We start from the raw sequence: 57,671 nt of genomic DNA, 5'->3' as shown, positions 1-57,671 counted from the left end.
TACGGTGTCCCGCGGCCCGGCGCCCGTCCGCCGTCCCCGCCGCCGTATCCGTCCCGCAGAAGTCTGGAGTCCGTGCCGTGCGTATCGACCTGCACACCCACTCCACGGCTTCCGACGGTACGGACACCCCCGCCGAGCTGGTGCGCAATGCCGCACGCGCCGGTCTGGACGTCGTCGCGCTGACCGACCACGACACCGTCGGCGGCCACGCCGAGGCGCGGGCCGCGCTGCCCGAGGGGCTGACGCTGGTCACCGGCGCCGAGCTCTCCTGCCGGCTCGACGGCGTCAGCCTGCACCTGCTCGCCTACCTCTTCGACCCCGAAGAGCCGGAGCTCGCCCGCGAGCGGGAGCTCGTCCGGGACGACCGGGTGCCGCGCGCCCGCGCCATGGTCGGCAAGCTGCGCGACCTCGGGGTGCCGGTCACCTGGGAGCACGTGGCGCGGATCGCCGGCGACGGCGCCGTGGGGCGCCCGCACATCGCCACCGCCCTCGTCGAGCTGGGCGTCGTCGGCTCGGTGTCCGACGCCTTCACCTCGCAGTGGCTGGCGAACGACGGCCGGGCGTACGTGGAGAAGCACGAACTCGACCCGTTCGACGCCATCCGGCTCGTCAGGGCCGCGGGCGGGGTCACCGTCTTCGCGCACCCGCTGGCCGTCAAGCGCGGCAGCTGCGTCCCGGAGAGCGCGATAGCCGACCTGGCCGCGGCCGGTCTCGACGGCATCGAGGTCGACCACATGGACCACGACGCCCCGACCCGCGCCCGGCTGCGCGGTCTGGCCGCCGAACTCGGGCTGCTGACCACCGGCTCCAGCGACTACCACGGCAGCCGCAAGACCTGTCGCCTCGGCGACTGCACCACCGATCCCGAGATCTACGGCGAGATCGTGCGCCGGGCCACCGGCGCGTTCCCCGTTCCCGGCACCGGCGGCTGAGCCGACGGGCGCCGGCCGGATCGGCCCGCCGCCGTACGGCGACCCGTGCCTCCCGGCCGGGCGCCGCTGCCGAGCATCCTCAACTCCCCGCGGGTGGCGAGCTGTTGCCGTCCGCCACGCGGTGTCCCGATCATCCTGTTCATCCGGTACGTCCCGTACCACTCCCGCAAGGCCAGCACCGTGTTCGACGTCGCCGTCTTCAGTACCCTCTTTGTCACGCTGTTCGTGATCATGGACCCGCCGGGTATCACCCCCATCTTCCTCGCCCTGACCTCCGGCCGCCCGGCCAAGGTGCAGCGCCGGATGGCCTGGCAGGCCGCCGCCGTCGCCTTCGGCGTCATCGCCGTCTTCGGCCTCTTCGGCCAGCAGATCCTCGGGCGGCTGCACATCTCCACGCCCGCGCTGATGATCGCCGGCGGGCTGCTGCTCCTGCTGGTGGCGCTCGACCTGCTGACCGGCAAGTCGGAGGAGCCCACCCAGACCAAGGACGTCAACGTGGCGCTGGTGCCGCTCGGCATGCCGCTGCTGGCCGGGCCGGGCGCGATCGTGTCGGTGATCCTCGCGGTGCAGCACGCGCACGGCGTCGCCGCGCAGATCTCGGTCTGGGCGGCGATCGCGGCGATCCACGTGGTGCTGTACCTGGTGATGCGGTTCTCGCTGGTGATCATCCGCGTGATCAAGGACGGCGGGGTGGTGCTGGTGACGCGGCTCGCCGGCATGATGCTCTCCGCCCTCGCGGTGCAGCAGATCATCAACGGCGTGACCCAGGTGATCCAGGGCACCTGAGGGCCCCTGGACACGGCGGCGCCCCCGTACGGCCAGTGCGTACGGGGGCGCTCGTGCGTCTTTCGGCGGGGCGCGCCGTCAGGGGTTAACGGGTGGCGGCGTTGTCGGCCGGGCGGATGTAGATGCGCTGGCCTATGGCGGCGGCCTGCTGCACGATCCGGTTGACGGAGGCGGCGTCCACGACGGTGCTGTCCACGGCGGTGCCGTCCGCATCGTCCAGGCGCATGATCTCGAAGCGCATGCGGCTTCTCCCTTCGTCTGATCCTCCTGCGGAGAACTGATTGACAGGACTTGCCCGCCTTCGTTGCCGGGCGTTCCGTATGGGTACAACGAGGCTACAGCTGAAATGATTCCCTACGCTAAGGAAATTTTTTCATCGTCTAAGGATTGGTGGTGCGGACCGCTTCGGGCAGCGCGCTTGTGCCCGCCGAGCGCGCGCCGGGACAATGGGTCGCGGTATGAACGACGTCCCGCCCACGGGCAGTACTGACCGCACCGCACTCGACGCCCTCGCCGCCGGAGTCGAGCGCACCAACGAGCTGCTCACCCGGGTCCTCGCCGAGGTCGCCACCACCCCGTCGACCCATGCCGTCTTCGTCGACGCGGGCTATGTCTACGCCGCGACCGGGCGGCTGGTCGCCGGCACGGAGGACCGCAAGGCGTTCGAGCTGGACGCGGAGGGGCTGATCGAGGCGTTCATCGACAAGGCGCGGACGATCTTCCCGGACAGCCGGCTGCTGCGCGTGTACTGGTACGACGGCGCCCGCCGCCGGATCCACACCCAGGAGCAGCAGCGGATCGCCGAGCTGCCCGACGTCAAGGTCCGGCTCGGCAACCTCAACGCCAACAACCAGCAGAAGGGCGTCGACTCCCTGATCCGCACCGACCTGGAGTCACTGGCCCGGCACCGCGCGATCAGCGACGCGGTGCTCATCGGGGGCGACGAGGACCTGGTCTCCGCGGTCGAGGCGGCGCAGGGCTACGGCGCGCGGGTGCACCTGTGGGGCATCGAGGCCCCCGGCGGGCGGAACCAGGCCGAGCCGCTGATGTGGGAGGTCGACAGCGCGCGCATCTTCGACCTGGACTTCTGCAAGCCGTACGTCACCCGGCGGACGGCCGGCGAATGCCCCGAGGCGGGGGCGGGCGAGGGGCCGGTGCCGTCCCGCGAGGAGGTCCGCTTCGTGGGCGCGCGGGTCGCCGCCCAGTGGCTGGCGGAACGCGGCCGGGCCTGGGTCGCCGAGCTGCTGCCCGGCCACCCGTATCTGCCCGGCACCGTCGACCAGGAGCTGCTCACCGCCGCCGAGGCGATACTCCGGCACTCGCTGCGCGGCCACGCCGACCTGCGGCGGGTGCTGCGCGACGGGTTCTGGGACCACGTGCAGGGGCAGTACTAGGGCCTGTCCGCCGGGTCATGGCCGGGCGAGGAGTTCGGCGAGCCGGTCGAAGAAGCCCGACCAGCCCGCCTCCGCCTGCTGGTACTGCTCGGCGGTGAGGTTGCCGCCGTCCTGGCGGAACGCCATCTCCGTACGGCCCCCGCGGGCGGCGAGGGCGACCCGTACGGTCTCGCCCGCGGCGTCCTCCGGCGCGAAGGCGTCCTTGAGGGTGAACACCAGCCGCTCCGGGGCGGCGACCTCCTGGTAGACCCCCGAGAACGGCAGCTCACCGCCGTCCGGTGTGTGCATCACCAGACTCCACACGCCGCCCGGCCGGACATCCATCGTCATCCGCTCGACCGGCACCGCCAGCTCCCCGCCGAACCAGTGCGCGAAGTGCTCCGGCGTCGTCCAGGCCGCGAACACCCGCTCCAAAGGCGCCTCGAAGGTGCGGCTGAGGGCGAAGCCCTGGGATGGCTGCTGGGTCATGCGGTGTCCTGCCCTTCGTACGAAGCCGGCGGTCGGCGGTCGGCGGCCTGCGGCCGGCAGCGGTGGCGGGACCCCGGGAGCCGGTGGCGCCGGGGATTCCCGCTCGTGCCGGGCGGCGCCGGTGGCGCCCCCTTCGATGCTGGCCGAGCCGTTCGGCGCTGTCCTGCCGGACACCGGCCGGGCGGCGGTACGGCCGGACCGCCCGGCCCCGGCTAGCCCACCTCGCTCCAGAAACCCGCCAGCGCCTCGGCGGTCTTCGCGGGGCGTTCGGCGTTGGGGGAGTGCTCGGCGCCCTCGATGACCGTGCGCCGGGCGGCCAGCCGCCGGGCCATCTCGTCCATCAGTCCTACCGGCCAGGCGTAGTCGACGGCCCCGGACACGACATGGGTGGGCAGCCCGGTGCGGGCCAGCTCGGCGACCCGGTCGGGCTCCGCCAGCATCTGCCGGCCGGTCGCGATCAGTTGCTCGGGGACGGTGTTCAGCCAGCGCTGCCGCAGGAACGCGCCGATCTCCGTCGGCGTCGCCTCGTCCGCCGCCGGGACGGGAGTCCCGTCAGCGTCGGCCGGGGGAGCATCCAGCGCGCGCATCGCCTCCCAGACCCGCTCCATGTCTATCGTGCCGAGCGCCTCGATCAGCATCCGCACCCGGGTCTGCTGGTTCGCGTCGATGGCGGCGGGCCCGGAGCTGAGCACGGTCAGCGAACGGAACGGCGCCGGGTCGCGCAGCACCGCGGCCCGGGTGATCAGCCCGCCGAGCGAGTGCCCCAGCAGATGCAGCGGACCGCCGCCGGGGTTCCGTACGGCAGCCGCCTGCGCGAGGACGTCGAGGGCCAACTCCTCTTGTGCGTAGGCCGGTTCATCGCGGGGGCCGGGGGATTCGTGCTGCCCCCGGCCGTCCACCGCGACCGCCCGGAAACCGGATGCGGCCAGCGGGGCCAACAGGGCGATGAAGTCCTCCTTGCTGCCGGTGAATCCGGGCACCAGGAGGGCGGTGCCGATCGGTGCGCCGTCGGGGCGGGCGTCGTGCACGGCGAACGCACCGCGCGCGGTGTCGAGCCGGTACGCGCGGGCGCATGCGGGGAGGGCGAGGGTGGGCGGCCTGCTCATGAGGTCGAGGCTATCGGGGCGGGCGGGCGCATTCCGCCCAGGACGCCGACGACCCGGCGCCCGCGGGGTGCGGGGCCGGGTCGTGCGTCGTCGAACCGTGCCGGGTCAGCTCGCGGAAGCGGTCTCCGCGGCCTCGGCGGGCTTGGCCGCGGCGCGCTTCCGGGTCCGCTTCGGCTTGGCCTCCGCGGCGTCCGGGACGTCGGCCGCCGGGGCGGCTTCGGCCTTGGCGGCGGCGGTCTTCCGGGTGCGGGTCCGCTTGGGCTTCGCCGGGGCCTCCTCGGCGGTGCCGGCCTCGGCAGCCTTGGCGGCGGCGGTCTTCCGCGTCCGCTTCGGCTTGGCCGGGGCCTCCGCCTCGACGGCGGTGCCCTCCGCGGTGTCCACGGCGGCCTCGGCCTTGGCGGCGGCCGTCTTCCGCGTACGGGTCCGCTTCGGCTTCGCCTCCACGGCGTCCGCGGCGTCGGCCGCCGGGGCGGTCTCGGCCTTGGCGGCGGCGGTCTTGCGGGTGCGGGTCCGCTTCGGCTTGGCCTCCACGGCGTCCGCGGCCGCCTCCTGGACTGTCTCCACCGGCGCGGTCGCCGCCTCGCTCACCGCGTCCACGGCGGCCTTGGCGGCGCTGCGGGTACGGCGCCGGCGCGGTGCGGCGGCCGGGGTCTCCTCGGCGGCCGGTGCGGCGGGCTCCACGACGGCCGTGACCGCCGGGGCCTCCGCGACCGTGGCGGCGGCCGTCTCGCGGGCCTCGGCAGCGGCGCTTGCGGCCACCGACCCGCGGGTCCGGCGCCGGCGCCGGGGCGTCCGCGGCCCGGCGGCAGCGGCCTCCGCGCCCTCGGCGGCGTCGACCGCCTCGCTCGCCTGCGCCTCCGGAGCGGCCGTGTCGTCCACCAGGGAGCCGCCCCGGGTACGGCGCCGCTGCCGCGGCGTACGCGTCCGGCGGGGACGCTCCTCCTCGGCGGCCGGCGCCCCGCCCCTGCGGCCCCGTCCGCGGCCACCGGTCTCGCCGAGGTCCTCGACCTCTTCGGCGGCCAGCCCGGCGCGGGTGCGCTCGGCGCGCGGCAGGATGCCCTTGGTGCCCTCGGGGATGCCGAGCTGCTCGTAGAGGTGCGGCGAGGTGGAGTAGGTCTCCTCCGGCTCGTCGAAGGGCAGGTCCAGCGCCTTGTTGATCAGCTTCCAGCGCGGGATGTCGTCCCAGTCGACGAGGGTGATCGCGGTGCCCTTGGCGCCCGCGCGGCCGGTCCGGCCGATGCGGTGCAGGTAGGTCTTCTCGTCTTCGGGGGACTGGTAGTTGACGACGTGCGTCACGCCCTCGACGTCGATACCGCGGGCCGCGACGTCGGTGCAGACCAGGACGTCGACCTTGCCGTTGCGGAAGGCGCGCAGCGCCTGCTCGCGGGCGCCCTGGCCGAGGTCGCCGTGGACCGCGCCGGACGCGAAGCCGCGCCGGGCTAGCTGGTCGGCGATGTCGGCGGCGGTCCGCTTCGTACGGCAGAACAGCATCGCCAGGCCGCGGCCGTCCGCCTGGAGGATGCGCGCGACCATCTCCGGCTTGTCCATGGAGTGGGCGCGGTAGACGTGCTGGGTGATGTTGGCGACCGTCGCGCCCTCGTCGTCCGGCGCGGTGGCGCGGATGTGCGTGGGCTGCGACATGTAGCGGCGGGCCAGGGAGATGACCTGGCCGGGCATGGTCGCCGAGAACAGCATCGTCTGGCGCTTGGCCGGCAGCAGCTGGATGATCTTCTCGACGTCGGGCAGGAAGCCCAGGTCGAGCATCTCGTCGGCCTCGTCCAGGACGAGCGTGCGCACCTGCGACAGGCTGAGCTTCTTCTGGCCCGCCAGGTCGAGCAGCCGGCCGGGCGTGCCGACGACCACGTCGACGCCCTTCTTCAGCGCCTCGACCTGCGGCTCGTACGCCCGGCCGCCGTAGATCGCGAGCACCCGGACGTTGCGCACCTTGCCGGCGGTCAGCAGATCGTTGGTGACCTGCTGGCACAGCTCACGGGTCGGTACGACCACGAGGGCCTGCGGCGCCTCGGTCAGCTGCTCGGGCTTCGCGCGCCCGGCCTCGACGTCGGCGGGGACGGTGACCCGCTCCAGCAGCGGCAGGCCGAAGCCCAGCGTCTTGCCGGTGCCGGTCTTGGCCTGGCCGATGACGTCGTTACCGGAAAGGGCGACGGGGAGCGTCAGCTCCTGGATGGGAAAGGGGGAAACGATGCCGACGGCTTCCAGGGCCTCGGCGGTCTCGGGGAAAATCCCGAGTTCTCGGAACGTAGACAGAATCTTGCCTCTTCTGTGAGACGCGGTGGGAGGCGGCGAAGGGGGTCGTACCGCGCCTTCGTACGGGTTCGTACGGTGCCGGCCTGACGGGCCGGACGGGCGCGGGACCACTGCCATCGCTCAGGCACTCCCGCCGCGAGCGGTGTCCCTCCTGCTGTGCGTATGTCTCGTACGCGCCGCGGGGAGGGCGGTCGGTTGGAGCCGATCGGGCCACCGACCGGGCATCCGCTTTCGTGGAACGACCCACCGATACTCGGCGGGTCCTTTAGCACTGTACCCCGGATATCGCGCGTGAATCCGAAGGGTTGTATGAGTGAGGAATTCATCACGGCGCGCCGCACCGGTCCGGACTCCCGCTCGTACGGGTGATCGGGACGTGGCTGACCAGGGCCTTCCCCGGGGCGCCGGGCGGGCTATTGTGCCGGTCATGGAGACGCCTGACAACGCCGCTGCCGACGCGCAGGAACACACCGGGATCGCCGCTCAGGACTGGGAGCAGGCATCCACCGAGCCGCAGTACCGGGCCGCTGTGATCGATCTGCTGGGCGCGCTCGCGTACGGCGAGCTGTCCGCCTTCGAGCGACTGGCCGAGGACGCCAAGCTCGCGCCGACCATGGACGACAAGGCCGAACTGGCCAAGATGGCCTCGGCCGAATTCCACCACTTCGAGCGGCTGCGGGACCGGCTCGCGGAGATCGAGGCGGAACCGAACGAGGCGATGGAGCCGTTCGCCGCCGCGCTGGACGAGTTCCACCGCCAGACCGCGCCCTCGGACTGGCTGGAGGGCCTGGTCAAGGCGTATGTCGGCGACTCGATCGCCAGCGACTTCTACCGCGAGGTCGCGGCCCGGCTGGACTCCGACACCCGCGATCTGGTCCTGGCGGTGCTGGACGACACCGGGCACGCGACCTTCGCCGTGGAGAAGGTCCGGGCGGCCATCGAGGCCGAGCCGCGGGTCGGCGGCCGGCTGGCGCTGTGGGCGCGGCGCCTGATGGGCGAGGCGCTCTCGCAGGCCCAGCGGGTGGTCGCGGACCGCGACGCGCTCTCGACGATGCTGGTGGGCGGGGTCGCCGACGGCTTCGACCTGGCCGAGGTCGGGCGGATGTTCTCGCGGATCACCGAGGCGCACACCAAGCGGATGGCGGCACTGGGCCTGGCGGCCTGACCTCCGGTCCGACGCGGGTCCAGGGGGCACCGGGCGGCTCGACGCGCCGTCCGGTGGCCTCAGGCCGTCCGGTGGCCCTTCAGCGCGGGTGCCGGGCGGCGCACCCGGCGGCGCGGCGGGCGTGCCAGGACCGACAGCAGCGCCGCGCCCACGGCGACCGCCGCCAGCATCGCCTGGACGGGGTGGCCGGGCCCCAGGATCGAGTGGGTCAGCAGCGCGCCGAGCAGCGCGGCGACCGGCCCGGTGGCCAGCGTGAGGGCGTGCGCGGGGAACCGTTCGGGCAGCCAGCGCCGGGCGGACAGGGCGATGGCGAATCCGACGATCACGGCGCCGAGCGCTTCCCAGATCATGCTGTTCCCTCCCGCGTGACATGGCCGATCGGACGAACAAATCGGTCGTAGGCGGTCGTACCCAAGGGGCGCCGACAGCAACCCTCCGGGACGGGGGTGGCTGGTCCGCTCAGAGTGCGCTCTCGTCCGGTCGGCGGGCAAGGGATTTCGGCCGGAAAAACGGAGAAGAACGAGAAAAGAGAGAAAAAAGCGGACGGTTCGGGGGCGCCAGATCGACACGGCGCGCGGGCCACGGAAGAGGGCGGCGGCCCGGAGACCAGGTCTCCGGGCCGCCGCCCTCTTGTCCGCTACGGGCCCGCTACGGCGCCCCTGCTGCTCAGGGAGCGCCGAACCCGACCTTGCGGGTGGTCGGCTCGCCGATCTCGACGTAGGCCAACCGGGCCGCCGCGACCAGAACCTTGCGACCGTGGTCGTCCACCAGGCTCAGCAGCTCCGACTTGCCGCTCAGCGCGTCGCTCACCGCGCGCTCGACCTCTTCGGCAGACTGCCCGCAATCCAGAACGATCTCGCGGGGCGCGTGCTGCACGCCGATCTTGACCTCCACGGCTTATGTCCCTCCGACGGTCAGTGGGGTGCGCGGCCATCCGCGCTGTACGCAGCACACATTAGCCCGGCACGGGGACGGACAGGACGTCACCGAGCACGCCAGCAGCGAACACGGTCAGTGTGTGTCGCTGCCGTGCAGGGGGAATCCGGCGATGCCCTTCCAGGCGAGCGAGGTCAGCAGCTGCACCGCGGTCTCGCGCGGGACCTCGCTCTCCGAGGAAAGCCAGTAGCGGGCCACCACCTGGGAGACCCCGCCCAGCCCCACGGCCAGCAGCATCGACTCGTCCTGCGACAGCCCGGTGTCCTCCGCGATCACCGCGCTGATCGCCTCGGCGCACTCCAGGGACACCTTGTCCACCCGCTCGCGGACGGCCGGCTCGTTCGTCAGGTCCGACTCGAAGACCAGCCGGAAGGCGCCGCCCGGGTCCTCCACGTAGGCGAAGTAGGCGTCCATCGTGGCGGCCACGCGCTGCTTGTTGTCGGTCGTCGACTCCAGGGCCTTGCGCACCGAGTGCAGCAGCGCCTCGCAGTGCTGGTCCAGCAGCGCCAGGTAGAGCTCCAGCTTGCCGGGGAAGTGCTGGTAGAGCACCGGCTTGCTGACCCCGGCCCGCTCGGCGATGTCGTCCATCGCGGCGGCGTGGTAGCCCTGCGCGACGAAGACCTCCTGGGCGGCGCCCAGAAGCTGGTTCCGCCGCGCGCGGCGTGGCAGGCGTGTGCCCCGCGGGCGTGCCGCCTCGGTCTGCTCGATGGCGCTCACGCTGCCTCCCAGGAGTCGTTCCGTTCGCGGCCCGTACAAGATGGTGCGCCGCGCCCGTCATCGTACTTTTGGGTAACGGGGCTGTGTGCGGTCCGCGACGAGAAATTCTGGCCGGCCCCCCTCCCGGAAGCCGACATAACCTCCCAGGTCATCGGTATTCGTCTTCGTTGAGCTCGACGACCCGGGCCTGTTCGGCGCGGTCCGCCTCGTTCGCGGAGTCCTCCATGCCCCCGAGGGGCTCGTCGCGGTGCGGCGCGACGTCGGTGTGCTGCTCGGCGGCGTCGGCCTCCGACGCCTCCACGTCGAACTCCGTCAAGGTCGCGGTGCCGGAATCGTCCTCGAAGGTGTCCGGGTCTGTCGGGTCGACGCGCATGGTGGTTCCCTTCCGGTGCTTTCCGGGGCGGCGGCCCGCGGCGGGTGGCTGCCCTTGATACGAGCCTAGGAGAGCGGTTGCGGGCGCGCGATGCGGTGTGTGACCGCGAACACACAATCGTGGGCGTGATCGTCTCGTAACATCGAGACCATGTCTTCGACCGAGTCACCGGACACCGCGACAGCAGCCGCCCTCCCGGTGCCGCCGGCCGGACCCGGCGCCCGCGGTGCCGCGGGCGAGACGGTGCGGTGGGTGACGCTGCCGGGCCTGACGCTGAACGTACGGACCCCGGCCGGGCCGCCGGAGGCGGATGCCGCCGACCGGGCGAAGGCCGCCGTCCGGGACCGCGAGCCCGCGCTCTACGTCCACGGCCTGGGTGGCTCGTCGCTGAACTGGTCCGCCCTGATGCCGCTGCTCGCCGACCGGGTGGCCGGCGAGGCGGTCGATCTTCCCGGCTTCGGCGATTCGCCGCCGCCGGACGACGGCAACTACTCGATCCCCGCCCAGGCCCGCACGGTCGTCCGCTACCTCGACGCGGCCGGCCGCGGCCCCGTGCACCTCATCGGCAACTCCCTGGGCGGCGCCGTCGTGACCCGGGTCGCGGCGGCGCGCCCCGATCTGGTCCGCACCCTGACGCTGATCTCGCCCGCGCTGCCGGAGATCCCGCCGCAGCTGACCGCGCTGCCGACCGCGATGCTCGGGATCCCCGGCATCGCCGGGCTGTTCCGCCGGCTCACCCGCGAGTGGACGCCCGAGCAGCGCACCCGCGGGGTCCTGACGCTCTGCTACGGCGATCCCGCCCGGATCACCCCCGAGGGGTTCAACGCCGCGGTCGACGAGTACGTACGGCGGCTCGAACTCCCGTATTTCTGGGAGGTGATGGAGCGTACCGCCCGCGGTCTGGTGAACGCCTACACGCTCGGCGGGCAGCACGGACTGTGGCGTCAGGCCGAACGGGTCCTGGCGCCCACCCTTCTCGTCTACGGTGGACGCGACCGCCTCGTCTCCCACCGGATGGCGCGGCGGGCAGCCGCGGCGTTCCGCGGTTCGCGGCTGGTGACGCTGCCGGAGGCGGGACACGTGGCGATGATGGAGTATCCGGAGACGGTGGCGCGGTCCTTCCGCGAACTGCTCGACTCCGGTACGACGGTGACCGATGCGACCTCCGGTGCGGGCACCGGCTCCGCCGGAGCGGCCCCCGCCGGGCCGCCCGTCGCGGACAGGAGCTGACAGGCCCAGTGGGACGCCATAGCCGCCGCGACCGGCAGAACCGCGCAGCCGACCGATCCGATGTGCCGCCGGGGGCGGTGGGTCCGCCCCCGACCGCGGGGCCGGGGCGCCGCCGGCAGGGCACGGCCGGACCGCCGGCGGGCGGCGACGAGGTCCGCGGCGGGCATCCCGAGCAGCGTGAACCGGGCGGCGGCTGGGGCGCGTTCCCCGGTTCGGCCGGACCGGGCACCCGCACCGCGGGGGCGCCCAGGATTCCCGGGCCGCGGGCCGCCGAGCCGGAGACGTCGATGTTCGGTACGCCGCTCGCGGCGCCGGGCAGCGGGCCGGGTCCGCGGCCCGAGTATCTGGCGGCGTTCGCCGGGGGCGGTTCCCCTCGATTCCCGGACGGCGCGGACGGTGGGGACGGCGCGGACGGCGCCGACGACGACGTGTTCCGCGCCGGGGCGCCCGGGGTGCGGCCGTACGGCCCGGACGGCGGCGGTGCGGGCGACGGCCTGCCGCCCGGCGGGCGCTTCACCGGGCGGTCGGTGGTCTTCGACCGGGAGCGGATCGCGGAGCTGGACCGGCGGGAGGAACGCGCCGCGGAGGGCGCCGAGACGGGCGGGCCCGACGGACCGGACGACCCGGACGCAGCCGCCGGGAGCCGCTCCGGCGGCGCCGGGAAGGGCGCCAAGGGGCGGACGTTCACCGGCGCGGCGGCCGCGGCGGTGACCACCGTGCTCGCCGTGGTCATCGCCGGCCAGGTCGCCGACCAGCACCCGCAGGGTGACGACGGGCGGTCCCACAGCGGGGACGACCGCGCCGACGGCGGCACCGAGGCGTCCCGGTCGCAGACCCGGACCGGTCAGGACGCCAAACCCGCCGGGTACGCCGCCCAGATGGCCCGGGTCTTCCCTTTGGACCCGCAGCTGACCGCCAGCGGCCACTTCACGCCGGTCGGCGGCGACGCCAGGGCGCCCGGCCGCGGCAAGGTGCTGCGCTACCGCGTGGACGTCGAGGACGGACTCCCGCTGGACGGCGCGCTGTTCGCCGAGGCGGTGCACAAGACGCTGAACGACGACCGGAGTTGGGCGCACGGCGGGCAGCGGACCTTCCAGCGGGTGGCGTCCGGCGACGCGGACTTCGTGATCTCGCTGGCGAGCCCGGGGACCACCGCGAAGTGGTGCGCCAAGTCCGGTCTGGACACCACCGAGGACAACGTCTCCTGCGATTCGGCGGCCACCGACCGGGTCATGATCAACGCCTACCGCTGGGCGCAGGGCGCCAAGACCTACGGCCCCGACAAGATGCTGGCCTACCGCCAGATGCTGATCAACCACGAGGTCGGGCACCGGCTCGGGCACAACCACGAGGTCTGCCCCCGGCAGGGCGCGCTGGCACCGGTGATGATGCAGCAGACGAAGTTCCTGACGACGGACGGGGTGACCTGCCGGCCCAACTCCTGGCCGTATCCAACCGGTCGGTGAGCCGGCGGGCGGTGGAGCGGCGGCACGCGGCGACACGCACCGCTCGCCAGGACGCCGGGGGCGCCGCTCGACAGGCCGCGGCCGATCCCGGGCCCGTGCGCGGGGCGGCCCTATAGGGCACGGAAACGCCCTGGGGGGTGGAAAGTCACGTGTCTTCACCCCTTCCGGTGGCGCGATGGACAACCGTCCATCGCGCCACCGGCCCCTTTGCGTAGCTTCTTCCTGCGGTGACGGGGAGACCGTCGCGCCAGGACGCCGATATGGAGAGGACGGGGGTGCAGTCGTGCGCATTGGACTGCTCACCGAGGGTGGCTATCCGTATGCGTCAGGTGAGTCGCACGAGTGGTGCGACCGGCTCGTGCGCGGGCTCACCGGCCATGACTTCGAGATCTACGCGCTGACCGCCGACGCCCGCCAGGAGACCGGGGGCCGCCGCGGTCACCGCGAACTGCCGGACCACGTACGGCTGGTGGGGCAGGCGCCGCTGTCGGGCGACTTCCCGGCGGAGTGCCGGCGGCCCGCCGAGGACCGCCGGGGCCGCGCCGCCGGGCGCCGCACCCGGCGCCGCTTCGCCGGGCACTTCGCCGACCTGGTGGCGGCCTTCGCCACCCCGCCGGCGGTGGAGAGCGCCGCCGTGGGCGGTGAGGCGGACCGTTTCGCCAGCGGCCTCTACGGGCTCGCCGAACTGGCCCGGGCCGGCGCCGCGCTGCCCGCCCTGCTCCGCTCCGAGGAAGCCGTCCGCATCCTCGAAGGAATCTGCCGCGGCCCCGGCGCCCTGCCCGCCGCCCGGGGCGGGCAGCTCACCGACCTGCTCGCGGTCGCCGACGCGCTGGAATCGGCGCTCCGCCCGCTGTCCCTGGACTGGTACGGCGAGACCGGGCTGGCCCGGGTGGATCTGTGCCATGCCACCTCGGGCGGCGCCGCCGCCCTCCCGGGACTGCTGGCCAAGCGCTTCTTCGGTACCCCCCTCCTGGTCACCGAGTACGGCGTACGGCTGCGCGAGCACTATCTCGCGCCCGCCGCGGAGCCGCTGAGCGCACCGGTACGCGCGCTGCTCGCCGCCTTCCGGCGCGCGCTGGCCGCCGAGACCTATGCGCAGGCCGCGTTGATCACCCCCGGCAACACCCACGCCCGCCGCTGGCAGGAGCACTGCGGCGCGGACCCGGCCCGGCTGCGGACCGTCTACCCGGGGATGGACGCGGGCCGGTTCGCCGAGGTCGCGGACGCCGCGGCGGACGACTCCCGGGCCCTGGTGTGGGTCGGCGACATCGAGCCCGCCAAGGACCTCATCGGACTGCTGCACGCCTTCGCGGAGGTCCGCCGGGCCGAACCGGCCGCCACACTGCGGATCATCGGCGGCCTCGGCGACGACCCGGAGGCGGCCGGGTACCGCGCCCAGTGCCGGGCGCTGGCCGCCCAGCTCTTCCCCGACGAGGCGGCCGACGCCCGTACGGCCGGCGAGAGCCCGGTCGGCTTCGAGGAGATCGGCAGCCCCGACGCGCCCACCTTGGAGGCCGCCTACGCCTCCGGGGCGGTGCTGGTGCTCTCCAGCGCCGTCGAGGGCTTTCCGCGCTCCCTGATCGAGGGGATGTTCTGCGGCCGAGCCACGGTCTCGACCGACACCGGCGCGGTCTGCGAAGTCATCGGCGGCACCGGCCTGGTGGTCCCGCCGCGCAATCCGCGCGCGCTGGCCGACGCCTGCCGGGCGCTGCTCGCCGACCCGGACCGGCGGGCCCGCCTCGGCGCCGCGGCCCGGGCCAGGGCCCTCGAACTCTTCACCGTCGAGCAGAACGTCGCGGCGTTCCGCGGCATCTATCTGGACCTGATCTCGCACGCCCCGGCCGGCCCGGCGGCGTACCGGGCGAGGGCTCGGGACGGCGTACCGCGACCCTTCGAGCGCCCCGCCGAGTCCCATGTGCCCGGCCGCTGGGCCGCCGCGGGCCCGGCCCCCCGCAGGCCCAGCTGGGCGCTGGCGGACGGGGAGTGCCGGCGGGCCCGGCGCAAGCGGTACGGCGCGGCCGGCGAGCCGGCGGTCCGGCAGGCGTGGTGAGGGCGGCGGACATGGCGGCGGCGACGGGTGTGGGGGACGCGGTCCGTACGGACGGGCCAGGGAGAGGAGACGGCGTATGACCGCCGACCCGGTGAAAATCCTGATGTACCGTCACCGAGCCCTTTGTGAAAGGGCTGTTGACCCGCTGGAGATCGCCGCCGGTCTGGAGGCGCACGGCGTCACCGACCGGACGGCCGCGCGCTTCCGGCACCGCGACGTCTTCTCGCTGGCCGAGGAGCTGTACGCCCGGGTGCCGCGCGCCGGGCAGGACACCGCCGCGGACGAGCCCGGCCCGGCGGCGCACGAACCCGGGCCGGCGCCCGGGGAACTCCCGCCGTGCCGGGCCGTGCGCGGGGCGGTGCAGCTGCTGCCGGGCGCGGTGTGCGCCGCGGCGGTCGCCGCCCACGAGTCCACCGCCGGATCAACCACCCTCGTACGCACGGGAGTCGACGCCGCCGGGCTGCTGCTGGTCGTGCTCGCCCTGCGGCTGGCCCTGCGGTCCGGGCCGCTGCGGCTGCGGCGCGGCGCCGCCGGGTCGCGTACGGCGGTGCTGTGGGCCGGCTTGACGGCGGCGTACGCGGTCTACGGCGACTGGCTGCTCGGGCAGCTGCTCGCCGGTGGTCCCGATCTGCCGTCCGCCCACCCGCGGGCCGCCGTCGCGAGCGCGGTGGGGCTGGCCTGCGCGCTCGCCCCGGCGGCCGGGTGCGCCCACTGGTTCGCGGTGCGCGGCCGGCGCGGGCTGGCCGCCAGCCGCGGGCTGACCGAACTCGCCGCCCGGGTAAGGCCGTTGCTGGCCGGAGTCACCCTGGTCTTCCTGGGTGCGGTGGCGGCGCTGCTGGTCGCGGCCCGGCTCGCCTTCGGGGGCACGGCGGACGGCTGGACCGCCGTCCCCGCCGCGACCGCCCTCGGCGTCCTGCTCTTCCTCGCCCGGCTGCTCACCGTCCACGGCTTCCCGCGGGCCGCCGCCACGGGTATCGGCACCGCCGCCGCCCTGGAGGCGCTGGCGCCGGCGCTCGTGCTGGCCGCCCGGCTCCCCGGTCTGGCGCCGCTCGGCACTCCGGTGGCGGCGCTGACCGGCGCCGCCGGACCGGCGGCCGTCCCCGCCGTCGCCTGCACGGCCGCCGCGCTCGGCCTCCTCGTCCACGGCCTGCGGGTGCTGACCGGCGCCTGCGCGCACCCGCCGGCGCCCCTCGCGCCGGCCGAGGCGGGCCGGCCGTGACCGTAGACCACGCACCACCCCCGGGGAGGCGCCCCGATGCCGCCGCCCTGAAATCCCCGGTCCCTGTCGCCGCGGACCCCACCCCCACGTGGCCCCCGCCCCCAGGGGCGGACGCCGAACCCGCGGCCGGGGCCGGAGGAATTCCCCCGCTTCCCTCGATCCGCATGAGGAGTAGACACATGAACGTCCACCCGACCGCACGCCACGGGCACCGGGGGGCCGCACGATGAGGGTGCTGCTCATCGGCGCCAACGGCTACCTCGGCCGCTATGTGGCCGACCGCCTGCTCGCCGACCCCGCCGTCCAGCTCACCGCCCTCGGCCGGGGCGACGACGCCGACGTACGCTTCGACCTGGCCACCGGCAGCCCCGGAGCGCTCACCCGCTTCCTGGACGCGGTGCACCCCGGCGTGGTCGTCAACTGCGCGGGCGCCACCCGCGGCGGCGCCCGGGAGCTGACCCGGCACAACACCGTCGCGGTCGCCACCATCTGCGAGTCGCTCCGCCGCAGCGGCTGCGGTGCCCGCCTCGTCCACCTGGGCTGCGCCTCCGAGTACGGGCCCTCGCAGCCCGGCTCGTCCACCGCCGAGGACGCGGTGCCGCGCCCCGGCGGGCCGTACGGGGTCAGCAAGCTGGCCGCCACCGAACTGGTCCTGGGCTCCGGGCTCGACGCCGTCGTGCTGCGGGTCTTCTCGCCGGTCGGCCCCGGCACCCCGGCCGGGTCGCCGCTGGGCCGGCTCGCCGAGGCGATGCGCCGGGCGATGCAGTCCGGCGACAACGAACTCAAGCTCGGCGGGCTCGGCGTGCAGCGCGACTTCGTCGACGTACGGGACGTGGCCCGCGCGGTGCACGCCGCCTCGCTGTCCGCCGCGCAGGGCGTGGTCAACATCGGCACCGGCCGCGCGGTACGGCTGCGGGAGGCCGCGGCGGTGCTCGCCCGGGTCGCCGGCTTCGGCGGCTCGCTGCACGAACTCGACTCCCCGCCCGCCCGGTTGGTGATCCCCGGCCCGGGCCCCGAGGGGCATCCGATGGGCTCGCCGCCCGCCACCTACCCGTATCCGGACGGCTGCGGCACCTGGCAGCAGGCCGACGTCCGCACCGCCCGCGACCGGCTCGGCTGGCGCCCCCGCATCGGACTGGAGGAGTCGCTGGCCGACATCTGGATGGAGGCGGCGTGTCGTATCTGAGCACCCCCTGGACACCCTCCGCGCCCCTACGGGGGCCGGGCCGCTGGGGATAGATCAGCCCGGCTTCGCACTTCCTCCCCCAGCTACCGCTGGGAGGTGTCCCCGGCCGGCGCCGGGGGAGTGGGCCGCGCCGCTGCGTTGCGCCCGCCGGGCCGGTGCCGGAGCCCGGAAGAGGGGGTTCCGGTGCCGGCCGCCGTCCGTATGCGTGAGACGGGTGTCCGCCTGTTGGGACACCTGGGCCCGCCGGACGAGGCGCCGCGGATCGCCCGCCGGCTGGGGGTACCTCCCAGCGGTAGCTGGGGGGGGCGGGCGCCGGGTCGTTCACCGGCCGCCGGGCCGCCGGTTCAGGGGCCGCGGCGATGCCTGGGAGTCGCTGCCCGGTTACTGGGACACATTCGTCTCGCGCATCGGACCGGGTGTCTCGGAATGAAGAAGGGCGTGGCAGTGTTACGGGGAGAACCATCTCCGCCGTTCCCGGCTCCGGCCAGGGCGGGGGAACCCCATCGAGACCGACCAACGGAGTCCCCGTGTCGCTGCCACCCCTGGTCGAGCCCGCTCCGGAGCTCACCGTCGACGAGGTCCGCAGGTACTCCCGCCACCTGATCATTCCCGATGTCGGGATGGACGGGCAGAAGCGGCTGAAGAACGCCAAGGTGCTGTGTGTCGGCGCCGGTGGCCTGGGCTCGCCCGCGCTGATGTACCTGGCCGCGGCCGGTGTCGGCACCCTGGGCATCGTCGAGTTCGACGAGGTCGACGAGTCGAACCTGCAGCGCCAGATCATCCACAGCCAGGCGGACATCGGCCGCTCCAAGGCCGCCTCCGCCAAGGACACGGTGCTGGGCATCAACCCGTACGTCACGGTCAACCTGCACGAAGAGCGCCTCGACTCCACCAACGTCATGGAGCTCTTCGCCCAGTACGACCTGATCGTGGACGGCACCGACAACTTCGCCACCCGCTATCTCGTCAACGACGCCTGCGTGCTGCTGAACAAGCCGTACGTCTGGGGTTCGATCTACCGCTTCGACGGCCAGGCGTCGGTGTTCTGGAGCGAGCACGGCCCCTGCTACCGCTGCCTGTACCCGGAGCCCCCGCCGCCCGGCATGGTGCCCTCGTGCGCCGAGGGCGGCGTGCTCGGCGTGCTGTGCGCCTCCATCGGCTCGATCCAGGTCAACGAGGCCATCAAGCTGCTCGCCGGCATCGGTGAGCCGCTGGTCGGCCGCCTGATGATCTACGACGCGCTGGAGATGACGTACCGCCAGGTCAAGGTCCGCAAGGACCCCAACTGCGCGGTCTGCGGCGAGAATCCCACCGTAACCGAGCTCATCGACTACGAAGCCTTCTGCGGTGTCGTCTCCGAGGAGGCCCAGGAGGCGGCGGCCGGCTCGACGATCACTCCGAAGCAGCTCAAGGAGTGGATCGACGCCGACGAGAAGATCGAGATCATCGACGTCCGCGAGCCGAACGAGTTCGAGATCGTCTCGATCCCGGGCGCCAAGCTGATCCCGAAGAACGAGTTCCTGATGGGCAGCGCCCTCCAGGACCTGCCGCAGGACAGGAAGATCGTCCTGCACTGCAAGACGGGTGTCCGTTCCGCCGAGGTCCTCGCGGTCCTGAAGTCCGCGGGCTTCGCCGACGCGGTCCACGTCGGCGGCGGCGTCATCGGCTGGGTCAACACCGTCGAGCCGGAGAAGCCGGTCTACTGAGCGGTGTGAGCGACGCGCGAAGGCGCCGGTCCGGGCGATCCGGACCGGCGCCTTCGCGCATGCCGGCGGGCGGGCCGGCTCAGATCTCGCCCTTGCGGGTCAGGAAGGTGAAGGCCATCCAGCCCGGCAGCACCGGCAGCCAGAAGACCATCAGCCGGAAGAGCAGCACCGCCGGGAGCGCGGTGTCCGCCGGCAGCCCGCCGAAGGTCAGCGCACCGACCAGCGCGGCTTCCACGGCGCCCACGCCGCCCGGTGTCGGCGCCGCCGAGCCCAGCGCGTTGCCCGCCAGGAAGGCCACCGCGATACCGGCATAGCTGATCTTGTCGCCGCCGCCGAACGCCCGGATCGAGGCGTCCAGGCACATCACGTTCGCCACCGTCAGCAGCAGCATCCCGCCGATGCCGGTGACCAGCTTCCGCGGGCGCTGGAGGATGTCCAGCATCCGCGGCACCACACCGGCGAACAGCGACCGCAGCCGGGTCACCACGAACTTCCGCAGCGCCGGGACCGCGGTGACGACCAGGATCAGCACCGCCACCGTCAGCAGCCCGGCGATGACCGTCCGGGACGGCGAGATCTGTGGCGCGTGCTCGGTGCCCGTCAGATAGCCGAACGCCAGCAGCAGCACGATGTGGCTGCCCAGGCCGAACAGCTGGGACGCGCCGACGCTCGCCACCGCGAGGCCCGGACGCACCCCGGCCCGCTGGAGGAACCGGGTGTTGAGTGCCACCCCGCCGATCGCCGTGGGCGCCACCAGCTTCACGAAGTCGCCCGCGACCTGCGCCAGCAGCGTCCGCACGAACGAGACCTTCTCGGTGACGAACCCCAGCAGACTCATCGCCGCCGCGACGTACGTCAGCGCCGAGAAGAACGCCGCCACCAGCACCCACACCCAGCGGGCCTGGTTGATCACGTCGCCCAGGTTGAAGTTGGTGAGCTGCGACAGCAGCACGTACACCGCGAAGGCGCCGGCGATCCAGCTGATCAGGATGCGCGGGCTCAGTCGCTCCAGCTTCGCCGGCTCGATCACCGCGGTCGGCCGGATCAGCAGGACCTGCCGGCGGATCTGGGCGAGCAGATCCTCCTCCAGGGCCTCCTCCGACGCCTCTTCCAGGGCCCGTTTCTCGGCGGTCTTCTCCGCGTTCCGCACGGCCCGCAGCGCCTTGCGGTCCTGGGGGCCGTGGGCCTCCCGGGCCTCGCGCGCCTCTTTCGCCGCCTGCGAGGCGGCCAGCACCGCCTCGCGCTCCCGCTTGGCGCGCTCGCGGGCAAGGTGGCGCAGCGTGGCACGGGTGGTCCGGCTGAGCGCGATCGGCTGGAGCAGCGGCAGGCTGTCGGCGACCGCGTCCGGGCCGAGCACCGCGACGGCCGCGGCGACCGCCCGTTCGGCGCCGACCCGCAGCCCGCAGGTGGCGAGGAGCTGGGCGATGTCCATCCGCAGCACGACGTCGCCGGCGGCGATCTCACCGCCCCGCAGCTCGGTCAGCACGATGTCGCCGGAACGATCCACCAACAGGGCGTCGCCGACCAGCCGCCGGTGTGCGATCCGCCGCGACTGGAGGGCGGCGACCTGCCGCCAGGCGCTGTGCATCAGCGCGTCGGTGATCTCCTCGTCCGCCAGCGAGTCGAAGCTGCGGCCCCCGATGTGCTCGTAGACCAGCATCACCGCGTCCGGGCCCAGCTCGGAAGTGGCGATCAGCTTGGGCGCGTTGGCCCCCGCGGCGATCGCGGCGTACGCCAGCAGCGCCTCCTGCTCCAGGGCCTGGCGCAGCGACTGGAGGCTGCGGCGCTGGTTGATGCCGCGCAGCGACAGCCGCCGCCACACCCGGTAGAAGAAGCCCTGCGCCTGCTGCTCGCGGTCGACGACGGTGACATCGATCGGCGGGCCGTCCTCCAGGCTGACGATGTAGCGGCGGCCCCGGTCGGAGTGCTCGGGGTGGTCCGGGTTGGCGATGTCCTCCGCGCGGATCGCGCTGACCGGCCGGAAGCCGACCCGGCGCAGCCCGGCGAGGAGGTTCTGGCCCGTGGGGCGGACGTTGGGGGAGCCGACGGCGTAGAGGGTGCCGAAGGCGACGGTCCAGCCGATCAGGACCGTGACCACGATGGCGAACGGGGTGGTGTACCGCCCGATGAGCACCGCGAACGCGTCCAGCAGCAGGACGCACCACATCGCGACCCGCCAGCGGGGCCGCCGGGACATCCCGACCGCCGTCATATAGGCGATCACCGGCGCCAGATAGCTGTGCACCGGCGCGGACAGCGACCCGTTGGCGAGTGGCTGGGTGAGCGCGCTGCGGATCGAGGCGGGAGCCGCCTCGGCGACCCACAGATCGGTGGCCAGCGACACCCCGTGCGCCAGTACGGCGGCCAGCACGCCGTCCGCGATCCGCAGCCCGTCCCGCTTGATCAGCCGCTCCACGGCGAACGCCACCGGCACGATCAGCACCGCGACGCTGGACGTCAGCCCGGCCAGGTTGATCAGCAGCTGGGGCGCCGCGCCGGCGCTCTGCCCGATGTCGTTCTTCAGTCCCTGGGTGGTGCCGTGGGCGAAGGTCGCCAGCGCCAGGACGAGGGCGATCCCGGCGATGCCGAGCAGCAGCCGCAGCAGGTCGGCGGGCCGGTGCACCCGGGCGGGCAGCAGCGGCTCGTCGACCGCGAGCCGGTCGGCCGGGAACGCGCCGCCGCCCTCGGTGCCCGGCTCGACGCGGTGCGAACCCGTCCGTGGCGCGCCCCCGGGCGCTCCGTCCGCGGCCCTGTCGTGCTCCGGCTGCTCGTCCTGCCGCCTGTCCTCCGTGTGCCGCTCGGGTGGCTCGGGCGCCGTGGGTTGTCCCGGTCTCTCGGACGCCTCGGGTCGTTCGGCCTTCTCGATCGTGCTCGCCTTTTCGGTCGCGGAAGCCGTGGCGGGCTTCCGTTGGTGCTTCCCCTGTTCCGCCGCCCGCGGCCCCTGTGGCCGCTCGGTCACTGCGGCCGGTTGCGGGGCGGTGCCGGCGTCGGCCAGCGCGTCAGGGGCGCCCGCCTCCCGTGGAGGCGCCGCACCCTGCTGCTCGGCCGTCTCTTCTTGATCTCGTATCACCAGTCACCGTCCGGAAGATGGTGGCACGGCCGTCCGGTCCGGGGAGGCATCAGGGTGCGTTTGGGGGCCGCGGGAAGCGGAACCACAGCTCCCGCACAGCTGCCCGACCACCTTCCGGGCCTGCCCCGGCGAGCGCGGGACCAGGCGTCCAAGGCCATTGTCGGTGCTGTACGGCAGGATGGACCGAATGAGTGGGACCGGAGATACGGACGCGCCCGCGGAGCTGCCCGCGTACGCGGAGCGGGTCCTCGCCGTCGCCGAGCTGATCCCGGCGGGCAAGGTCATGACGTACGGCGATGTCGCGGAGTGGTTGGACGAGGGAGGCCCTCGCCAGGTGGGGCGGGTGATGGCCCTCTACGGCGGGGCGGTGCCCTGGTGGCGGGTGGTGCGCTCGGACGGCGTGCTGCTGCCCGGCAGCGAGCTGCGGGCGCTGGCGCACTACCGCGACGAGGGGACGCCGCTCAAGGGCGCGCCCGCCGCCTCCGAAGGCCACATACCGCGCATCGACATGCGGCGGGCCCGGTGGGACGGCGACGGCCGGTAGGGCCGATGGCCTGCGCCGCTTCCGGGCCGCGGCCCGGCCTCCCGTGGGACGCGCTGCGCCACGGGTGCCGGCTGGCGTAGCGTCGGGCACTGTTGTCACGGCCGGCGCCGCCCGCGGCGGCCGGGCCGTGCCGCCCCGCGGCCGGCGCACCACGACCACCAGCACCTCCCTCGCACCCTCCCAGGACCGGCGATCCACGTGAGTTCCTCCTTCTCGGCCGTCCCGCAGACGCCGCCCCACCGGGCGGCGCGGCGGGACGCCTCCGGCGCGTACCGGCTGGTGCGCACCCCGCCGGGGCGGACCGAGCCGCCCGTCCTGGACGCCGCCCAGCACGCGGTGGCCGACCACCGGGGCGGACCGCTGCTGGTGCTCGCCGGGCCCGGTACGGGCAAGACCACGACCCTGGTGGAGTCCGTGGCGCGCCGGGTGCGGGACGGCGCCGACCCGGAGCGGATCCTCGTCCTCACCTTCAGCCGGAAGGCCGCCGTCGCCCTCCGCGACCGGCTCGCCGCCCGCCTGGCCGGCCCGGACGGACCGCCGGCGGGCCATCCTGGGGGGCACCGGGCGGGCGTCCCCCAGGCCACCACCTTCCACTCCTTCTGCTACGCGCTGGTCCGCGCCCACCAGGACGCCGACCTCTTCGCCGACCCGCTGCGGCTGCTGTCCGGCCCCGAACAGGACCTGGTCGTCCGCGAACTCCTCCAAGGGCAGGCGGAACTGGCCGGCGCCGGCCGCGCCCGGGTGAGCTGGCCGGACGAGCTGCGCGCCTGCCTGACCACCCGCGGCTTCGCCGACGAGGTCCGCGCGGTGCTGGCCCGCAGCCGCGAACTGGGCCTGGGCCCGCGTGCGTTGGACGCCTTCGCTCGGCGCACCGGCCGCCCCGACTGGCGCGCCGCGGCCGGCTTCCTCGCCGAATACCTCGACGTCCTGGACGCCCAGGGGGTGCTGGACTACGCGGAACTGGTGCACCGCGCGGTGCTGCTCGCCGGGGAGCCGGCCGTCGCCGCCGAACTGGCCGGCGCCTACGACGCGGTCTACGTCGACGAATACCAGGACACCGACGCCGCCCAGGTACGGCTGCTGCGGGCGCTCGCCGGCCACGAGGGCGCGCCCGCCGCACCGGGCTCCCCGGGCCGTACGCTCATCGCGTTCGGCGACCCCGACCAGTCGATCTACGCCTTCCGCGGCGCCGACGTGAACGGCATCCTCGACTTCCCCGAGACCTTCCGGCGCGCCGACGGGACCCCCGCACCGGTGGCCGTCCTCGGCACGTCCCGGCGCTCCGGCGCCGGCCTCCTGGCGGCCACCCGCCTGCTGACCCGCCGGATGCCGCTCACCCGCCTCCCGGCCCGGAAAGTGCGTGCCCACCGGGAACCGTCGGCCGTACGGGACGGCGGCCGGGTCGAGGTGTACACCTACCCGACCGCCGGCGGCGAACTGGACAACATCGCGGACGTCCTGCGCCGCGCCCACCTGGAGGACGGCGTCCCCTGGAGCGAGATGGCGGTCCTCGTACGCGCCGGGGGGCGCTCGATCCCCGCCGTACGCCGTGCGCTCACCTCCGCGGGCGTCCCGCTCGACATCGACGGCGACGACCTCCCGCTGCGCCACGAACCGGCGGTCGCGCCGCTGCTGGCCGCGCTGCGGGTCGCGGCCTCGGGGCAGCCGGCGGACCTCTCCGTCGGCCCGGAGACCGCCATCGACCTGTTGACCTCCCCCCTGGGCGGGATGGACTCCGCCGACCTGCGGCGGCTGGGCCGGGCGCTCCGCGAGGAGGAGCGGGCCGCCGGCCGGGCCCTGCCGCCACCCTCCGACGAGCTGATCGCCCGCGCACTGGCCGAGCCGGAGCGCCTGGTGGCGCACGACCCCGGCTACGCCCGCGGCGCCCAGCGGCTCGGCCTGCTGCTGCGCAAGGCCCGCGAGCTGCTCGCCGGCGGCGGGACCGCCGAACAGGCGCTGTGGGAGCTGTGGGACGGCACGCCCTGGCCGGGGCGCCTGGAGCGGGCCGCCCGGCGCGGCGGCGCCGCGGGCCGCAACGCGGACCGGGACCTGGACGCGGTGGTCGCCCTCTTCGAGACCGCGGCCCGCGCCGAGGAACGCACCGGTGGCCGCGGCGCCCTGAACTTCCTGGAGGAGCTGGACGCCCAGGACATCGCCGCGGACACCCTCACCCGCCGCGCGGTCCGCCCCGACGCCGTACGACTGATGACCGCGCACCGCTCCAAGGGCCTGGAATGGCGGCTGGTGGTGATCGCCGGCGTCCAGGAGGGCCTCTGGCCCGACCTGCGGCGGCGCGGCTCGCTCCTGGAGGCCGACCGGATCGGCCGGGACGGCCTGGCCGCGCCGCTCACCCCCGGCGCGCTGCTCGCCGAGGAGCGCCGGCTGTTCTACGTGGCGGCGACCCGGGCCCGGGAGCGCCTGGTGGTCACCGCCGTCAAGGCTGCGGCCGACGACGGCGACCAGCCGTCCCGGTTCCTGACCGAGCTGGGCGTCACCCCCCAGGACGTCACCGGGCGCCCCCGCCGGCCCCTCACGGTGGCCGCCCTGGTCGCCGAACTGCGCGCCACCACCGTCGACCCGGACGCCACCCCGGCGCTGCGTGCCGCCGCCGCCCGGCGGCTGGCCGAACTCGCCGCGCTGACCGACGACGACGGCCACCCCCTGGTGCCGGCCGCGCACCCGGACAGCTGGTGGGGCCTGCACGAAACCACCCGCAACGGCGTCCCGCTGCGCGACCGCGACCACCCCGTGGTCCTCTCCGGCAGCGCCCTCGACCAACTGGCCAACACCTGCTCCCTCCAGTGGTTCCTGGGCCGCGAGGTCAAGGCGGACCCCCCGTCCACCGCCGCCCAGGGCTTCGGCAACGTCGTCCACGTGCTCGCCGACGAGGTCGCCTCCGGCCGCACGCCCGCAGACCTGGCCGTCCTGATGGAGCGCCTGGACTCCGTGTGGGACGCGCTCGCCTTCGACGCCCCCTGGAAGTCGCGCCAGGAGAAGGACAACGCCCGCGCCGCCCTGGAGCGCTTTCTGCGCTGGCACGTGATGGAGCGGGAGACCCGTGGCCGGGAAGCGGTCGCCACCGAGCACGGCTTCGACGTCACCCTCGAAGCCGGCGCCTACGCGGTCCGGATCCGCGGCAGCATGGACCATGTCGCCCGCGACGACCGGGGCCGGGCCTACGTCGTGGACTTCAAGACCGGCAAGCAGAAGCCGACCGGCCCCGAGGTGGCCCGCCATCCGCAGCTCGCGGTCTACCAGCTCGCGGTCCGCGAAGGCGCCCTCGACGACGCCTTCGGCGGCCGTACGCCGGAGCCCGGCGGCGCCGAGCTGGTCCATCTGCGGCTGGGCGCGCCCCAGAAGGAGGGCGGCGACGCGCTGCCCGCCGTCCAGGCGCAGCAGCCGCTGGACGGCGACTGGGTCGGCGAACTGCTCGCCACCGCCGCCGGCCGCGTCCTGGAGGAGCGGTTCACGCCCACCGCCGGGACACACTGCGCGCACTGCGCCTTCCGGGCCTCGTGCAGCGCGCAGCCGGAGGGCCGGCAGATCGTCGACTGAGTGCGGCGTGCGTACGGCATGATCGCGCGCGGTAGCCGGCCGGTGCCCGCCGATACGTTCCTGACCTGCACGGATGCCGGTCGGGGGAGGGATTGTCGGTGGCGGCCGTTACGGTTTGTGATGTGTCCGCTCGCATCACCGACCCCGAGCAGCTGAAAGAGCTCCTCGGCATCCCGTTCACCCCGGAGCAGACGGCGTGCATCACCGCCCCGCCCGCCCCGCAGGTCATCGTGGCCGGAGCCGGTTCCGGCAAGACCACGGTCATGGCCGCCCGCGTGGTGTGGCTGGTCGGCACCGGTCAGGTCGCCCCCGAGCAGGTCCTCGGGCTGACGTTCACGAACAAGGCGGCCGGCGAGCTGGCCGAGCGCGTCCGGGCGGCCCTCCTGGCGGCCGGGGTCACCGATCCCGACGCCCTGGCCGGCGGCGCCGCGGGCCCCGACTCGCCCCCCGGGGAGCCGCGGATCTCCACGTACCACGCCTTCGCCGGCCAGCTCCTCAAGGACCACGGCCTGCGCATCGGTCTGGAGCCCAGCGCCCGGCTGCTCGCCGACGCCACCCGCTTCCAGCTCGCCGCCCGGACCCTGCGTGCCGCCCCCGGCCCCTATCCGTCGCTGACGACCTCGCTGCCCTCCCTCGTGGAGGACCTGCTCGCCCTCGACGGCGAGTTGGCCGAGCACCTCGTGGATCCGGCCGCGCTCCGCACGTACGACACCGGGCTGCTCGCCACCCTGGACGCTGCCCGCCTCACCAACGCCGATCTGCGCAAGGCCCCCGAGACGGTCCGCGGCCGGCTGGAGCTGCTGGACCTGGTCGGCGCCTACCGCGGCGAGAAGCGCCGTCGCGACCTCCTCGACTTCGGCGACCAGATCGCGCTGTCCGCGACCCTCGCCACCACCCGCCCCGAGGTCGGCCGGATCCTCCGCGAGGAGTTCCGCGTCGTCCTCCTCGACGAATACCAGGACACCTCCGTCGCCCAGCGGATGCTGCTGTCCGGGCTGTTCGGGGCCGGCACCGGGGACCCCACCGGCCACGCCGTCACCGCCGTCGGCGACCCCTGCCAGGCCATCTACGGCTGGCGCGGCGCCTCCGTGGCCAATCTCGACGACTTCCCCGCCCACTTCCCGTTCGCCGACGGGGCCCCGGCCCGCCGCTTCGCCCTCAGCGAGAACCGCCGCAGCGGCGGCCGCCTCCTCGACCTCGCCAACGGCCTCGCCGCCCCCCTGCGGGCGATGCACGCCGGCGTCGAGGCGCTGCGCCCCGCCCCCGGCGCCGAGCGGGACGGCGTGGTGCGCTGCGCTCTGCTGCCCACCCACGCCGAAGAGCTGACCTGGATCGCCGACTCCCTCGCCCACCTGGTCCGCACGGGCACGCCGCCCGGCGAGATCGCGGTGCTCTGCCGCACCGCCTCCGACTTCGCCCGTATCCAGGGCGAACTGGTCGCGAGGGACATCCCGGTGGAGGTCGTCGGCCTCTCCGGGCTGCTGCACCTGCCCGAGATCGCCGACCTGGTCGCCGTCTGCGACGTCCTCCAGGACCCGACCGCCAACGCCTCCCTGGTCCGCCTGCTGATCGGCCCCCGCTGGCGGATCGGCCCCCGAGACCTGGCGCTGCTGGGCCGCCGCGCCCGCACCCTCGCCCACACCTCCGGCCACCGGGGCACCTCGGACGACGACCCCGAACAGCGGCTGGCCGAAGCCGTGGAGGGCGTCGACCCCGCGGAGACCGTCTCGCTCGCCGACGCCCTGGACACGTTCCTGGAGGCCGACGGCCCCGACGACGGCCTGCCGTTCTCCCCGGAGGCGCGGGTCCGCTTCGCCCGCCTGGCCACCGAACTCCGTGATCTGCGGCGCTCGTTGGGCGATCCCCTGATGGACGTCCTGCACCGGGTCCTCGCCGTCACCGGCCTGGAGGTCGAGCTGTCCGCCTCCCCCCATGCTCTCGCCGCCCGCCGCCGCGAGACGCTGGGCACCTTCCTCGACATCGCCGCCGGCTTCGCCGCCAAGGAGGGCGGCGCCGCCCTCGACGGCGAGGCGACACTCCTCGCCTTCCTCGGCTTCCTGCGCGCCGCCGTCCAGTACGAGAAGGGCCTGGACAGCTCGCTTCCCGGCGGCGAGAACACCGTCAAGGTGCTCACCGCGCACAAGTCCAAGGGCTTGGAATGGGACGTGGTCGCGGTGCCCGGCCTGGTCGCCAAGCAGTTCCCCAGCGAGCAGGCCCGGGAGGCGTGGATCAGCCGGCCCAAGGTCCTGCCGCACGCCCTCCGGGGCGATGCCGCGACCCTCCCCGACGTGGCGGAGTGGACCGCCCGCGGCCTGAAGGACTTCAAGGAGGCGATGAAGCACCACCAGGCGACCGAGGAACTCCGCCTCGGCTACGTCACCTTCACCCGCCCGCGCTCCCTGCTCCTCGGCTCCGGTCACTGGTGGGGCCCCAACCAGAAGCGCCCGCGGGGCCCGTCCGCCTTCCTGGAGGCCCTCCGCGCGCACTGCGAGGCCGGCCACGGCGAGATCGAGTTCTGGGCCGACCCCCCGGAGGAGGGCGCCGAGAACCCGGCCCTCGCCGAGGCCGCCGCCGACCAGCCCTGGCCGCTGCCGCTGGACCCCACGGCCATGGCCCGCCGCCGCGCCGCCGCCACCGAGGTCCGCGGCCATCTGGAGCGCAGCCGCCGGGCCGCGCCCGCGCCCGTCCCGCCCGCGCCCGCCCACGACCCGGAGTGGCCGCCCCCGCCGGCGGACGAGGAGTGGCCGGACGCCCCCGACGACGCCCCCTACGAGCCCGACCCTTTCGACTCCGGCTCCGACCACCCCTTCGACTCCGACCCGTACGAGTCCGGTCCCTACGACCCCGACCCCTGCGAGGACCCGTATGGGGACCCGTACGGGGACGACCCGTCCGGCCTCCCCGGGGCCGAACCGTCCGACGGCGCAAGCGCCCCGTCGCCCGCCCCCGCAGCGGGTGCCGCGCACACCGGCGCCGCCCCGCCGCCGCACCCCCGCATCGGCGCCCAGCGCTCCGCCGAGTCCGACCTCCCCGATCCCGCCGCGGCCGACGGCGGTCCGCCCGCCCTCCTTCCCGAGGAGCGCCGCACCGTGGGCTCCTGGGACCGCGATCTGGCCGCGCTCGCCGCCGAGCTGCGGCGTTCCCGCGCCCGGGTCCGGGACGTCCCACTGCCGGCCTCGCTCACCGCCACCCAGCTGCTCGCGCTCGCCGCCGACCCGGACGGCTTCGCCCGCGAGCTGGCCCGCCCGATGCCGCGCCCGCCACAGCCCGCCGCCCGCCGCGGCACCCGCTTCCACGCCTGGGTCCAGTCCCGCTTCGAGGAGCTGGCCCTGCCGCTCCTCGGCCCGGACGAGCTCCCGGGCGCCGGGCCCGGCGAGGAGGCGGACATCGCCGACGAGCAGGACCTCGAAGCCCTCAAGGAGGCGTTCGCCCGCACCCCGTATGCCCGACGGACCCCCTTCCGGGTGGAGGTCCCGTTCCAGATAACGCTCGCGGGACGGGTGATCCGCGGCCGGATCGACGCCGTCTACAAGGAGCGCGGCCCGGACGGCGACCGCTTCGAGATCATCGACTGGAAGACCGGCCGGACCCTGCCGGACGGCCCCCGGAGCACCGGCGCCGCCGACCCCCTGCAGCTGGCCGTCTACCGCCTGGCCTGGGCCGAGCGGTACGGCCTGCCGCCGTCAGAGGTGGGCGCCGCCTTCGTCTTCGTGCGCACCGGCGAGGTGGTGAGACCCGCCGGCCTGCCGGGCCGGGCCGGGCTCGAACGGATTCTGCTGGGCGATACCGCCGGCCGGTATCCCCCGGAAGGCCGATAGGCTCGCCGTATGAGCACCACCCCGGACAGCGCCGTCCGCGCGTACCTCGCCGACCACCGCGAAGCCTTTCTCGACGACCTCGCGGAGTGGCTGCGCATCCCGTCCGTTTCCGCCGACCCCGAGCGGGCCGCCGATGTGCGCCGCAGCGCCGAATGGCTCGCCGGCAAGCTCGCGGAGACGGGCTTTGCGACCACCGAGATCTGGGAGACCGAGGGCCTGCCCGCGGTCTTCGCCGAGTGGCCTTCCGGGGACCCGTCCGCGCCGACCGTGCTGGTCTACGGCCACCACGACGTCCAGCCCGCCGCACGCGAGGACGGCTGGCACACCGACCCCTTCGAGCCGCAGACCGTCGACGGCAAGCTCTACGCCCGCGGCGCCGCCGACGACAAGGGCCAGGTCTTCTTCCACACCCTGGGCGTGCGGGCGCACCTCGCCGCCACCGGCCGCACCGCCCCCGCGGTCAACCTCAAGCTGCTCATCGAGGGTGAGGAGGAGTCCGGCTCGCCGCACTTCCCGGCCCTGATCGAGAAGCACGCCGACCGCCTCGCCTGCGACGCGGTGATCGTCTCCGACACCGGCATGTGGTCCAGGGACACCCCCACCGTCTGCACCGGCATGCGCGGCCTGACGGACTGTCAGATCGATCTGTACGGCCCGGACCAGGACATCCACTCCGGCTCGTTCGGTGGCGCGGTCCCCAACCCCGCCACCGAGGCCGCCCGGCTCGCCGCCGCGCTCCACGACACCGACCGCAAGGTCGCCGTCCCCGGCTTCTACGACGGCGTGATCGAGCTCACCGACCGCGAGCGCGAGCTCTTCGCCGAGCTGCCCTTCGACGAGGAGCAGTGGCTGCGCACCGCGCACTCCCACGCCGCCCTCGGCGAGGCCGGCAGCACGACCCTGGAGCGCATCTGGGCCCGCCCCACCGCCGAGGTCAACGGCATCGGCGGCGGCTACCAGGGCCCCGGCGGCAAGACCATCGTCCCGGCCGCCGCCCAGCTGAAGCTCTCCTTCCGCCTGGTCGCCGGCCAGGACGCCGCCGCCGTCCAGCAGTCCGTACGCGACTGGGTGGCCGACCGCCTCCCGGCCGGCATCCGCCACGACATCACGTTCTGGGGCGCCACCCGCCCCTGCCTCACCCCGCTCGACCACCCCGCGCTCCAGTCCGTCGTGCGCGCCATGGGGCGGGCCTTCGAAACGAAGATCCGCTTCACCCGCGAGGGCGGTTCGGGCCCGGCCGCCGACCTCCAGGACGTCCTCGGCGCCCCGGTCCTCTTCCTCGGAATCTCCGTCCCGTCCGACGGCTGGCACGCACCGAACGAGAAGGTCGAGCTCGACCTGCTGATGAAAGGCGTCGAGACCGCCGCCCACCTGTGGGGCGACCTGGCAGAGACCTGGCGCGCCGCCTGACCCGTGCGCGTACCGCCGTACCGTTCCGCGCCCGTACGCAGCAATCACCCACGCCATAGGGGGAGTTGGAAACAGCAGTGACCACCTGGACCGACCACACGGCCGACCGGCCGATCACCTTCAGCGCGCCGAGCGGAATCGACCGCTCCGCCCACCACCGGCTCGACGAGGCATGGCTGGCGGCGGCCTGGAGCCACCCGACGACGCGCGTCTTCGTGGTGTCCGGGGGCCAGGCACTGATCGACGACACCCCCGACGGCCGTACCGAGCTGATCATGACGCCGTCCTTCGAGGCGCCGCTGACCGAGGCACACCGCTACTACCTCGGCACCGACGAGAACGGCGTCAGCTACTTCGCGCTCCAGAAGGACGCGCTCCCCGGCCGCATGGACCAGTCCGCGCGCCCCGCGGGCCTGCGCGAGGCGGGCCTGCTGCTCTCGCCGCGCGACGCCGGGCTGCTCGTCCACGCCGTGGCCCTGGAGAACTGGCAGCGCCTGCACCGCTTCTGCTCCCGCTGCGGGGAGCGCACGGTCATCGCCGCCGCCGGCCACATCCGCCGCTGCCCGGCCTGCGGCGCCGAGCACTACCCGCGCACCGACCCCGCGGTGATCATGCTCGTCACCGACGAGGAGGACCGCGCGTTGCTGGGCCGGCAGGTCCACTGGCCCGAGGGCCGCTTCTCGACCCTGGCGGGCTTCGTCGAGCCGGGCGAGTCCATCGAGCAGTCCGTCGCCCGGGAGGTCTTCGAGGAGGCCGGTGTCGTCGTCGGCGACGTCGAGTACATCGCCAGCCAGCCCTGGCCCTTCCCGTCCAGCCTGATGCTGGGCTTCATGGCCCGCGCCACCTCGTCCGAGATCCAGGTGGACGGCGAGGAGATCGAGGAAGCCCGGTGGTTCTCGCGGGAGGACCTGCGCGCCGCCTTCGAATCCGGCGAGGTCCTGCCGCCCTACGGCATCTCCATCGCCGCCCGGCTCATCGAGATGTGGTACGGCAAGCCGTTGCCCAAGCCGTGACGCACGGGCCGTCGGCCGGCTCCCTCACCGGACCGGCCGACGGCCGTCCTACGCGGTGCGCCCGGCCCTCAGGCCGCGCCCACCTTCTGCTTGACCTGCGCCAGGGACGGGTTGGTCAGCGTCGTGCCATCGGGGAAGAGCACGGTCGGCACCGTCTGGTTGCCGCCGTTTGCCTTCTCCACGAACGCCGCGGACTCCGGGTCCTGCTCGATGTTGATCTCGGTGTAGGCGATGCCCTCGCGGTCCATCTGCCCCTTCAGCCGACGGCAGTAGCCGCACCAGGTCGTGCTGTACATCGTCACAGTGCCCGCCATGTGCCCCGCGCTCCTTTTGCTCGGTCTCGATCATGATCAGGTGCCGCCGACGCCGCACGGACGACGGGGCACCGAGCAGAAGAACGTCCACCGGCCCCGGACCATTCCCGGCCCCGCCCCGGCGCCCGCGCTCCCTCCACAGCCGCCCCGTCCGGTACGACCGGCCCCCGCCGCTGTGGACGGCTTTCCCGGGCGCCCCGCGGGACCTGGCAGCATGGCGGGGTGACAGCAGCAACGGACTCCCCTCTCTTCCCGCAGGTCCCTGGCAGTTCTCAATATTCGGCTCCGCCGAGTGGGGCCGACGCGGTGCTCGACGGGCTGGACCCCGAGCAGCGCGCCGTCGCCACGGCGCTGCACGGTCCGGTGTGCGTGCTGGCCGGCGCGGGCACGGGCAAGACCCGCGCGATCACCCACCGGATCGCCTACGGAGTCCGGGCCGGCATCCTCCAGCCCGCCAGTGTGCTCGCGGTCACCTTCACCGCCCGCGCGGCCGGTGAGATGCGCGGCCGGCTGCGGCAGCTCGGCGCCGGCGGGGTGCAGGCGCGGACGTTCCACTCCGCGGCCCTGCGCCAGCTCCAGTTCTTCTGGCCGAAGGCGGTCGGCGGCGAGGTGCCGCGGCTGCTGGAGCGCAAGGTCCAACTGGTCGCCGAGGCCGCGGCCCGCTGCCGCATCCGGCTCGACCGTACCGAGCTGCGCGACGTCACCGGCGAGATCGAGTGGTCCAAGGTCACCCAGACCGTGCCCGCCGACTACCCCGCGGCGCTCGCCAAGGCCGGCCGCGAGGCACCACGCGACCCGGCCGAGATCGGGCAGATATACGCCACGTACGAGCAGCTCAAGCGCGAGCGCGGCAGCATCGACTTCGAGGACGTGCTGCTGCTCACCGTCGGCGTGCTCCAGGACCGGCACGACATCGCCGAGCAGGTCCGCGCCCAGTACCAGCACTTCGTCGTCGACGAGTACCAGGACGTCAGCCCGCTCCAGCAGCGGCTCCTGGAGCTGTGGCTGGGCGACCGCGACAGCCTGTGCGTGGTCGGTGACGCCAGCCAGACGATCTACAGCTTCACCGGCGCCACCCCCGACCACCTCCTCGACTTCCGCACCCGCCACCCGCACGCCACGGTCGTCAGACTCGTCCGCGACTACCGCTCCACCCCCCAGGTGGTCCACCTCGCCAACGGCCTGCTCGCCCAGGCCAGGGGCCGCGCCGCCGAGCAGCGCCTGGAGTTGCTCTCGCAGCGCCCGGCCGGCGCCGAGCCGGTGTTCACCGAGTACGCCGACGAGCCCGCCGAGGCCGAGGGCACCGCCCGCCGGATCCGCGACCTGATCGCCTCCGGGGTCCCGGCCAGCGAGATCGCCGTGCTCTTCCGGATCAACGCCCAGTCCGAGGTCTACGAACAGGCCCTCGCCGACGTAGGGGTGCCGTACCAGCTCCGCGGCGCCGAGCGGTTCTTCGAGCGCCCCGAGGTGCGCGAGGCCGGGATCAAGCTGCGCGGCGCGGCCCGATTCGGCGCCAACGACACCCTGCTCGACGGCGCCGTCGACCTGCCGTCCGAGGTGCGCGCGGTGTTCAGCGACATGGGCTGGACCGGGCAGCCGCCGGCCGGCTCCGGCGCGGCGCGCGACCGCTGGGAGTCCCTGGCGGCCCTGGTCCGGCTCGCCGAGGACTTCACCCGGGCCCGCCCCGAGGCCACCCTCGCCGACCTCGTCGCCGAGCTGGACGAGCGGGCCAACGCCCAGCACGCCCCGACGGTCGAGGGCGTCACCCTCGCCTCGCTGCACACCGCCAAGGGCCTGGAGTGGGACGCGGTGTTCCTGGTCGGCCTCACCGAGGGCATGCTGCCGATCCACTACGCCAGGACCGACGAGCAGATCGAGGAGGAGCGCCGGCTTCTCTACGTGGGCATCACCCGCGCCCGCCTGCGGCTGACGCTGTCCTGGTCGCTGGCGCGCTCTCCCGGCGGGCGCGCCTCGCGCAGCGCCAGCCGGTTCCTGCACGGCCTGCGGCCGGGCTCCGGCGCGGCGGGCCGCCGCACGGTGGGCGCGGCCGCCGGCGGAGTCGAGCGCGGCACCGGCACGGCCCCGGGCCGCAGCCGTCGTACGCACCGCACCCCCGCCCGCTGCCGGGTCTGCAACAAGACCCTCACGGACGCCGGCGAGATGAAGCTGATGCGCTGTGAGGAATGCCCCTCGGAACTCGACGAGGCGCTGTACGAGCGGCTGCGGGACTGGCGCGCCGAGCAGGCCGGCCGGACGCGGCAGCCCGCCTACTGCGTCTTCACCGACAAGACGCTGATGGCCATCGCCGAGGCGGTCCCGGCGACGGCCGCGGAGCTGGCGGTCATCTCCGGAGTGGGCCGCCGCAAGCTCGACCGCTACGGCACCGATGTGCTGTCCCTCTGCGCCGGTGAGGAGCTCGCCGGGGCCGGTGAAGAGGGGGCGGAGGACGCCGCGGAAAACTCGTCGGAAAAATAGTTTGCGCGCGCGGAGCGCATCCCCATAGCCTTCGGAAGCAACGGAGACAACGGAACTTCCGAGATCCGATGGATCCGTGCTGTACTTGAACACCCTGGACCGGGTTTTCCCGGTCCACCGAGACGCCGAGAGGAGGCGAGCCCAGTGATCAGCATTATCGAGACCAACAAAATGACCGATCTCTCGGTCGTCGCCCCCTGCGCTCTCGGCTTCTCGCTCCTTGGCACCGGTCTGTCCGGCTCCCGCCGTCCGTCCGGTACCGAGGTCGCGCGTCCCGCCGCCGTCGCTGTCCTGACGGGCAGTGAGCGCACCGCGCGACCGACCGAGGCACCTGAGGCAGCAGTAGCGAAGGCGTCGGCGAATTCCTTTGCCTTCGCGGCGGCGGCCAACGGTGCCGAATCCCGGCAGCAGTACCAGACGCAGCATGAAATGTGGGCCTACCGCGGCCTCGAACCCTGGAGAGATCCAGCCTGATCGGCGCGATCAGGTCGGCACCTTCCAGGGCCGCGGAACCCACACCGGGATCCGCGGCCCTTTTGTTTTGCCCAACGCGCCCGCCACCAGCCGGGCCGGAACAGACGAGGAACACACCACCGTGCAACTCCAGACGCACACCCCGTCCGTAGCCACCGACCTGATCCCTCCGCCCGACCCCCAGGAGAACTCCTTGCTGCCCCTCACCGAGCTCGACGACGAGATCGACCGCCTCGGCGCCGCCGTTCCGTGCCGCACCTACGACCCCGAGGTCTTCTTCGCGGAGTCCCCGGCCGACGTCGAGTACGCCAAGACGCTGTGCCAGACCTGCCCGGTCCGCGAGGCGTGTCTCGCCGGCGCCAAGGACCGCCGTGAGCCGTGGGGCGTCTGGGGCGGTGAGCTCTTCGTCCAGGGCGTCGTGGTGCCGCGGAAGCGTCCGCGTGGCCGTCCGCGCAAGAACCCGGTCGCGGCATGAACACCACCGGTACAGGAACGATCGACCGTCCCGTCACACGGGATCCCCAGAAGCAGGACCCCACGATGAACCCGACTTTCACCGACACCCCCGCCCCCGCGAACTCCGGCGCGATCGCGCCGCGCCAGAACAGGAACCTCGAAATGCAACTCATTCCAGAAGCCCTGGCGAGGGCTCATATGGACCAACGCCTCCAAGAGGCGGAGTCCGAACGCAGGGCCTACCGGCTCGCCGCCGCGCGGCGTATGCAGCGGCGCGCCGAGCGCGCGTCACTGCGGGCCCGCAGGGCGCTCGCCATGGCCGTGATGCAGTAGCCGGGCGCACCGGCACCGCCTCCTGAGGCCACCGTCCACGGGGTCCGTCCGACAGGGCGGGCCCCGTGGTGCGTTGCGTCCCGGTTCATGAGGTTGACGGGGATATCGTCGGATGGTGGACCAGAAGACGCATCGACAGGCGGAGTTGGACTCCGCGCGCATGGTGTGCGCCCGCTGCGGCGCGGTTCCCGAGGGCGCACCGCCGACCTGGACCTGCTCGGTCGAGAACGGCGAGCGCCGCTACTTCTGCGACAACTGCGCCAGGGACAACATCCGCGCCATCGAGGGACGCCTGGACTCGACCTGGTGGTGAGGGTCAGGCCGGGCTCTCCTCGACGGCCGCCTCCTCCCGGTCCGCGCGGTCATCGGCGCCGTCGGCGGCACCGATGACCGCGCCGGGCTCCGCCGCGTCCGGACCCGCGGGCTCCTCCTCGGGCACGAACCCGGGCATCCATGCCTCCAGCTCGTCGCGCAGCCGCACCGTGGCCCCCAGCTGGCACAGCACCCCGATCGTGCTCAAGGTCACCCGGTGTATCAGCAGATACGCCGGCGGCAGGTTGAGCTGCTTGCCCAACTGGTGTGCGGGGGACCGCGGATCGCCGATCCGGGCGGCCTGATTGCGCATCCAACCCCGGGTGAAGGTGAACGCGTCCACCTGCGCCGGCTCGATGATCGGCAGCAGGTACTCCAGCACCGCGTCCGGGTCCAGCGCGATGGACTCCTTGACGAAGCCCTCCTCGCAGAGCAGGTCGTAGACCGCGTCCGCCTCGCCGTCCAGCGCCATCCGCAGCGAGCTGCCGATCGTCGGCGGCAGCCCGTCGGGGAGCCGGTCGACGGTTCCGAAGTCCAGCACGCCCAGCCGCCACTCCTCGACCGGCGCGTCCGGTGAGTCACCGGGCAGCAGCCGGAAGTTGCCCGGATGCGGGTCGGCGTGCAGCAGGCCCGTACGGGCCGGGCCGGAGAAGAGGAAGCGGGCCAGCAGCTGCCCGGCGCGGTCACGCTGTTCCTCGGTGCCGCCGGCGATCACCTCGGACAGCGGCACCCCCTCCATCCACTCCGTCACCAGCACCTGGTCGCTCTGGTGCACCACGGCCGGCACGACGACATCCGGGTCCTCGGCGAACTCCTCGGCATGCGCCCGCTGGGCCTGCGCCTCAAGGGAGTAGTCCAGCTCCTCGGAGACCCGGTCGCGCAGTTCGGCGATCAGCGGCTTGACGTCCATGCCGGGGATCAGCGGCCCCAGCAGCCGCGCGAACCGGCTCAGCTGCGCCAGATCCGACAGCAGCGCCTTGCCCGCTCCCGGGTACTGCACCTTGACGGCCACCTCGCGGCCGTCGTGCCACACCCCCCGGTGCACCTGGCCGATCGACGCGGCCGCGGCCGGCTTGTCCTCGAACTCCTCGAACAGCTCCCGCCAGTCCTCGCCGAGCCGCTCCGCCAGCACGGCGTGCACCGTGCTCGTCGGCATGGGCGGCGCCGCCTCCTGAAGCTTCGTCAGGGCTGCGCGGTAAGGACCGGCGATCTCCTCGGGCAGCGCCGACTCGAAGACGGACAGCGCCTGCCCGAACTTCATGGCGCCGCCCTTCAGCTCACCGAGCACCTTGAAGAGCTGTTCCGCGGTGCGCTGTTGCAGCTCCCGGCCGACGATCTCGGCGGATCTGCCACCGATCCGCTTGCCCAGGCCCCAGGTGGCACGGCCGGCGAACCCCAGCGGCAGCGCGGCCAGCTTGGCGGTGCGGGTGACCGCCTTGCGGGGAAGATCAGACATGCGCCCCTCCAACTCACACTGTCCCCTACCGGGGTTACTCCGTCATTGTGGCGTGTCGCGCCCCGGGAACCGAGGCGTCTGCCGTCCCCTGTGCAGCGGCGGCGCCGCAACCGCAGTCCGGGTGCGGCGTGATCCGCACCGTCCGCACGCTCGCGCAGGGCAGCGGGAGTTCCATCCGCGCCCCCGTGCACGGTGGCGGCTCGCCGTCCAGGAACGTCATCGCCTGGACGGTGGCGAGCCCCGCCACCGCCGTCGCCAGCGCCGTGTCGCAGGCCGGCATCGACGGTGAACCGCGCCCCGAGCGCCACTGCGCGAGCAGCCGCGGCCAGGCCGGCTCCGCGTCCGTCCGCCGCAGCTCGTCGCAGCCGGCGCAGGCCGAGACACCGGGCACCACCAACGGCCCCACCACACCTGTGCCCTCGACCACGCCCGCGTAAAGATGCGGAATACCGGCGGTCAGCAGCGGCTCGGCCCGCACGGGATCGGGAGCGTACGCGCCGAGCCCGTCACGCGGGGCGATGACCATGAGGGAGATGCCCGGCTCTCCGGACTCGGTGACCGGGCCGGCCGGCCGCGGCCGGCGGCTCCACGGGGAGGACTCCCGCACCAGCCGGCGGGCGGCCGCGTCACGCCGCTCGCCGACCTGCCCGGCCGCCGGCCCGCCCGGCACCACGTCCCACGGCTCGACCGTGCCGCCGTCGACCACGTCCACCCTGCCGATGCCCGACGCAGCCAGCAGCGCCGCGATCTGGGCGCCGATCCGGCCCGCGCCCTTCACCTTGACCCGGACCGTCCGGCGCGCCCCCATCCGCCCGAGCGGCCCGCCGGCTCCCCGGTGCCGCACCGACAGCGAGGCCAGATCCGGCCGCAGCCGCGCGAAGGCCGGTCCGTCCGCCCGCACCGCGTCGGCCGCCGGACCGCCCGCGGCCGGTGCCTCCAGTAACCCGGCCGCGCCGAGCCGGTCCACCACACCCCGCGCGCGCTCGGGCGTCACGTCCAGTGACGTGCCCTCCTCGACCAGCTGCCGCATCGTGCGCGTGCCGTCGATCAGCTCGATGAAGCTGCCCGTCGCGATGTCGACCGGGCCGACCACCACCGCATGGGCCGGTGCCACGCCGAACCGCACCGTCTCCCGGTCCCGCCAGCCGCGCCGCAGCGCGGGCTTGAGCATCGGATACATCTCGTCCGCCCCCGTCGTTCGTCGTCCGGCTCCCAGCATGCGCCAGGCGCGAGACCGGCGCGGAAGTTATCCACAGGAAGCGGGTATTAGTCATACAAGCCGTGCGCGCCGGGGGCGTTCAGGTGGCGAACCGTTCGTGGGGCGGGACTTCCCGCAGTGCCAGCGGGTAACGTCGGGCGCGTGCCCGCCGATCCTTCCCCCCGCGGTTCCGGGGAGACACCCCTGCGCCGCGCCGCAGATCCACCGCGCCGGGCTGAACCGAGCCCGAAGGCCCGCGGGTCGGGGACCAGCGCGGTCGAGGTGCGCCGCAGTTCCCGGCGGCGCCGGACGGTCTCCGCGTACCGCGAGGGCGACCGCACGGTGGTGCTGATCCCGGCCCGGATGTCGGAGGCCGAGGAACAGCGCTGGGTCGGTGTGATGCTGGACAAGCTCGCCGCCCAGGAGAGCAAGCGGATACTGGGCGACGGCGAGCTGGCCGAGCGGGCCGAGCGGCTCTCCGGTCAGTTCCTGGACGGGCGGGCCCGCCCCGCGTCGGTGCGCTGGGTCACCAACCAGAACACCCGCTGGGGATCGTGCACCCCGGCCGAGGGCAGCATCCGCCTCTCCCACCGCCTCCAGGGCATGCCGGAGTACGTCATCGACTACGTGCTGCTGCATGAACTCGCGCATCTGCTCGTCCCCGGCCACGGCCCGGAATTCTGGCGCCTGTTGGAGTCGTATCCGCGCACGGAGCGGGCCCGCGGCTATCTCGAAGGCGTGGTGGCCGCCGACCGGCTGCCCCATCTGCCCGCCGCCCGGCGCCGGTGACCGCCGTCCCGCCCCGCCGAGCCCCGGCATCACTCACTGTCAGCGCCAGCGGTTAGCCTGGCACGGGTAGGGACTCAACGCGGGAGCGGGGGAGGGGCGTTACGCATGGCCAGGGAATTCCAGCGCGGCCACAAGGCCAGGATCGGCGATCTGACGGCCGGGCGGGATCTGTATGTGGGGGTGCAGATCGCCGGACCGGGCCTGACCCTCGACGTCAGCTGCTTCGGCCTGGACGCCGACGATCGGCTCTCCGACGACCGCTACTTCGTCTTCTACAACCAGCCCAAGTCGCCCGAGGAGTCGATCCAGCTGCTCGGCGCGCAGGCCGGCGACACCGAGTCCTTCCGCGTCACCCTGGACACCATCCCGCCGCACATCCGGAAGCTGACCTTCACCGCCACGCTCGACGGCGTGGGCCAGATGTCGCAGATCGGCCCCGGCTACCTCCGGATCGTGGCCGGCGGCGAAGAGGTGGCCCGGTATCCCTTCACCGGCGGCGAGTTCAGCACCGAGCGCGCCGTGATGCTCGGCGACGTCTACCTGAAGGACGTCTGGCGGTTCGCCGCGGTCGGCCAGGGTTTCGACGGCGGCCTGGAGGCGCTGCTGAAGAACTTCGGTGGTGAGGTCGTGGAGGAGGAGGCGGCCGAAGCGGCGCCCGCGCCTCCGGTGACCGCACAGGGCGTGCCGGGCTTCGCGCCGCCGGTGGACCCGGGGCCCGCCCCGTCGGCCGCGCCGCCCGCGTCCGTAGCGCCCGCGCCACCCGCGTCCGTAGCGCCCGCGCCACCCGCGTCCGTAGCGCCCGCGCCGGCGGCCCCCGACCCGCGCGAGCCCGCACCGCACCTCCCGCAACAGGCCACTCCGCAGTATCCGCAGCCGTCCGCCGCGCAGATCCACAGCGCGCCGACGGTCGTCGCGCCGCTGGTCCCGCCCGGTGCCCCGGTGCCGCCCCGGGGTGTGCAGGGGCCGCCCCCACCTCCTCCTCCGCCGCCTCCGGCCGCCGGTGTGCAGGGACCTCCGCCGCCGCCCCCGCCGCCTGCGCACGGCCAGGCCTCCGGTGGATTCCCGGGCGCCCGGCAGCCTCCACCGCTACCTCCGTATGGTCAGCAGCCTCCGCCGCCGCCCGCCGGTTACGGCGTGCCCCAGGGGCAGGCCGTGCCGCCTCCGCTGCCGCCCGGACCCTACGGGCAGCCGGGTCGGCAGGCCCCGGGGGCCCCGACCGCGCCGTATCCGGGGCAGGGTGTGCCCGCCCCTGGGGACGGCGGTACCGGACCGTGGCAGCGGCCCGGAGAGGAACCGTACGGCCCTGACGCCGCAGGGCCGGCCCGTGGAGAACAGCAGGGCGACCCGCGCCGGGGCCGCTGATCGGTGCAGAGCCGGTCGGCCGGTCGCCGGCCCGGCGCACCCGTGCGTCCGGCGCCCGCCCCGGTGAGGGCGGACGCCGGATGTGATGGGGTGTCAGAAGATCTGGAAGGCCCGGGGAGCCGTCAGGGCGCCGCGGGCAGCAGTGCCCGGGTGCTCTCCACGAGGCGCACCACCGACGCGTCCGCGACGCCGGGCACCTCGTCGTAGCGGAACCAGCGCAGGTCCAGCGACTCGTCGCTGATCGCCGCCACCGCGCCCGCGGGGGCCAGCGCGGCGTACTGGACGTCCAAGTGCTCGGCGCACGGCGTCCGATGACGGTCCAGCCGCACCGGCGTACCGCCCAGCAGGGTCAGCCCCGAGGCGATCCCGGACTCCTCGCGTGCCTCCCGGAGTGCCGCGGCGGCCAGCGAGGCGTCCTCCGGTTCGCAGTGGCCGCCCATCTGGAGCCACATCTCCAGCTTGCGGTGCAGGGTCAGCAGCACCCGGCCGCCCGCCGGGTCGATCACCAGCGCGCTGGCCGTGATGTGCCCGTCCTTGCAGGGCTTCCACATGCCGTCCTGGTGGGCGGCGAGATGGTCCAGATAGGCAAGCCGCAGGCGCTCCTGGTCGGCCGACGGCGCGGGCCACTCCTTGAGCACCCGCGCCGCGTCCTCACGCAGACTCACTTGGCGCCGTCACCCTTGCCGTCCTCGGGGGCCTGCGGACCGTCGTCACCCGTGCCGTCCTCGGCGGGCTTGGACGGATCGGGCTTGGACAGACGGGGCTTGCCGTTGCTCGCGGCCTCGCCCAGCATCTTGTCGAGCTCGGAGAAGTCCAGCTGCTCGTGGTGCACGAACCCGTCCGGGTCGTCCAGATCCGCCGCCGTCGGCAGCATGTCCGGGTGCTCCCACAGACCGTCCCGGCCCTCCAGGCCGCGCGCGTCGGTCAGGGAGGCCCACAGCCGCGAGGCGTCCCGCAGGCGCCGCGGGCGCAGCTGGAGGCCGATCAGGGTGGAGAACGTCTGCTCGGCCGGGCCGCCGCTCGCCCGGCGCCGCCGCAGCGTCTCGCGGAGCTTGTCCGCCGACGGCAGATGCGGCTTGGCGGCGGCGTGCACCACCGCGTCCACCCAGCCCTCGACGAGCGCCAGCGCGGTCTCCAGACGGGCCAGCGCGGCCTTCTGCTCAGGGGTGTCCTCGGGCTGGAACATGCCCTGCTGGAGGGCGTTCTGCAGCTCCTCGGGGTGCTGCGGGTCGATCTGGCCGACCACGTCCTCCAGCTTGGTCGTATCGACCTTGATGCCGCGTGCATAGCCCTCGACGGCACCGAACAGATGCGAGCGCAGCCACGGCACATGCGCGAAGAGCCGCTGGTGGGCCGCCTCACGCAGGGCCAGATACAGCCGCACCTCCTCCTCCGGGACGCCCAGGCCGGCACCGAACGCCGCCACGTTCCCGGGCAGCAGCGCGGCCTTGCCGGCCGGCCCCAGGGGCAGCCCGATGTCCGTCGAACCGACGACCTCGGAGGCCAGGACGCCCAGCGCCTGGCCGATCTGGGTGCCGAACATCGCGCCCCCCATGGAGCGCATCATCCCGAGCAGCGGGCCCGCCATGGCCTGCATCTCCCCGGGCAGCACATCGCCCATCGCCGACCCGACCCGCTCGGCGAGCGGATTGACCAGGTCCTTCCACACCGGCAGGGTCTCCTCGACCCACTCGGCGCGACTCCAGGCCACCACCGAGCCGGAGCCCGACGGCAGCGACGTCACCCCGTCCAGCCACAGGTCCGCGAGGCGCACGGCCTCTTGGACGGCGGTCCGCTCACCCGGCGAGAGGCTGGCGTCCTTGCTGCCGTCCTCGGCGCCCTGCGCGACGGTCTGCCGGGCGATGTCCTTGGCCATGTCCCAGTTCACCGGGCCGCCCTCGTAGGAGAGCATCTGGCCGAGCCGCTGGAACGCGGCTCCCAGGTCGCCGGGGTTCATCTGGCCGCCGGGTCCCCCCATGCCGCCGAAGAGCGCCGCGAACGGATTGTCCGCGCCGCCGCTCCCGCCGCCGAACCCGAAGGGGTCCGCGGGGCCCTGGCTACCTCCCTGGCCGCCCTTCTTCTTGCCGTTGTCGCCGTCCTCCGGCTCCTCCGGCGGAAGGCCGAATCCAAATGGGGTGTCACTCACGGGTTTCCTCGGCTCGTAGGGCCGCCGACCCCATCGGCCGACGGCGGCTGCCCGACATCACCTCCAGCGTAGACACCCGGACCGCATCGGGGCTCGGTGCTTCGCTGTCCCGGTGGCTGCGGCAGGATGGAGCCACCTGGTGCGGACGCGTCCGACGCGCCCGTACTGAAGACAACCGCTGGAGACGCCCGGTGAGTTCCCCAGATCCGACCGTTCGCGCAGCGCGAAACGCTGCGGCCCAGACCGAAAAGGCGGACCACGCCCCAGGCGATGCCGCCGACCGGCCGCTGCGCCGCCCCGCCGTCGCCGTCACCGGCGCCGCCTCCGGGGTCGGCGCGCTGCTCACCCGTGCCCTGGCCGCCTCCGACGAGGTCAGGAAGGTGGTGGCCATCGACGAGCGCCACGGTGACGTCGCCGAGGCCCACTGGCACGTCCTGGACGTCCGCGACCCCGCCATCGCCGACAAACTCCGCGGAACGGACGTCGTGGTCCACCTCGCGCTCGACCTCGACCTGGAGACCGACGACGCGGCGCGCACCGCCTACAACGTGCGCGGCACCCAGACGGTGCTGACCGCCGCCGCGGCGGCCGGCGTCCACCGGGTCGTGCTGTGCACCTCCGCCATGGTCTACGGGGCGCTGCCCGACAACGATGTTCCGCTCGCCGAGGACGCCGAGCTGCGCGCCACCGCCGACGCCACCGGTGTCGGCGACCTCCTGGAGATCGAGCACCTGGCGCACCGCGCGCCCCGCGCCCACCCCGGCCTGAACGTCACCGTGCTGCGCCCCGCCGTCCTGGTGGGCGGCACCGACACCGCGCTGACCCGCTACTTCGAGTCGCCGCGCCTTCTGGTCGTCGCCGGATCCCGCCCCGCCTGGCAGTTCTGCCACGTGGAAGACCTGGTCAGCGCCCTGGAGTACGCGGCCCTGCAGAAGGTCGAGGGCGAACTGGCGGTGGGCTGCGACGGCTGGCTGGAACAGGAGGAAGTAGAGGAGCTCTCCGGGATCCGCCGCATGGAGCTGCCCTCCTCGGTGGCGCTGGGCGCCGCCGCCCGGCTGCACCGCATCGGCCTGACCCCGTCCCCCGCCGGGGACCTCGCGTACACGATGCACCCCTGGGTGGTCAGCGGCAGCCGGCTGCACGACGCGGGCTGGCGTCCGAAGTGGACGAACGAGGAGGTGCTCGCCGAACTCCTCGAAGAGGTCGCCGGACGGCACACCGTCGCCGGCCGCCGGCTCGGCCGCAAGGACGCCACCGCCGCGGGCGCCGCCGGCGCGACCGTCGCCCTCCTGGGCACCGCGGCACTGGTCCGCCGCGCCCGCAAGGCCCGCCGCCGCATCTGACCGCCGCCGGGCCGCCGGGCTGTACGAGCCTCCATACGGGAGGCCGGACGCCCGGTGGAAACGGCCATTCCCCGGCGCGCTCCCGGTACGGCACGATGGGGGTATGTCTGGCACGCACTCCCGCACCGGCCCCGGCCGCGACCACCCCGGCGAGCGGGCCGCCGAGGACCCGATCCGGCTCCTGGCGATCCGCGACACCCCGCTGTCCGTGGACGAGGTCTTCGCGGCCGTCGGCGACGCGGCGGCCGGCGGTACGGCCCTGTTCGTCGGCACCGTCCGCTCGCACGACGGCGGCGCCGACGTCGACGGGCTCGGCTACTCCGCGCACCCGACCGCGGAGGAGGAGATGCGCCGCATCGCCGAGAAGGTCGTCGCCGACTATCCGGTCCGCGCGCTCGCCGCCGTGCACCGCGTGGGCGACCTGGCGATCGGCGATCTGGCCGTGGTCGTCGCGGTCTCCTGCCCGCACCGGGGCGAGGCGTTCGACGCGTGCCGCAAGCTGATCGACGACCTCAAGCACGAGGTCCCCATCTGGAAGCACCAGACCTTCTCCGACGGCACCGAAGAATGGGTCGGCGCGTAGCGCTGTCTTCTGGGGGTGGAGGTCGGGTGACCGAAGAATGGGTCGGCGCGTAGCGCTGTCTTCTGGGGGTGGAGGTCGGGTGACGGGAGGGCGGGTCGGCGCGTAGTGCTGTCTCTGGGTAACCGGGGATCCTCCCTGGCCAGGGCCAGGGCCAGGGCCGTGGCGGTGGCTGTGTGTGCCGTTCCGGTTGCGTAACCGGCTCCCTGGCATGAGCGTTGACCTGTCGGCTGGTTAATCCGCTTATTCGTCGATCACGGTTGCGCGAGGTGTCGGGAGGTCGCCATGGGAGCGCTGCTCTGGCTGCTGATTCCGGTTCTGGCCGGTCTGGCCGCTGCGCTGTGGAGCAGCTGGGCCCTGCGCAACCGCAAGACCGGGGACGTCGCGGAGCTGGCCGGCTATGCACGGTTCCGTGCCGCGATGGAGAGGCGGGAGCCCGCTCGCACCGTCCCCGACCCGGTCACGGACCCGGTCTGAGGCTCCCGTCCGTCCTCGTACGGACGGCCCCGCGGGCCGGTTGTCATACCCGTCCCGTACTGTCGTTCCATGCCACGCCGCACCGCGACGCTGCTCGCCTCGACCCTGATGCTGATCGCGCTGCTCTGCGCCGGCGTGCTGATTCCCGTGCCGTACGCGGCGATGTCACCGGGCCCGACGGTCAACACCCTCGGGGATCACGAGGGCAAGCCGGTGCTCCAGATCTCCGGCCGCACGACGTATCCGACGAGCGGCCATCTGAACATGACCACGGTCCAGGTCACCGGCCCCGACTACCGCATGAACCTCTTCGAGGCGGTCTACGGCTGGCTGGACCCCGACCGGGCCGTGGTGCCGCACAAGACGCTCTACCCGGAAGGGCAGACCGCCCAGCAGGCCGACCAGCAGAACGCCGAGGAGTTCACCCAGTCCCAGGAGAGCGCCAAGGTCGCCGCGCTCAAGCAGTTGAACATCCCGGTCGCCACCCAGACCGTCGTCGGGGCCGTCGTCAAGGACAAGCCGGCCGACGGGAAGTTGCACGCGGGCGATGTGATCAAGGCGGTGGACGGCAAGGCGGTCACGCAGGCCGGCGACGTCGCCAAGTTCGTCACCCGGCACAAGCCGGGCGAAAAGGTGGTCTTCACGGTCATTCCGGCCAAGGAGGCCGCCGCGGCGGAGCAGCAGGGAAAGCGGCCCGAGGGGCCCGGCGCGGACATCGCGCTCACGACCGCGGCGGACGGCGGCCGTGCCGTGGTGGGCATCCAGGCCCAGGCGGACCACATCTTCCCGTTCCACATCGACGTGAAGCTCGCCGACGTCGGCGGCCCGAGCGCCGGGCTGATGTTCGCGCTCGGCATCGTGGACAAGCTCACGCCCGGCGGCAACCTGACCGGCGGCAAGTTCGTGGCCGGTACGGGCACGATCGACGACCAGGGCAACGTCGGCCCGATCGGCGGCATTTCGATGAAGACGATCGGCGCGCGGGACAAGGGCGCGGAGTTCTTCCTGACGCCCAAGGAGAACTGCGGCGCCGCTGCCAAGGACACCCCGAGCGGCCTCCGGCTCGTCAAGGTCGGCACCATAGGTGACGCGATGAAGGCGCTGGAGAAGATCCGTACGAACGACACGGCGGGCCTGCCGAGCTGCAGCCCGGCAGGCCGCTCGTAGGTCAGATCGGCGCGCTCACGCCTCGAAGGTCGCGGCCAGCGCGTCCGCGAGGCCGGGGACGAGGGCCGAGCCGGTGAGCACCTCGGAGGTGGAGTCCTTCTCGCGCAGCCGCAGTGCGGATTCCCGGGATCCGTCCCGCAGGACGGCCACCGTCATCCGGACCTCCTGGCGGTCGGGGTGCTTGGCGACCCACTTGGCGAGCTGGGCCTCGTCCATGCCCGCGGGCTGGGACTCCTCGGCGGACGGCGGCAGCATCAGCCGCTCCACGGTCAGCGCGCAGCCGGCGACGGCGTCGGGCCAGGCGATGGTGGCGAGGAACTCGTCCAGCGGGGCGTCGGCCGGGATCTCGTCCTGCTCCACGGGGGTCAGGGACGCGCTGGTGGCGTCGTCGATGCCCAGCTGGGCGGCGAGCGAGGGCTCCTGTTCCCGCAGTTTGGCGGTGTCAACGAGGGCGAACAGGCGGGCGGGCTGGTCCCAGCCGAGTCCGGCGGCGTACTCGTCGATTTCGAGCACCGCGCGGGTCAGTGGGTCGGCGGCGAGGGGGGTGCCGTCAACGGGGAGGTTCGTCATGCCCCACATCGTGCCTTGTGGACCCCGGAAATCGGGAACCGAGTAAAGCCGTCGTAAGTTGCATCACTGGGTCCTACTATCGCCGGGCCTGTTCACCACCCCACCGAACTTCGAGGTGCGCACCTTGGCTTTCCAGATGCCGGACCGCGGCGGAGGCCCGACAGGGCCACGGATCAGAGTCGGCCGACCGTCGCGGCGGTTCCGGACCCTGCTCATGACGTTGGGCGTACTGGCCGTATTGGCCATGCTCTTCGTGATGTTCTCGGGCTTCTGGACGGACTGGCTCTGGTACCGCTCCGTCAAGTTCTCCTCGGTCTTCACCACCACCCTGCTGACCAAGATCGGCCTGTTCTTCGCCTTCGGCATCGTGATGGCGGTGTGCGTCGGCGTCAACATCTGGCTGGCGCACCGGCTGCGGCCGCCGCTCAGCGCGATGTCAATAGAGCAGCAGAGCCTGGACCGCTACCGGATGGGCATCGCCCCGTTCAAGAAGTGGGCACTGCTCGCGGTGACGTCCGTGATCGGGCTGATCGCCGGGGCCTCCGCCTCCGGTGAGTGGCGTACGTGGCTCCAGTGGGTCAACGGCGTCCCGTTCGGCACGACGGACCCGCAGTTCGGCAAGGACGTCTCGTTCTACGCCTTCGATCTGCCCTGGTACCGCTTCCTGTTGAGCTTCGGCTTCGCCTGCGCGGTGCTGTGCCTGGTGGCCGCCGCGCTGACGCACTACCTCTACGGCGGGCTGCGGCTGACCAGCCCCGGCTCCCGGGCGACCGCCGCCGCGACCGGTCATCTCTCGGTGCTGCTGGGCATCTTCGTCTCACTGAAGGCGGTCGCGTACTGGCTCGACCGGTACGGCCTCGCGGTCAAGTCCAGCGGCCTGAAGTCGGCGGACAACTGGACCGGGCTGCGCTATGTCGACGCCAACGCCTATCTCCCGGCGAAGACCATCCTGTTCTTCATCGCGGCGATCTGCGCGCTCCTGTTCTTCGCCACCCTCTGGCGGCGCACGTGGCAGCTGCCGGTGATCGGCTTCGGCCTGATGGTGCTCTCCGCGGTCCTCATCGGCGGCCTGTATCCGGCCATCGTCCAGAAGTTCCAGGTCCAGCCGAACGAGCAGGCCAAGGAAGCGCCGTACATCAAGCAGAACATCAAGGCGACCCGGGACGCGTACGGCATCCAGGACTCCGAGGTCACGCCCTACAAGGGCAACTACAAGCCGGCGGGCAAGGACGACAGCCAGCGGCTGCGGGACGACGCCGACACCACGGCCAGCATGCGGCTGCTCGACCCGAACGTGGTCTCGCCGGCCTTCCAGCAACAGCAGCAGGTGCGGTCCTACTACCAGTTCCCGTCCACCCTGGACGTCGACCGGTACAAGGACAAGGACGGCAAGGAGCAGGACACCGTCATCGGCCTGCGCGAGCTGAACCTCGCCGGCATCCCCGAGCGCAACTGGATCAACGACCACTTCAAGTACACCCACGGCTACGGCGCGGTCACCGCCAAGGGGACGGAGACCGCCGACGGCGGCGGGCCCGACTACACCGAGGCGAACCTGCCGTCCAGGGGGCAGCTCCCGCCGTACGAACAGCGTGTCTACTACGGTGAGAAGACCACCCAGTACTCCATCGTGGGCGGGCCCCAGAAGGAGCTGGACTACTCCGACGACAGCGGTGAGAAGAGCTACCGCTACCAGGGCAGGAGCGGGGTCAGCCTGTCCAACCCGATCAACCGGGCCGCGTACGCGGTGGCGTTCGGGGAGCCGCAGATCCTGTACTCCGGTGCGATCGGCGACGGTTCGCGGATCCTGTACAACCGCACGCCCAAGGAGCGCGTCGAGTCCGTCGCGCCCTGGCTGACCATCGACGGCGACGCCTACCCGGCGGTGATCGACGGCCGGATCCAGTGGATCGTGGACGCATACACCACCAGCAACGGCTACCCGTACGCCTCGCGCACCACCCTCGGGGACAGCACCGCCGACTCGCTCACCAACGGCCAGCGGGCGGTGGTGGCCCAGCAGAACCAGGTCAACTACATCCGCAACTCGGTCAAGGCGACGGTCGACGCGTACGACGGCTCGGTCAAGCTCTACCAGTGGGACACCGAGGACCCGGTCCTCAAGACCTGGATGAAGGCGTTCCCCGGCACGGTCGAGAAGAAGAGCGCCATCAGCCCCGCGCTGAAGGAGCACCTGCGCTACCCGCAGGACCTCTTCAAGGTGCAGCGCCAGCTGCTGACCACGTACCACGTGACCGACCCGGGGACCTTCTACACCGGCTCGGAGCGCTGGCAGATCCCCAGCGACCCGACCACCAAGTCGGGCAACGCGGTTCCGCCGTACTACCTGAGCATGAAGATGCCCGACCAGAAGGAACAGGCGTTCTCGCTGACGACGACCTTCACGCCCAACAAGAAGGACAACCTCGGTGCCTTCATGGCGGTCGACGCCAATGCGACGAGCGGCGACTACGGCAGGATCAGACTGCTGAAGCTGCCCGCGCAGACACCGGTGCCCGGCCCGCAGCTGGCGCAGTCGAAGTTCAACTCCGATCCGACGATCGCCAACGAGCTCAACATCCTGAAGAAATTCGGCGACTCGGAGATCGAGTACGGCAATCTGCTCACCGTCCCCCTGGACGGTGGGCTGCTCTACGTCGAACCGGTCTATCTGCGCGGCGCCAACACCAACTACCCGCTCCTGAAGAAGGTGTTGGTCAGCTACGGCGACAGCAAGCCCGTCCTGGAGAACTCCCTGAAGGACGCGCTGGACGTGGTCTTCGGCAAGAAGGCGCCGAGCACCGGCACGGAGAATCCGCCCGGCGGCGGTGAGACCGGCCAGCAGCCGCCGCCATCCGGCCAGACCGTGCAGCAGGCACTCGGCGACGCCGAAAAGGCGTACGACGAGGGAGAGAAGGCGCGCGTCGCGGGCGACTGGGCCGCGTACGGCGAGGCCCAGAAGAAGCTCAAGGCCGCGCTGGACCGGGCCGCCAAGGCCTCCGAGAAGGGCGGCAAGTCGGGCGGCTGAGCCGCTGCGGCGGTACGCGGGCCCGGTGGCCGCCGGTGCGCAACCGGTGGCCACCGGGCCCGGCGTCAACTGCCGTCCCGGCGCCGTGATACGTTGGGGTCACAACGTCGCGGGGTGGAGCAGCTCGGTAGCTCGCTGGGCTCATAACCCAGAGGTCGCAGGTTCAAATCCTGTCCCCGCTACTCAAGACCAAGGCCCGGATTCCTTGAGAATCCGGGCCTTCGTCATGCGTTCGGGTCAAAGCTGGCCGGGGGCGGGTCGGAAGACCCATGTGGGAAAGCTGTGTGCTTGAGTTTGGCATGTCGCCGTGTCGGGAAGTCGACAAACCGCTGAAGTGACCTCACTGGCTGCGGTATACCAGGTGTACGCGGGTTACGGGTGATGCGACGATGGCTCTTATGGGGGACAAGGCAAGGTTGTTGGAGACAGACCGGTTTGTGCATGCGCCCGACGACGGGCGCGAATCCGAGATGCCGATGGACGCGATGGAGGCCGCCGAGGCGTCCGACGCGGTGACCGAGACCAGTCACCGCCGGGCCGCGCAGGCGGGCGACACCGCCGCCATGAGCGCGCTGGGCGCGATGCTGCTGCGCCGCGCCGACCTGGACGGGGCCGAGCCGCACCTGCGCTCCGCAGCCGCCGCCGGAGACCGCGCCGCGGCCAACAACCTCGGCGTCCTGCTGCACCAGCGGGGCTACGCCGACGAGGCCGCCGGCTGGTGGCGGATCGCCGCCGTCGCCGGCTCCGCCGCCGCCGCGCACGCCCTGGGCCGCCACTACCGCGAGCGCGGCGACGAACCGGCCGCCGAGTACTGGCTGCGCCAGTCCGCGGAGTCCGGCCACTGCCTGGGCGCGTACGGCCTCGCCGACCTGCTGGAGCACCGGGGCGACATCGGCGCCGAGCGCTGGTTCCGGACCGCCGCCGAGCGCGGCCACCGCGAGGCCGCGTACCGCCTGGCCCGGCTCATCGAGGACGGTCGCGACGCGGACCGCCGAGCGGTGCCCGCCTACGGCGAGTTGACGCAGCAGGCCGAGGCCGAGCAGTGGTACCGCCAGGCCGCCGCGCGCGGACACCGGCGGGCCGCGCTCCAGTTGGGCGCGCTGCTGGAGGACCGCGGCGACGTCCAGGAGGCGGGCCGCTGGTACCTGTCCGCGGCCAAGGACGGTGAGGCGCGGGCCGCCTGCGCGCTGGGCTTCCTGCTGCGCGACGCCGGGGACGAGGAGAGCGCCGCGGAGTGGTGGCGGCGCGCGGCCCAGGACGGCGACGGCAACGCCGCCAACGCGCTGGGCGCGCTGCACGCCGACCGCGGCGAACTGCAGACCGCCGAGCGCTGGTACCGCGCCGCGCTGGAAGCCGGGGACGTCAACGGTGCCTACAACCTGGGCCTGTTGTGCGCCGAGCAGGGCTCACCGGGCCGCAGCGAGCAGTGGTACCGCCGGGCCGCGTACGCGGGCCACCGCGAGGCCGCCAACGCGCTGGCCATCCTGCTGCTCCAGCGCGGCGACGCATCCGGGGCGGAGCCGTGGTTCTCCAAGGCGGCCGAAGCGGGCAGCGTGGACGCCGCGTTCAACCTCGGCATCCTGTTCGCCGGCCGCGGTGAGGAGCGGCTGGCGCACTGCTGGTACGAGCGGGCGGCGGCGGCCGGGCACACCGAGGCGGCGCTCCAGGTCGCCATCGTGCAGCTGCGCGACGGCGAACTCCTGGACGCGGAGCGGAATCTGCGCTGCGCCGCCGGCGGCGGCAGCGCCGAGGCCGCGTTCCGGCTCGCCGACCTCCTGGACCGCAAGGCCGCGGAGGCGGGCGGCGCCGGGCCCGCGGACGGTGACCGGACCGGCGACGACGAGAGCACGCAGTGGTACGAGAGGGCCGCCCGGCAGGGGCACCGCCGCGCCCAGGTCCGGGTTGGCATGTTCGCGGCGGCTCGTGGTGATGCCGTCGAGGCGGCGACCTGGTACCGCGCGGCGGCCGAGGCCGGCAGCCGCAACGGCGCCTTCAACCTCGGGCTGCTGCTGGCCCGCGAGGGCAGCCTCCCCGAGGCCACCATGTGGTGGCAGCGCGCCGCCGAGGACGGCCACGGCCGGGCGGCGCTCCGGCTGGCGCTGATCGCCGCCCGGCGCGGTGCGCTGGCGGAGGCGCAGAAGTGGTGCGGGCGGGCCGTGGAGCTGGGGCCGCCGGAGGTCGCGGAGCGGGCGGCGCGGCTCCGCACCGCCCTCCAGGAGGAGCTGAGCGCCTGAGTCGGTCGATGGGGCAGGGCCGGGCCCGCGGCGGCCCAGGGGTGCTGCCGGAGGGCCGGGCCCTGGGCCGCGGAAGGGATTTGCGCTGGTCGTCGGCCTGGGGTTAGAGTTGTGCCACAACGACGCGGGGTGGAGCAGCTCGGTAGCTCGCTGGGCTCATAACCCAGAGGTCGCAGGTTCAAATCCTGTCCCCGCTACTGAAGACCAGGGCCCGGATCCTTCGAGGATCCGGGCCTTCGTCGTATGCGCTCTCCTACGTGCCGCGGCCCAGGCCCTCCACCGGGACCGCCGGTTCACGGCCCGGCCGCCTGCCGCCTCCGCGTACGGGGCGCGGTCGAGCGGCGAGGCGGAGTCCGCCCCGCCGCCGGGCCGGTGCGGACTCCGGCCGGCCCCTCCCTCAGGAGCCGGAGCAGTTGGGGCAGATGCCCCGGTACGTCACGGTGACCTCGGAGACCTGGAAGCCGTAGCGCTCCGGTTCGGGGAGGGCGGAGAGCGGGTCGCCGTGGACGTGGACGTCGCGGATCGTGCCGCAGCGCGAGCAGACCAGGTGCTGGTGGTCGTGATGGGCGTTGGGGTCGTAGCGCTTGGCGCGGCCGTCGGTGCTCACCTCGATCACCTCGCCGAGCGAGACCAGTTCGCCGAGGGTGTTGTAGACCGTGGCGCGGGAGATCTCGGGGAGGCGTTCGGTCGCCCGGGCGTGCACCTCGTCGGCGGTGTAGTGGACGTGGTCCCCGTCGAGGACCTCGGCGACGACGCGGCGCTGTGCGGTCAGCCGCCAGCCGCGTCCCCGGAGTCGTTCCAGCAGGTCACTCATGCCAATCACCTATCAGTCAGATAGACACCAGGGTACCAGTGGGGGTCCATCACCGGATCGGGTACGAGTTTCGTGCACTTCTTGACTTAGACAATGTCCAATGTAGGATCGTGATCGGCGCAAGCCAAGGGCAGGTGTACGAAGACGTCAGGAGGCGCACGTGTCGGTAGAGACCACCACCGGACCGCTGACCACAGAGGCCGGGGCCCCGGTCGCGGACAACCAGAACAGCGAGACGGCCGGCGTCGGCGGCCCCGGTCTGATCCAGGACCAGCTCCTGATCGAGAAGCTCGCGCACTTCAACCGCGAGCGCATTCCGGAGCGCATCGTGCACGCCCGGGGCGCCGGTGCGTACGGCACGTTCACGGTGACCGCGGACGTGACCAAGTACACCCGCGCGAACTTCCTCTCCGAGGTCGGCAAGCAGACCGAGACGTTCCTGCGCTTCTCGACGGTCGCCGGCAACCTCGGAGCGGCGGACGCGGTGCGCGACCCCCGTGGCTTCGCCCTGAAGTTCTACACCGAGGAGGGCAACTACGACCTCGTCGGCAACAACACCCCGGTGTTCTTCATCAAGGACGCCATCAAGTTCCCCGACTTCATCCACACCCAGAAGCGCGACCCGTACACCGGCTCCCAAGAGGCGGACAACGTCTGGGACTTCTGGGGCCTGTCGCCCGAGTCCACCCACCAGGTGACCTGGCTGTTCGGCGACCGCGGCATCCCCGCCACGTACCGCCACATGAACGGCTACGGCTCGCACACCTTCCAGTGGAACAACGAGGCGGGCGAGGTCTTCTGGGTCAAGTACCACTTCAAGACCGACCAGGGCATCAAGAACCTCACCCAGGACGAGGCCAACAAGCTCGCCGGTGAGGACCCGGACAGCCACCAGCGCGACCTGCGCGAGTCCATCGAGCGCGGCGACTTCCCGACCTGGACCGTCCAGGTGCAGATCATGCCGGCGGCCGAGGCGGCCACCTACCGCTTCAACCCGTTCGACCTGACCAAGGTCTGGCCGCACGAGGACTACCCGCCGATCGAGATCGGCAAGTTGGAGCTCAACCGCAACCCGCAGAACATCTTCGCCGAGGTCGAGCAGTCGATCTTCTCCCCGCACCACTTCGTGCCGGGTATCGGCCCGTCCCCCGACAAGATGCTCCAGGGCCGGCTCTTCGCGTACGGCGACGCCCACCGCTACCGCGTCGGCATCAACGCCGACCACCTCCCGGTCAACCGCCCGCACGCCACGGAGGCGCGCAGCCACGGCCGCGACGGGGCCCTCTACGACGGCCGCCACGGCGGCCGGAAGAACTACGAGCCGAACAGCTTCGGCGGCCCGGCCGAGACCGGTCGGGCGCTGTGGCAGCCGGTCGCGGTGACCGGTGAGTCCGGCAAGAGCGCGGCGCCCTCGCACGCCGAGGACGACGACTTCGTGCAGGCGGGCAACCTCTACCGCCTGATATCGGAGGCCGAGAAGGAGCGCCTGATCAACAACCTGGCGGGCTTCATCGCCAAGGTCTCCCGCGACGACATCGCGCAGCGCGCGATCGAGAACTTCCGCAAGGCGGACGCGGACTACGGCAAGCGGCTGGAAGCCGCGGTCCAGGCCCTGCGCGGCTAGCCGGAGCGCCCCCCCCGGCCGGACCGCCGCCGCTTCACGCGGGGACGTCTCCGGCCGCGGGACCGCTCAACTGCCGCTTGCCGTAAGAGCCGAAGAGGCCGGACGCCATGGGGCTCCGGCCTCTTCGTGCGCCTTGGAGGGGAGCGTACGGAACCGGTCCGGCCCGCGGCGGCACCGGCCGGGCCAGCCGGCAGCACTGGCTCGGCTTGCCGGCAGCGCTTGCCCGGCTTGCCGGCAGCGCTTGCCCGGCTTGCAGCAGTGCTTGCCCGGCTTGCAGCCTCAGGCGGGAATTGCGTCCGCCCGCACCGGGACGGCCGACCAGCAGCGGATGATGTCGCGGACCGAGACGACGCCGACCGGTTCGTGGTCGTCGAGGACGATGAGATGGCGGAAGCCGCCGCGCACCATGGCCTCCGCGGCGTCGTCCAGGGTCCAGTCCGGTGTCGCGAAGACCACGTCGGGGGTGGTGTGGCTCTGTGCGGTCTCCCGGTCGGGGTTCTCGCCCGCGCCGAGGGAGTTGAGGATGTCGCGCTCGGTGAGGATGCCGATGCCACAGGTGTCGTTGTCGAGGACCACGGCCGAGCCGATGCGGCGGGCCGCCATCAGTCGTGCCGCCTGGCGGAGGGTGTGAGCCGGCCCGATGGTGAGGACCACCGTGCTCATGGCGTCTTTGACGAGCATGGGCATGGAGTGGAGCCACCTCCTTGGTGCATGTGACCTTGCGAACCGATTCACAAGTTCACAAACTGGGGGATTCTCATGTTCACATGCTCCGGTTGGCGCAACAAGGGGCAAATGTTGGACGCCTGTCCGAATATCTGCCCCTTCGCGGGTCGGCGCAGGTCGGCACCTGGACTCGGCGCGCGATCGGCCGCGGGCCGGCCGCCGGACGTCAGCCCCGGGTGTCGCCGAGGTAGCTCAGCAGGTCCTCGTGGAGCAGCCCGTTGGAGGCGGCGGCGTTCCCGCTGTGCGGGCCCGGTCGGCCGTCCAGCCCCGTGAACCGGCCGCCCGACTCCTGGACGATGACCGCGCAGGCCGCCATGTCCCACAGCGACAGCTCGGGCTCCGCGCAGATGTCCACCGAGCCCTCGGCGACCATCATGTACGGCCAGAAGTCCCCGTAGGCCCGGGTGCGCCAGCAGTCCCGGGACAGGTCGAGGAAACTGGACAGTCGGCCGCGCTCCTCCCAGCCGGTCAGCGAGGAGTACGCGAACGAGGCGTCCTGGATGCGGCCGACCCGCGAGGCGGTGAGCCGGGTCGCGGAGGTCAGGCTGCGGCCGGTGAAGGCGCCCAGGCCCTCGGCGGCCCACCAGCGGCGGTTCAGCGCCGGGGCGGAGACGATGCCGACCACCGGCCGGTCGCCGCCCTCGCCGCGCTCCATCAGGGCGATCAGCGTCGCCCACACCGGCACCCCGCGGACGTAGTTCTTGGTGCCGTCGATCGGGTCGATGATCCAGCGGCGCGGCCCCGAGCCCTCGCTGCCGAACTCCTCGCCGAGCACCGCGTCCCGCGGCCGGGCGCGCTGGAGCTGGCCGCGGATCAGCTCCTCGGCGGATTTGTCCGCCTCGCTCACCGGTGTCATGTCCGGTTTGGTCTCGACCTTGAGGTCGAGGGCCTTGAACCGCTCCATCGTCGCGGCGTCCGCGGCGTCCGCGAGGACATGGCCGAGGCGAAGATCATCGTGATAGTCGGGCATGTGCGAACAGTATCTACTGGTATACGCGGGAGCCACACGACCATGCCGGGCCCTACGGGTGGTGTCTCGGGGCGCGGCGCGCAGGCTCCCCCGGACGGTCCCCGCGGCGACCCTTGACAGCTTCTGACGTGGCGTCAATTCTGTGCGGGAGCAGCTGATTCGGGCCTCGGCCCGGGGAGGTGGGGGATGCCTTCGGCACGTGAGTCCCTCCTGGACGCCGCCTATGCGGCGCTGCTGGCCCGCGCCTGGACGACCGTTCGGATGGTGGACGTGGCGACCGCGGCCGGGGTGTCCCGGCAGACGCTCTACAACGAGTTCGGCAGCAAGGAGGGGCTGGCGCGCGCCCTCGTCCGCCGGGAGACCGACACCTACCTGGCCGGGGTGGAGCGGGCGCTCGCCCCGGACGGGCCG

General features: G+C 73.3%; 46 protein-coding genes, 2 tRNA genes and 2 pseudogenes (1 of these 50 only partly in view). 32 read left to right on the top strand and 18 right to left on the bottom strand.

What is annotated here, in order from left to right; genetic code table 11:
- The first annotated feature begins 77 nt into the window (after positions 1-77).
- Positions 78-932: a PHP domain-containing protein gene (locus GR130_RS33540; RefSeq protein ID WP_159508180.1), complete on the top strand. Its 855-nt coding sequence runs from the start codon at positions 78-80 to the stop codon at positions 930-932.
- Positions 933-1,112: 180 nt separating this feature from the next.
- Complete coding sequence (locus GR130_RS33535; protein ID WP_159510376.1) at positions 1,113-1,718, top strand: MarC family protein; 606 nt, start codon at positions 1,113-1,115, stop codon at positions 1,716-1,718.
- An 85-nt stretch (positions 1,719-1,803) separates the two neighbouring features.
- Here GR130_RS33535 and GR130_RS40075 read toward each other — a convergent pair whose 3' ends face one another.
- Entirely contained in the window at positions 1,804-1,959 is a 156-nt protein-coding gene (locus GR130_RS40075; RefSeq protein ID WP_201305070.1) for a hypothetical protein, read from the bottom strand.
- A gap of 217 nt (positions 1,960-2,176) precedes the next feature.
- On the opposite strand from GR130_RS40075, the gene GR130_RS33530 reads away from it, so the two are divergent.
- On the top strand, positions 2,177-3,112 hold the full coding sequence (locus GR130_RS33530) for an NYN domain-containing protein (RefSeq protein WP_159508179.1): 936 nt from the start codon (positions 2,177-2,179) through the stop codon (positions 3,110-3,112).
- A gap of 15 nt (positions 3,113-3,127) precedes the next feature.
- Here GR130_RS33530 and GR130_RS33525 read toward each other — a convergent pair whose 3' ends face one another.
- The 3 genes from GR130_RS33525 to GR130_RS33515 form a co-directional block, all read right to left on the bottom strand.
- Entirely contained in the window at positions 3,128-3,580 is a 453-nt protein-coding gene (locus GR130_RS33525; protein WP_159508178.1) for an SRPBCC family protein, read from the bottom strand.
- Positions 3,581-3,792: 212 nt separating this feature from the next.
- Entirely contained in the window at positions 3,793-4,686 is an 894-nt protein-coding gene (locus GR130_RS33520) for an alpha/beta fold hydrolase (RefSeq protein WP_159508177.1), read from the bottom strand.
- A gap of 105 nt (positions 4,687-4,791) precedes the next feature.
- On the bottom strand, positions 4,792-7,071 hold the full coding sequence (locus tag GR130_RS33515; RefSeq protein WP_159508176.1) for a DEAD/DEAH box helicase: 2,280 nt from the start codon (positions 7,069-7,071) through the stop codon (positions 4,792-4,794).
- Between the two features lie 310 nt (positions 7,072-7,381).
- Between GR130_RS33515 and GR130_RS33510 the strand changes: the two genes are divergently transcribed.
- Entirely contained in the window at positions 7,382-8,119 is a 738-nt protein-coding gene (locus GR130_RS33510; RefSeq protein ID WP_159508175.1) for a ferritin-like fold-containing protein, read from the top strand.
- Between the two features lie 59 nt (positions 8,120-8,178).
- On the opposite strand, the gene GR130_RS33505 is transcribed toward GR130_RS33510, so the two are convergent.
- From GR130_RS33505 to GR130_RS33490, 4 genes are all read right to left on the bottom strand, one after another.
- Positions 8,179-8,469, bottom strand: coding sequence for a hypothetical protein (locus tag GR130_RS33505; RefSeq protein ID WP_159508174.1), 291 nt, complete (start codon positions 8,467-8,469; stop codon positions 8,179-8,181).
- A 316-nt stretch (positions 8,470-8,785) separates the two neighbouring features.
- On the bottom strand, positions 8,786-9,013 hold the full coding sequence (locus tag GR130_RS33500) for a DUF3107 domain-containing protein (RefSeq protein ID WP_159508173.1): 228 nt from the start codon (positions 9,011-9,013) through the stop codon (positions 8,786-8,788).
- Between the two features lie 117 nt (positions 9,014-9,130).
- A complete protein-coding gene (locus tag GR130_RS33495) occupies positions 9,131-9,772 on the bottom strand; it encodes a TetR/AcrR family transcriptional regulator (RefSeq protein ID WP_159508172.1) in 642 nt (213 codons plus the stop codon).
- 148 nt (positions 9,773-9,920) lie between these two features.
- Positions 9,921-10,145: a hypothetical protein gene (locus GR130_RS33490; protein WP_159508171.1), complete on the bottom strand. Its 225-nt coding sequence runs from the start codon at positions 10,143-10,145 to the stop codon at positions 9,921-9,923.
- 150 nt (positions 10,146-10,295) lie between these two features.
- Between GR130_RS33490 and GR130_RS33485 the strand changes: the two genes are divergently transcribed.
- The 6 genes from GR130_RS33485 to moeZ all read left to right on the top strand — a co-directional run bounded on the left by GR130_RS33485 (position 10,296) and on the right by moeZ (position 19,002).
- Positions 10,296-11,375, top strand: coding sequence for an alpha/beta fold hydrolase (locus GR130_RS33485; RefSeq protein ID WP_159508170.1), 1,080 nt, complete (start codon positions 10,296-10,298; stop codon positions 11,373-11,375).
- Positions 11,376-11,383: 8 nt separating this feature from the next.
- Positions 11,384-12,841: a DUF3152 domain-containing protein gene (locus GR130_RS33480; protein ID WP_236573775.1), complete on the top strand. Its 1,458-nt coding sequence runs from the start codon at positions 11,384-11,386 to the stop codon at positions 12,839-12,841.
- A 283-nt stretch (positions 12,842-13,124) separates the two neighbouring features.
- Complete coding sequence (locus GR130_RS33475; protein ID WP_159508169.1) at positions 13,125-14,891, top strand: DUF3492 domain-containing protein; 1,767 nt, start codon at positions 13,125-13,127, stop codon at positions 14,889-14,891.
- Positions 14,892-14,967: 76 nt separating this feature from the next.
- The gene (locus GR130_RS33470) at positions 14,968-16,110 is read left to right on the top strand and encodes a hypothetical protein (protein ID WP_236573774.1); all 1,143 of its coding nucleotides are present in this window, start codon (positions 14,968-14,970) and stop codon (positions 16,108-16,110) included.
- Positions 16,111-16,336: 226 nt separating this feature from the next.
- On the top strand, positions 16,337-17,296 hold the full coding sequence (locus GR130_RS33465) for an NAD-dependent epimerase/dehydratase family protein (RefSeq protein WP_159508168.1): 960 nt from the start codon (positions 16,337-16,339) through the stop codon (positions 17,294-17,296).
- A 527-nt stretch (positions 17,297-17,823) separates the two neighbouring features.
- Positions 17,824-19,002 (top strand): adenylyltransferase/sulfurtransferase MoeZ, encoded by a 1,179-nt coding sequence (moeZ, locus tag GR130_RS33460; RefSeq protein ID WP_159508167.1) that lies wholly within the window; start codon positions 17,824-17,826, stop codon positions 19,000-19,002.
- A gap of 79 nt (positions 19,003-19,081) precedes the next feature.
- Here the strand turns inward: moeZ and GR130_RS33455 are convergent, their stop codons facing one another.
- Complete coding sequence (locus tag GR130_RS33455) at positions 19,082-22,072, bottom strand: lysylphosphatidylglycerol synthase transmembrane domain-containing protein (protein ID WP_159508166.1); 2,991 nt, start codon at positions 22,070-22,072, stop codon at positions 19,082-19,084.
- Positions 22,073-22,259: 187 nt separating this feature from the next.
- Between GR130_RS33455 and GR130_RS33450 the strand changes: the two genes are divergently transcribed.
- The 5 genes from GR130_RS33450 (at position 22,260) to nudC (ending at position 32,412) form a co-directional block, all read left to right on the top strand.
- Positions 22,260-22,616 (top strand): MGMT family protein, encoded by a 357-nt coding sequence (locus tag GR130_RS33450; protein ID WP_159508165.1) that lies wholly within the window; start codon positions 22,260-22,262, stop codon positions 22,614-22,616.
- Between the two features lie 198 nt (positions 22,617-22,814).
- Positions 22,815-26,171, top strand: a complete 3,357-nt coding sequence (locus GR130_RS33445; RefSeq protein ID WP_159508164.1) for an ATP-dependent helicase — start codon at positions 22,815-22,817, stop codon at positions 26,169-26,171.
- 122 nt (positions 26,172-26,293) lie between these two features.
- Positions 26,294-29,989 (top strand): ATP-dependent helicase, encoded by a 3,696-nt coding sequence (locus GR130_RS33440; protein WP_159508163.1) that lies wholly within the window; start codon positions 26,294-26,296, stop codon positions 29,987-29,989.
- A 9-nt stretch (positions 29,990-29,998) separates the two neighbouring features.
- The gene (locus GR130_RS33435; RefSeq protein WP_159508162.1) at positions 29,999-31,399 is read left to right on the top strand and encodes a dipeptidase; all 1,401 of its coding nucleotides are present in this window, start codon (positions 29,999-30,001) and stop codon (positions 31,397-31,399) included.
- Positions 31,400-31,476: 77 nt separating this feature from the next.
- Entirely contained in the window at positions 31,477-32,412 is a 936-nt protein-coding gene (nudC, locus tag GR130_RS33430; RefSeq protein WP_159508161.1) for an NAD(+) diphosphatase, read from the top strand.
- A 68-nt stretch (positions 32,413-32,480) separates the two neighbouring features.
- Here nudC and GR130_RS33425 read toward each other — a convergent pair whose 3' ends face one another.
- A complete protein-coding gene (locus tag GR130_RS33425; protein ID WP_033271949.1) occupies positions 32,481-32,726 on the bottom strand; it encodes a mycoredoxin in 246 nt (81 codons plus the stop codon).
- Positions 32,727-32,948: 222 nt separating this feature from the next.
- On the opposite strand from GR130_RS33425, the gene GR130_RS33420 reads away from it, so the two are divergent.
- The 5 genes from GR130_RS33420 to GR130_RS33400 all read left to right on the top strand — a co-directional run bounded on the left by GR130_RS33420 (position 32,949) and on the right by GR130_RS33400 (position 36,777).
- Positions 32,949-35,201, top strand: a complete 2,253-nt coding sequence (locus tag GR130_RS33420; RefSeq protein WP_159508160.1) for an ATP-dependent DNA helicase UvrD2 — start codon at positions 32,949-32,951, stop codon at positions 35,199-35,201.
- Positions 35,202-35,345: 144 nt separating this feature from the next.
- Positions 35,346-35,675 carry a hypothetical protein gene (locus GR130_RS33415; protein WP_159508159.1) on the top strand — a complete coding sequence of 110 codons (330 nt, stop codon included), beginning with the start codon at positions 35,346-35,348 and terminating at the stop codon, positions 35,673-35,675.
- A gap of 121 nt (positions 35,676-35,796) precedes the next feature.
- Positions 35,797-36,150 carry a WhiB family transcriptional regulator gene (locus GR130_RS33410; protein WP_026169602.1) on the top strand — a complete coding sequence of 118 codons (354 nt, stop codon included), beginning with the start codon at positions 35,797-35,799 and terminating at the stop codon, positions 36,148-36,150.
- Positions 36,147-36,464, top strand: coding sequence for a hypothetical protein (locus tag GR130_RS33405; RefSeq protein ID WP_159508158.1), 318 nt, complete (start codon positions 36,147-36,149; stop codon positions 36,462-36,464). Before GR130_RS33410 ends, GR130_RS33405 begins: the two co-directional genes overlap by 4 nt.
- Before the next feature lie 112 nt (positions 36,465-36,576).
- The gene (locus GR130_RS33400) at positions 36,577-36,777 is read left to right on the top strand and encodes a hypothetical protein (protein WP_159508157.1); all 201 of its coding nucleotides are present in this window, start codon (positions 36,577-36,579) and stop codon (positions 36,775-36,777) included.
- 3 nt (positions 36,778-36,780) lie between these two features.
- Here the strand turns inward: GR130_RS33400 and GR130_RS33395 are convergent, their stop codons facing one another.
- Together GR130_RS33395 and GR130_RS33390 are read right to left on the bottom strand one after the other, a co-directional pair.
- Complete coding sequence (locus GR130_RS33395; protein ID WP_159508156.1) at positions 36,781-38,232, bottom strand: ABC1 kinase family protein; 1,452 nt, start codon at positions 38,230-38,232, stop codon at positions 36,781-36,783.
- A 34-nt stretch (positions 38,233-38,266) separates the two neighbouring features.
- Complete coding sequence (locus GR130_RS33390) at positions 38,267-39,403, bottom strand: TOMM precursor leader peptide-binding protein (RefSeq protein ID WP_201305243.1); 1,137 nt, start codon at positions 39,401-39,403, stop codon at positions 38,267-38,269.
- Positions 39,404-39,592: 189 nt separating this feature from the next.
- Here GR130_RS33390 and GR130_RS33385 point away from each other — a divergent pair, with 189 nt between their 5' ends.
- Both GR130_RS33385 and GR130_RS33380 read left to right on the top strand, forming a co-directional pair.
- On the top strand, positions 39,593-40,219 hold the full coding sequence (locus GR130_RS33385; protein WP_201305069.1) for a M48 metallopeptidase family protein: 627 nt from the start codon (positions 39,593-39,595) through the stop codon (positions 40,217-40,219).
- 105 nt (positions 40,220-40,324) lie between these two features.
- Positions 40,325-41,488 (top strand): annotated as a pseudogene (locus tag GR130_RS33380) (TerD family protein); the annotation flags it as partial.
- Positions 41,489-41,703: 215 nt separating this feature from the next.
- Here GR130_RS33380 and GR130_RS33375 read toward each other — a convergent pair.
- Together GR130_RS33375 and GR130_RS33370 are read right to left on the bottom strand one after the other, a co-directional pair.
- A complete protein-coding gene (locus tag GR130_RS33375; RefSeq protein WP_159508153.1) occupies positions 41,704-42,246 on the bottom strand; it encodes an NUDIX domain-containing protein in 543 nt (180 codons plus the stop codon).
- Positions 42,243-43,727, bottom strand: a complete 1,485-nt coding sequence (locus tag GR130_RS33370; RefSeq protein ID WP_159508152.1) for a zinc-dependent metalloprotease — start codon at positions 43,725-43,727, stop codon at positions 42,243-42,245. Before GR130_RS33370 ends, GR130_RS33375 begins: the two co-directional genes overlap by 4 nt.
- Before the next feature lie 191 nt (positions 43,728-43,918).
- On the opposite strand from GR130_RS33370, the gene GR130_RS33365 reads away from it, so the two are divergent.
- From GR130_RS33365 to GR130_RS33350, 4 genes are all read left to right on the top strand, one after another.
- On the top strand, positions 43,919-45,070 hold the full coding sequence (locus tag GR130_RS33365) for an SDR family oxidoreductase (RefSeq protein ID WP_159508151.1): 1,152 nt from the start codon (positions 43,919-43,921) through the stop codon (positions 45,068-45,070).
- Between the two features lie 103 nt (positions 45,071-45,173).
- Complete coding sequence (locus GR130_RS33360; RefSeq protein ID WP_159508150.1) at positions 45,174-45,653, top strand: molybdenum cofactor biosynthesis protein MoaE; 480 nt, start codon at positions 45,174-45,176, stop codon at positions 45,651-45,653.
- A 282-nt stretch (positions 45,654-45,935) separates the two neighbouring features.
- Entirely contained in the window at positions 45,936-46,127 is a 192-nt protein-coding gene (locus tag GR130_RS33355; protein WP_159508149.1) for a hypothetical protein, read from the top strand.
- Between the two features lie 69 nt (positions 46,128-46,196).
- Complete coding sequence (locus GR130_RS33350; protein WP_159508148.1) at positions 46,197-47,294, top strand: YlbL family protein; 1,098 nt, start codon at positions 46,197-46,199, stop codon at positions 47,292-47,294.
- Between the two features lie 15 nt (positions 47,295-47,309).
- Here GR130_RS33350 and GR130_RS33345 read toward each other — a convergent pair whose 3' ends face one another.
- On the bottom strand, positions 47,310-47,864 hold the full coding sequence (locus GR130_RS33345) for a PPA1309 family protein (protein ID WP_159508147.1): 555 nt from the start codon (positions 47,862-47,864) through the stop codon (positions 47,310-47,312).
- A gap of 136 nt (positions 47,865-48,000) precedes the next feature.
- Between GR130_RS33345 and GR130_RS33340 the strand changes: the two genes are divergently transcribed.
- From GR130_RS33340 to GR130_RS33325, 4 genes are all read left to right on the top strand, one after another.
- Positions 48,001-50,892: a UPF0182 family membrane protein gene (locus GR130_RS33340; protein ID WP_236574053.1), complete on the top strand. Its 2,892-nt coding sequence runs from the start codon at positions 48,001-48,003 to the stop codon at positions 50,890-50,892.
- Positions 50,893-51,000: 108 nt separating this feature from the next.
- A tRNA-Met gene (locus GR130_RS33335) sits at positions 51,001-51,074 on the top strand.
- Positions 51,075-51,281: 207 nt separating this feature from the next.
- A complete protein-coding gene (locus tag GR130_RS33330; protein WP_201305067.1) occupies positions 51,282-53,126 on the top strand; it encodes a tetratricopeptide repeat protein in 1,845 nt (614 codons plus the stop codon).
- Positions 53,127-53,249: 123 nt separating this feature from the next.
- A tRNA-Met gene (locus GR130_RS33325) sits at positions 53,250-53,323 on the top strand.
- 200 nt (positions 53,324-53,523) lie between these two features.
- Here the strand turns inward: GR130_RS33325 and GR130_RS33320 are convergent.
- Positions 53,524-53,940 carry a Fur family transcriptional regulator gene (locus GR130_RS33320; RefSeq protein ID WP_159508145.1) on the bottom strand — a complete coding sequence of 139 codons (417 nt, stop codon included), beginning with the start codon at positions 53,938-53,940 and terminating at the stop codon, positions 53,524-53,526.
- Positions 53,941-54,100: 160 nt separating this feature from the next.
- On the opposite strand from GR130_RS33320, the gene GR130_RS33315 reads away from it, so the two are divergent.
- Positions 54,101-55,564: a catalase gene (locus GR130_RS33315; protein WP_159508144.1), complete on the top strand. Its 1,464-nt coding sequence runs from the start codon at positions 54,101-54,103 to the stop codon at positions 55,562-55,564.
- 279 nt (positions 55,565-55,843) lie between these two features.
- Here the strand turns inward: GR130_RS33315 and GR130_RS33310 are convergent, their stop codons facing one another.
- Positions 55,844-56,245 (bottom strand): CBS domain-containing protein, encoded by a 402-nt coding sequence (locus tag GR130_RS33310; RefSeq protein ID WP_159510372.1) that lies wholly within the window; start codon positions 56,243-56,245, stop codon positions 55,844-55,846.
- A gap of 211 nt (positions 56,246-56,456) precedes the next feature.
- Positions 56,457-57,260 carry a histidinol-phosphatase gene (hisN, locus tag GR130_RS33305; protein WP_159508143.1) on the bottom strand — a complete coding sequence of 268 codons (804 nt, stop codon included), beginning with the start codon at positions 57,258-57,260 and terminating at the stop codon, positions 56,457-56,459.
- 186 nt (positions 57,261-57,446) lie between these two features.
- Here hisN and GR130_RS33300 point away from each other — a divergent pair.
- A pseudogene (locus GR130_RS33300) lies at positions 57,447-57,671 on the top strand (TetR family transcriptional regulator); its annotated part runs 292 nt beyond the window's last position; the annotation flags it as partial.

Source organism: Streptomyces sp. GS7 (genome assembly GCF_009834125.1).
Taxonomy (GTDB): Bacteria; Actinomycetota; Actinomycetes; order Streptomycetales; family Streptomycetaceae; genus Streptomyces.
This window is presented reverse-complemented; position numbering and strand designations above follow the sequence as displayed.

What these genes read in the sequence shown, in the direction of transcription:
- GR130_RS33425 (WP_033271949.1), bottom strand. Translation starts at nt 32,726, where the DNA reads ATGGCGGGCACTGTGACGATGTACAGCACGACCTGGTGCGGCTACTGC.
- GR130_RS33395 (WP_159508156.1), bottom strand. Translation starts at nt 38,232, where the DNA reads ATGTCTGATCTTCCCCGCAAGGCGGTCACCCGCACCGCCAAGCTGGCC.
- GR130_RS33390 (WP_201305243.1), bottom strand. Translation starts at nt 39,403, where the DNA reads ATGCTCAAGCCCGCGCTGCGGCGCGGCTGGCGGGACCGGGAGACGGTG.
- GR130_RS33405 (WP_159508158.1), top strand. Translation starts at nt 36,147, where the DNA reads ATGAACACCACCGGTACAGGAACGATCGACCGTCCCGTCACACGGGAT.
- hisN (WP_159508143.1), bottom strand. Translation starts at nt 57,260, where the DNA reads ATGCCCGACTATCACGATGATCTTCGCCTCGGCCATGTCCTCGCGGAC.
- GR130_RS33510 (WP_159508175.1), top strand. Translation starts at nt 7,382, where the DNA reads ATGGAGACGCCTGACAACGCCGCTGCCGACGCGCAGGAACACACCGGG.
- GR130_RS33355 (WP_159508149.1), top strand. Translation starts at nt 45,936, where the DNA reads ATGGGAGCGCTGCTCTGGCTGCTGATTCCGGTTCTGGCCGGTCTGGCC.
- GR130_RS33360 (WP_159508150.1), top strand. Translation starts at nt 45,174, where the DNA reads ATGTCTGGCACGCACTCCCGCACCGGCCCCGGCCGCGACCACCCCGGC.
- GR130_RS33400 (WP_159508157.1), top strand. Translation starts at nt 36,577, where the DNA reads ATGGTGGACCAGAAGACGCATCGACAGGCGGAGTTGGACTCCGCGCGC.
- GR130_RS33485 (WP_159508170.1), top strand. Translation starts at nt 10,296, where the DNA reads ATGTCTTCGACCGAGTCACCGGACACCGCGACAGCAGCCGCCCTCCCG.
- GR130_RS33320 (WP_159508145.1), bottom strand. Translation starts at nt 53,940, where the DNA reads ATGAGTGACCTGCTGGAACGACTCCGGGGACGCGGCTGGCGGCTGACC.
- GR130_RS33470 (WP_236573774.1), top strand. Translation starts at nt 14,968, where the DNA reads ATGACCGCCGACCCGGTGAAAATCCTGATGTACCGTCACCGAGCCCTT.
- GR130_RS33345 (WP_159508147.1), bottom strand. Translation starts at nt 47,864, where the DNA reads ATGACGAACCTCCCCGTTGACGGCACCCCCCTCGCCGCCGACCCACTG.
- GR130_RS33310 (WP_159510372.1), bottom strand. Translation starts at nt 56,245, where the DNA reads ATGCTCGTCAAAGACGCCATGAGCACGGTGGTCCTCACCATCGGGCCG.
- GR130_RS33340 (WP_236574053.1), top strand. Translation starts at nt 48,001, where the DNA reads ATGCCGGACCGCGGCGGAGGCCCGACAGGGCCACGGATCAGAGTCGGC.
- GR130_RS33490 (WP_159508171.1), bottom strand. Translation starts at nt 10,145, where the DNA reads ATGCGCGTCGACCCGACAGACCCGGACACCTTCGAGGACGATTCCGGC.
- GR130_RS33525 (WP_159508178.1), bottom strand. Translation starts at nt 3,580, where the DNA reads ATGACCCAGCAGCCATCCCAGGGCTTCGCCCTCAGCCGCACCTTCGAG.
- GR130_RS33350 (WP_159508148.1), top strand. Translation starts at nt 46,197, where the DNA reads ATGCCACGCCGCACCGCGACGCTGCTCGCCTCGACCCTGATGCTGATC.
- GR130_RS33530 (WP_159508179.1), top strand. Translation starts at nt 2,177, where the DNA reads ATGAACGACGTCCCGCCCACGGGCAGTACTGACCGCACCGCACTCGAC.
- GR130_RS33450 (WP_159508165.1), top strand. Translation starts at nt 22,260, where the DNA reads ATGAGTGGGACCGGAGATACGGACGCGCCCGCGGAGCTGCCCGCGTAC.
- GR130_RS33505 (WP_159508174.1), bottom strand. Translation starts at nt 8,469, where the DNA reads ATGATCTGGGAAGCGCTCGGCGCCGTGATCGTCGGATTCGCCATCGCC.
- GR130_RS33465 (WP_159508168.1), top strand. Translation starts at nt 16,337, where the DNA reads ATGAGGGTGCTGCTCATCGGCGCCAACGGCTACCTCGGCCGCTATGTG.
- GR130_RS40075 (WP_201305070.1), bottom strand. Translation starts at nt 1,959, where the DNA reads ATGCGCTTCGAGATCATGCGCCTGGACGATGCGGACGGCACCGCCGTG.
- GR130_RS33435 (WP_159508162.1), top strand. Translation starts at nt 29,999, where the DNA reads ATGAGCACCACCCCGGACAGCGCCGTCCGCGCGTACCTCGCCGACCAC.
- GR130_RS33330 (WP_201305067.1), top strand. Translation starts at nt 51,282, where the DNA reads ATGGCTCTTATGGGGGACAAGGCAAGGTTGTTGGAGACAGACCGGTTT.
- GR130_RS33515 (WP_159508176.1), bottom strand. Translation starts at nt 7,071, where the DNA reads ATGGCAGTGGTCCCGCGCCCGTCCGGCCCGTCAGGCCGGCACCGTACG.
- GR130_RS33520 (WP_159508177.1), bottom strand. Translation starts at nt 4,686, where the DNA reads ATGAGCAGGCCGCCCACCCTCGCCCTCCCCGCATGCGCCCGCGCGTAC.